This is a genomic window from Sulfuritalea sp., from assembly GCF_017302275.1.
Taxonomy (GTDB): Bacteria; Pseudomonadota; Gammaproteobacteria; order Burkholderiales; family Rhodocyclaceae; genus Sulfuritalea.
The window spans coordinates 108991-166661 of record NZ_JAFLDR010000003.1; the positions used below are offsets into that span (position 1 = coordinate 108991).

At 64.5% G+C, this 57671-nt stretch carries 45 protein-coding genes, 1 tRNA gene and 1 pseudogene (2 of these 47 only partly in view); 27 read left to right on the forward strand and 20 right to left on the reverse strand.

The features are described from left to right. The 3 genes from fdnG to J0M27_RS02750 form a co-directional block, all read right to left on the reverse strand. Window positions 1-2308, reverse strand: partial view of a formate dehydrogenase-N subunit alpha gene (fdnG, locus tag J0M27_RS02740; protein ID WP_294987210.1) — the 5' portion only. 755 nt of this gene lie to the left of the window's left edge; only the first 2308 of its 3063 coding nucleotides appear in the window; the start codon lies at window positions 2306-2308; its stop codon lies off the left edge, out of view. A gap of 182 nt (window positions 2309-2490) precedes the next feature. Then, window positions 2491-3168, reverse strand: coding sequence for a DsbC family protein (locus tag J0M27_RS02745; protein ID WP_294987212.1), 678 nt, complete (start codon window positions 3166-3168; stop codon window positions 2491-2493). 19 nt (window positions 3169-3187) lie between these two features. Continuing rightward, entirely contained in the window at window positions 3188-4348 is a 1161-nt protein-coding gene (locus J0M27_RS02750; RefSeq protein ID WP_294987214.1) for a UbiH/UbiF family hydroxylase, read from the reverse strand. A gap of 74 nt (window positions 4349-4422) precedes the next feature. Here J0M27_RS02750 and J0M27_RS02755 point away from each other — a divergent pair. After that, window positions 4423-4499, forward strand: a tRNA-Met gene (locus J0M27_RS02755). 336 nt (window positions 4500-4835) lie between these two features. Continuing rightward, window positions 4836-5165, forward strand: a complete 330-nt coding sequence (locus J0M27_RS02760; protein WP_294987216.1) for a hypothetical protein — start codon at window positions 4836-4838, stop codon at window positions 5163-5165. A gap of 81 nt (window positions 5166-5246) precedes the next feature. Here the strand turns inward: J0M27_RS02760 and J0M27_RS02765 are convergent, their stop codons facing one another. Then, window positions 5247-5495 carry a DUF1289 domain-containing protein gene (locus J0M27_RS02765; RefSeq protein ID WP_294987218.1) on the reverse strand — a complete coding sequence of 83 codons (249 nt, stop codon included), beginning with the start codon at window positions 5493-5495 and terminating at the stop codon, window positions 5247-5249. A 58-nt stretch (window positions 5496-5553) separates the two neighbouring features. After that, window positions 5554-6132 (reverse strand): hypothetical protein, encoded by a 579-nt coding sequence (locus tag J0M27_RS02770; protein WP_294987219.1) that lies wholly within the window; start codon window positions 6130-6132, stop codon window positions 5554-5556. 65 nt (window positions 6133-6197) lie between these two features. On the opposite strand from J0M27_RS02770, the gene J0M27_RS02775 reads away from it, so the two are divergent. The 6 genes from J0M27_RS02775 (at window position 6198) to J0M27_RS02800 (ending at window position 12385) form a co-directional block, all read left to right on the forward strand. Continuing rightward, window positions 6198-8237 carry an AsmA family protein gene (locus J0M27_RS02775; protein ID WP_294987221.1) on the forward strand — a complete coding sequence of 680 codons (2040 nt, stop codon included), beginning with the start codon at window positions 6198-6200 and terminating at the stop codon, window positions 8235-8237. A gap of 165 nt (window positions 8238-8402) precedes the next feature. Then, window positions 8403-9293, forward strand: coding sequence for an ROK family protein (locus J0M27_RS02780; protein ID WP_294987223.1), 891 nt, complete (start codon window positions 8403-8405; stop codon window positions 9291-9293). Then, entirely contained in the window at window positions 9284-9961 is a 678-nt protein-coding gene (locus tag J0M27_RS02785) for an MOSC domain-containing protein (RefSeq protein WP_294987225.1), read from the forward strand. Before J0M27_RS02780 ends, J0M27_RS02785 begins: the two co-directional genes overlap by 10 nt. Then, a complete protein-coding gene (locus J0M27_RS02790) occupies window positions 9958-11157 on the forward strand; it encodes an MFS transporter (protein ID WP_294987227.1) in 1200 nt (399 codons plus the stop codon). The genes J0M27_RS02785 and J0M27_RS02790 overlap by 4 nt, the downstream gene beginning before the upstream one ends. A gap of 156 nt (window positions 11158-11313) precedes the next feature. Beyond that, window positions 11314-11997 (forward strand): DUF433 domain-containing protein, encoded by a 684-nt coding sequence (locus J0M27_RS02795; RefSeq protein ID WP_294987229.1) that lies wholly within the window; start codon window positions 11314-11316, stop codon window positions 11995-11997. Beyond that, window positions 11987-12385, forward strand: coding sequence for a hypothetical protein (locus J0M27_RS02800; RefSeq protein WP_294987231.1), 399 nt, complete (start codon window positions 11987-11989; stop codon window positions 12383-12385). The genes J0M27_RS02795 and J0M27_RS02800 overlap by 11 nt, the downstream gene beginning before the upstream one ends. A gap of 76 nt (window positions 12386-12461) precedes the next feature. Here the strand turns inward: J0M27_RS02800 and J0M27_RS02805 are convergent, their stop codons facing one another. From J0M27_RS02805 to def, 14 genes are all read right to left on the reverse strand, one after another. Beyond that, the gene (locus tag J0M27_RS02805; protein WP_294987233.1) at window positions 12462-12584 is read right to left on the reverse strand and encodes a hypothetical protein; all 123 of its coding nucleotides are present in this window, start codon (window positions 12582-12584) and stop codon (window positions 12462-12464) included. A 189-nt stretch (window positions 12585-12773) separates the two neighbouring features. Beyond that, window positions 12774-15683 (reverse strand): DNA methyltransferase, encoded by a 2910-nt coding sequence (locus J0M27_RS02810; protein WP_294987235.1) that lies wholly within the window; start codon window positions 15681-15683, stop codon window positions 12774-12776. Window positions 15684-15726: 43 nt separating this feature from the next. Beyond that, window positions 15727-17751, reverse strand: a complete 2025-nt coding sequence (locus J0M27_RS02815; RefSeq protein ID WP_294987237.1) for a primosomal protein N' — start codon at window positions 17749-17751, stop codon at window positions 15727-15729. A 384-nt stretch (window positions 17752-18135) separates the two neighbouring features. Further along, window positions 18136-19242, reverse strand: a complete 1107-nt coding sequence (gene hemE, locus J0M27_RS02820; RefSeq protein ID WP_294987239.1) for a uroporphyrinogen decarboxylase — start codon at window positions 19240-19242, stop codon at window positions 18136-18138. A 37-nt stretch (window positions 19243-19279) separates the two neighbouring features. Then, window positions 19280-20734 (reverse strand): potassium transporter TrkG, encoded by a 1455-nt coding sequence (locus J0M27_RS02825; RefSeq protein WP_294987241.1) that lies wholly within the window; start codon window positions 20732-20734, stop codon window positions 19280-19282. 4 nt (window positions 20735-20738) lie between these two features. Further along, window positions 20739-22193 (reverse strand): potassium transporter TrkG, encoded by a 1455-nt coding sequence (locus J0M27_RS02830; protein ID WP_294987243.1) that lies wholly within the window; start codon window positions 22191-22193, stop codon window positions 20739-20741. Between the two features lie 17 nt (window positions 22194-22210). After that, window positions 22211-23641, reverse strand: coding sequence for a Trk system potassium transporter TrkA (gene trkA, locus J0M27_RS02835; RefSeq protein WP_294987245.1), 1431 nt, complete (start codon window positions 23639-23641; stop codon window positions 22211-22213). Window positions 23642-23880: 239 nt separating this feature from the next. Next, window positions 23881-25116 carry a response regulator gene (locus tag J0M27_RS02840; RefSeq protein ID WP_294987246.1) on the reverse strand — a complete coding sequence of 412 codons (1236 nt, stop codon included), beginning with the start codon at window positions 25114-25116 and terminating at the stop codon, window positions 23881-23883. Window positions 25117-25211: 95 nt separating this feature from the next. Next, window positions 25212-27323, reverse strand: coding sequence for an ATP-binding protein (locus J0M27_RS02845; protein ID WP_294987248.1), 2112 nt, complete (start codon window positions 27321-27323; stop codon window positions 25212-25214). Continuing rightward, window positions 27320-27859: a DUF4390 domain-containing protein gene (locus tag J0M27_RS02850; protein ID WP_294987250.1), complete on the reverse strand. Its 540-nt coding sequence runs from the start codon at window positions 27857-27859 to the stop codon at window positions 27320-27322. The genes J0M27_RS02845 and J0M27_RS02850 overlap by 4 nt, the downstream gene beginning before the upstream one ends. A 7-nt stretch (window positions 27860-27866) precedes the next feature. After that, window positions 27867-29135 (reverse strand): 16S rRNA (cytosine(967)-C(5))-methyltransferase RsmB, encoded by a 1269-nt coding sequence (gene rsmB, locus J0M27_RS02855; RefSeq protein WP_294987252.1) that lies wholly within the window; start codon window positions 29133-29135, stop codon window positions 27867-27869. Window positions 29136-29256: 121 nt separating this feature from the next. Next, window positions 29257-29928, reverse strand: a complete 672-nt coding sequence (locus J0M27_RS02860; RefSeq protein WP_294987254.1) for an FxDxF family PEP-CTERM protein — start codon at window positions 29926-29928, stop codon at window positions 29257-29259. 214 nt (window positions 29929-30142) lie between these two features. Further along, window positions 30143-31060, reverse strand: a complete 918-nt coding sequence (gene fmt, locus J0M27_RS02865; RefSeq protein ID WP_294987256.1) for a methionyl-tRNA formyltransferase — start codon at window positions 31058-31060, stop codon at window positions 30143-30145. 150 nt (window positions 31061-31210) lie between these two features. Beyond that, a complete protein-coding gene (def, locus tag J0M27_RS02870; RefSeq protein WP_294987258.1) occupies window positions 31211-31714 on the reverse strand; it encodes a peptide deformylase in 504 nt (167 codons plus the stop codon). 107 nt (window positions 31715-31821) lie between these two features. Between def and J0M27_RS02875 the strand changes: the two genes are divergently transcribed. The 10 genes from J0M27_RS02875 (at window position 31822) to J0M27_RS02920 (ending at window position 48278) form a co-directional block, all read left to right on the forward strand. After that, on the forward strand, window positions 31822-32838 hold the full coding sequence (locus J0M27_RS02875; RefSeq protein WP_294987259.1) for a LysM domain-containing protein: 1017 nt from the start codon (window positions 31822-31824) through the stop codon (window positions 32836-32838). A gap of 51 nt (window positions 32839-32889) precedes the next feature. After that, the gene (dprA, locus tag J0M27_RS02880) at window positions 32890-33987 is read left to right on the forward strand and encodes a DNA-processing protein DprA (protein WP_294987261.1); all 1098 of its coding nucleotides are present in this window, start codon (window positions 32890-32892) and stop codon (window positions 33985-33987) included. A 73-nt stretch (window positions 33988-34060) separates the two neighbouring features. Further along, complete coding sequence (locus J0M27_RS02885; protein ID WP_294987263.1) at window positions 34061-34549, forward strand: DUF494 domain-containing protein; 489 nt, start codon at window positions 34061-34063, stop codon at window positions 34547-34549. Window positions 34550-34692: 143 nt separating this feature from the next. Beyond that, window positions 34693-37350: a DNA topoisomerase III gene (locus J0M27_RS02890; protein WP_294987265.1), complete on the forward strand. Its 2658-nt coding sequence runs from the start codon at window positions 34693-34695 to the stop codon at window positions 37348-37350. Beyond that, window positions 37350-37928, forward strand: coding sequence for a DUF924 family protein (locus J0M27_RS02895; RefSeq protein ID WP_294987267.1), 579 nt, complete (start codon window positions 37350-37352; stop codon window positions 37926-37928). Before J0M27_RS02890 ends, J0M27_RS02895 begins: the two co-directional genes overlap by 1 nt. A 272-nt stretch (window positions 37929-38200) precedes the next feature. Further along, window positions 38201-39850, forward strand: coding sequence for a methyl-accepting chemotaxis protein (locus J0M27_RS02900; protein ID WP_294987269.1), 1650 nt, complete (start codon window positions 38201-38203; stop codon window positions 39848-39850). A gap of 29 nt (window positions 39851-39879) precedes the next feature. Further along, window positions 39880-40446 (forward strand): chemotaxis protein CheW, encoded by a 567-nt coding sequence (locus J0M27_RS02905; protein WP_294987271.1) that lies wholly within the window; start codon window positions 39880-39882, stop codon window positions 40444-40446. Window positions 40447-40474: 28 nt separating this feature from the next. Next, window positions 40475-42421, forward strand: a complete 1947-nt coding sequence (locus J0M27_RS02910) for a methyl-accepting chemotaxis protein (protein ID WP_294987273.1) — start codon at window positions 40475-40477, stop codon at window positions 42419-42421. Between the two features lie 20 nt (window positions 42422-42441). Next, the gene (locus J0M27_RS02915; RefSeq protein WP_294987275.1) at window positions 42442-43587 is read left to right on the forward strand and encodes a two-component system response regulator; all 1146 of its coding nucleotides are present in this window, start codon (window positions 42442-42444) and stop codon (window positions 43585-43587) included. Continuing rightward, the gene (locus tag J0M27_RS02920) at window positions 43584-48278 is read left to right on the forward strand and encodes a PAS domain S-box protein (RefSeq protein WP_294987277.1); all 4695 of its coding nucleotides are present in this window, start codon (window positions 43584-43586) and stop codon (window positions 48276-48278) included. The genes J0M27_RS02915 and J0M27_RS02920 overlap by 4 nt, the downstream gene beginning before the upstream one ends. 27 nt (window positions 48279-48305) lie before the next feature. Here J0M27_RS02920 and J0M27_RS02925 read toward each other — a convergent pair whose 3' ends face one another. Next, window positions 48306-48941 carry a response regulator gene (locus tag J0M27_RS02925; RefSeq protein ID WP_294987279.1) on the reverse strand — a complete coding sequence of 212 codons (636 nt, stop codon included), beginning with the start codon at window positions 48939-48941 and terminating at the stop codon, window positions 48306-48308. Between the two features lie 262 nt (window positions 48942-49203). On the opposite strand from J0M27_RS02925, the gene J0M27_RS02930 reads away from it, so the two are divergent. The 9 genes and pseudogenes from J0M27_RS02930 to J0M27_RS02970 all read left to right on the forward strand — a co-directional run. Beyond that, entirely contained in the window at window positions 49204-50025 is an 822-nt protein-coding gene (locus J0M27_RS02930) for a protein-glutamate O-methyltransferase CheR (RefSeq protein ID WP_294987281.1), read from the forward strand. 3 nt (window positions 50026-50028) lie between these two features. Then, complete coding sequence (locus J0M27_RS02935; RefSeq protein ID WP_294987283.1) at window positions 50029-51108, forward strand: chemotaxis response regulator protein-glutamate methylesterase; 1080 nt, start codon at window positions 50029-50031, stop codon at window positions 51106-51108. Window positions 51109-51130: 22 nt separating this feature from the next. Continuing rightward, window positions 51131-51721 carry a chemotaxis protein CheD gene (locus J0M27_RS02940; protein ID WP_294987285.1) on the forward strand — a complete coding sequence of 197 codons (591 nt, stop codon included), beginning with the start codon at window positions 51131-51133 and terminating at the stop codon, window positions 51719-51721. A gap of 68 nt (window positions 51722-51789) precedes the next feature. Beyond that, window positions 51790-52635: an HDOD domain-containing protein gene (locus tag J0M27_RS02945; protein WP_294987287.1), complete on the forward strand. Its 846-nt coding sequence runs from the start codon at window positions 51790-51792 to the stop codon at window positions 52633-52635. 35 nt (window positions 52636-52670) lie between these two features. Then, window positions 52671-53603, forward strand: a pseudogene (locus J0M27_RS02950) (chemotaxis protein); the annotation flags it as partial. Window positions 53604-53687: 84 nt separating this feature from the next. Next, a complete protein-coding gene (locus J0M27_RS02955) occupies window positions 53688-54614 on the forward strand; it encodes a chemotaxis protein (protein WP_294987304.1) in 927 nt (308 codons plus the stop codon). Between the two features lie 15 nt (window positions 54615-54629). After that, window positions 54630-55031, forward strand: coding sequence for a chemotaxis response regulator CheY (cheY, locus tag J0M27_RS02960; protein ID WP_294987289.1), 402 nt, complete (start codon window positions 54630-54632; stop codon window positions 55029-55031). 32 nt (window positions 55032-55063) lie between these two features. Then, complete coding sequence (gene cheZ, locus J0M27_RS02965; RefSeq protein ID WP_294987291.1) at window positions 55064-55933, forward strand: protein phosphatase CheZ; 870 nt, start codon at window positions 55064-55066, stop codon at window positions 55931-55933. Window positions 55934-55959: 26 nt separating this feature from the next. Then, a protein-coding gene (locus tag J0M27_RS02970) for a chemotaxis protein CheA (protein WP_294987293.1) crosses the window boundary here: on the forward strand, window positions 55960-57671 show its 5' portion. Its footprint extends 208 nt past the window's final position; 1712 of the gene's 1920 nt are visible here — the first part of the coding sequence; the start codon lies at window positions 55960-55962; its stop codon lies off the right edge, out of view.

Below are 57671 nucleotides of genomic sequence, written 5' to 3' on the forward strand. Positions count from 1 at the left end.
CCCAGTTCAGCGATTGGCCCAGCCCGGTGGGGTCGGAGTTGTCGCGCCGCGCCGTGAGGTTGCCCGCCTGCGACCAGCAGCCGCCGTAGATCCAGTTGCCGCAGGACGTGCTGCCATCGTCCCGCAGTTGCGCGAAGCCGGCCACCTGCTCGCCGGCCTTGACGATGACCTTGGTCTTGTCCTTGGGATCGAAGACGTCGCCCAGCGCCTTGCCGGAAATCTCCATGAGGAGTTCCGCCGGCGACGGCTTGGCCGGGATGCGGTAGGGCCAGGTCAGGTTCATGATCGGCTCGGGCAGCTTGCCGCCGTCCTTGGCATACATCGCCCTGAGCTTGAGGAACAGCGCCGCCAGGATCTCGATGTCGCCCTTCGACTCACCGGGACCGTCGGCCGCCTTCCAGTGCCACTGGATGACGCGACCGGAGCTGGTGAAGCTGGCCGTCTCTTCGGCGAAGAGGTTGGCCGGCAGGCGGAATACCTCGGTCGCGACCTTGGTCGGGTCGACCTCGTTGAACTCGCCGTGCGGCTTCCAGAACTCCGAGGTATCGGTGGCCAGCGGATCGATGACGACCAGGAACTTGAGCTTGGCCAGCGCATCGGCCACCTTCTTCTTGTTCGCCACCGAGGCCAGCGGGTTGAAGCCCTGGCAGAAGAAGCCGTTCATCTTGCCCTGGTGCATGCGCTCGAACATCGCCAGCACGTCGTAGGCACCATCCTTCTTCGGCAGCCAGTCGTAGCCGTAGTCGTTCTTGTCGGTCGCCGCCGCCCCGTACCAGGCCTTCTGCAGGCTGGTGAACCACTTCGGGAAGTTCTGCGGGAAGTTCATCTGGTTCGGCCGCAGCGGTTTCGGCGTACGCTTTTCCAGATAGGTCTTGCGATCGACGTCGGCATCGGTCGGCGCCGACAGGTAGCCGGGCAGTACTTCCGAATACAGGCACATGTCGGTGATGCCCTGCACGTTGGCGTGGCCGCGCAGCGCGTTGATGCCGCCGCCCGCCATGCCCATGTTGCCGAGCAGGAGCTGGATCAGGGCCATGGTGCGAATGTTCTGCGAGCCGACCGAATGCTCGGTCCAGCCCAGCGCATAACAGATCGTCATGGTCTTGTCGGGTGCCGCCGTCTCCGCGATCATTTCGCAGATCTTGAGGAAGGCGTCCTGCGGCGTGCCGGTGGTCTTGCTCACCAACTCGGGCGTGTAGCGGCTGTAGTGCTTCTTCAGCAACTGGAAGACGCAGTTCGGGCTTTCCAGGGTCGGATCGACCATGGCGAAGCCGTCCTTGCCGATCTGGTACTTCCAGGTGTCCTTGCCATAGCTGCGCTTCTCGGCGTTGTAGCCGGAGAACAGGCCGTCCTCGAACTTGAAGCCCTCGTCGATCAGGAAGGCGGCGTTGGTGTAGTTCTTGACGTACTCGTGATGGATCTTGTCCTTCGACAGCAGGTAGTTGATGACGCCGCCGAGGAAGGCGATGTCGGAACCGGCGCGAATCGGCGCGTAGAAGTCGGAAACGGCGGCCGAGCGCGTGAAGCGCGGGTCGACCACGATCAGCCGGGCCTTGCGGTCCTTCTTCGCTTCGATGACCCACTTGAAACCGCAGGGATGCGCTTCGGCGGCATTGCCGCCCATGACGATCACCAGGTCCGAATTCTTCAGATCGACCCAGTGATTGGTCATTGCACCACGCCCAAATGTCGGACCCAGACTGGATACCGTGGGGGCGTGTCAAATACGTGCTTGCGTGTCGAGTGCGACGACTCCGAGGTTGCGCAGGATCTTGCTGGTGAGGTAGCCGGCTTCATTGCCGGCGGCCGACGAGGCGAGGAAACCGGTGGTGTTCCAGCGGTTGACGGTCACGCCGTCGGCATTCTTCTCGATCAGGTTGGCGTCGCGGTCCTTCTTGACGTGGGCCGCGATGCGGTTGATCGCGTCATCCCAGGAGATGCGCTTCCACTCGTTGCTGCCGGCTTCGCGCACTTCGGGAAACTTGAGCCGGTTCGGGCTCTTGACCATGTCCATCAGGCCGGCACCCTTGGGGCACAGCGTACCGCGATTCACGGGATTGTCCGGATCGCCCTCGATGTGGATGATGTCCGCTTTCGCGTTCTTGGACTTGTCGCCCGTGGTGTAGATCAGGACCCCGCAACTGACCGAGCAGTAGGGGCACATGTTGCGGGTTTCCGTGGCGTGGGCCAGCTTGTAGCTGCGCACCTCCGCCAGGGCCGATGTGGGCGAGAATCCCATCAAAGCAATGGATGACCCGCTCATGCCGGCGCCGCAGATCTTGAAGAACTGCCGCCGTGAGACTTGCATCTGACTCCTCCTTTTTTGTTTGATTTCCAGCATTGACAGCCGGACAAGTATCTGCTTCCGTACGAGCGAAAGCAATGCTTCAAACAGGATTTCTTATGCCGCATAGCAGCATCTACGGACGCGCGGAACGGTCTGCGGCGGCTGGCCGCCGCAGACTATGAAGGCAGGGAGTTCGCGGCCGCTCAGCCGCCGGCGGCGAAGCGCTTTTCGATCTCGGCCGCCGGTATGTAGCCACCGACACGCTCGCCGCCGGCAAAGAAGATAGCCGGCGTACCGTTGATGCGCAGCTTGCCGCCCAGTTGCGCGGACTTGTTCAGACCGGAGGTGTCGCACTTGCCCGACGCCGCGGGCGGCGCCTTGTTGGCAGTCATCCAGTCGACCCAGGCCTTGGCCTTGTCCGGCGCACACCAAATGGCCTTCGATTTTTCGTAGGAATCGTCGCCCAGCACCGGCAGCAGGAAGGTGTACACGGTCACGTCCTTCAGCGTCAGCACGTCCTTCGCCAGCTTCTTGCAATAACCGCAGTTGGGATCCTCGAAAGTGACCATTACGTTCTTGCCGTTGCCGCGAACCTGCTTGAGCGCCAGATCCAGCGGCAGCGCGTTGAACTGCCGCTCGGCAGTGATGTTCCGGCCGGTCTTCATGTCGAGCAGGTTGCCGAAGATCAGGTATGACGCCTTGTCGTCTACATAAAAGATCTGGCTATCCACGGTTACCTCCCACAATCCCGGCATGGGGGCCTTGACCAACTTTTCGACCTTGCCCAGCTTGGCTTCGGCGGCCTTTCTCACATCGGACTCGTCGGCGATGGCGGCGAGGGACACGCAGGCCAGGGCGGCTGCAAGCAGGGACGGTTTCATGAGTTCTCCAGGGAAATTATCAGGATGCCAGCGCGTAGCGGACCAGCAGGTCCTTTACGACCGGCAAGCCGTTGGTGAGGTTCAATCCAAAATTGCGCAGGCGGGCCAACGGTCCGGCGGCCGGGCCGAAAAGGTCGTGCAGCGTGTCCGTCACCGTTTGCAGGGTCACCACGTCAGACTTGCGTGCCCGCTCGTAAGCGCGCAGCAGGGACAGGTCGCCGCAATCAATGTGGGCCGGCTTTTCGCAGAGGAGAGACGACAGCGCCTGAGCATCCTGAAATCCGAGGTTGATGCCGTGCCCGGACAGCGGGTGAATGGTATGCGCGGCATCGCCGATCAGCGCCAGGCGCGAGGCCACGGCCCGTGGCGCACGCATCAGGCGTAGCGGGAAGCCCGCCTGCGCGGTGATCAGTTCCAGTGCGCCCAGTCGCCCGCCGCCGGCCCCGGCGACACGCCGGGACAACGCCTCTGGTTCCATTTCGAGCAACTCGCGGCCGAGGTATTCCGGTGCCGACCAGACCATGGAAATGCGATTGCCGGGCAGCGGCAACCACGCCAGCACACCCTCGCTGCAGCGAAACCACTGAAACGCCGCATCGCGATGCGGCAATTCCGTGGCGAAATTGGCCACCACGCCGAGTTGATCGTACGGATCGAAACGCGCTTCCAGGCCTGCCGCGGCACGGGTCCAGGAATCGGCGCCATCGGCAGCAACGACCAGCCGAGCGGCGATTTTTCGTCCGTCGTCGAACGTCAGATGCGCCGCGTCCGGAGTAATTGCCAGCGCCGTCGGACGCGCCGGGCAAAACAGGCTCAGGTTACCCTGGCGCTTGGCGGTTTCCCAGAGCTCGCGCAGCATCAGGGAGGATTCAATGATCCAGGCCAGTTCCGGAACGCCGCTGCCATAGGCACTGAAATCCAGCCGGCCGCCGGCATCGCCGTGTATCTCCATTGCCCGTACTGCCTCCATGCGCGCCGGGTCGAGATGGCGCCAGGCGCCTACCTCGTCGAGAAAGCGGGCATTGGCCGGACTGATGGCATAGATCCGCGAATCCCACCCGTCCGCGAAGACCGGCGCCCGACCTTCGACCAAGGCAACCGAAAGTGCCGCCCGACGCAGGGCCGCAGCAAGCGAGAGGCCGGCGAGGCCACCCCCCACGATCACAATATCGAAATCCATTGCGCAATTGTCGCCTAGCGGGCCTCGCCTTGACAAGGCAAGCGTGCGGCGAGGATAATTCCGCCCCTTTGCACGGTGATGTAGCTCAGCTGGTTAGAGCGACGGATTCATAATCCGTAGGTCGAGGGTTCAAGTCCCCCCATCACCACCAGTCATACCAAGCCCCCGCAGGTTTTCATGCCTCCGGGGGCGTTTCATTTGGTACGCCGGCCGCATCATGCTGTCGATGGTGGGCCTGTCCGACCGCCATCGCGTCATGGCCAACACGAGCCCAACCGTTTGCGGTACGCCAGTATTTGAAAGGTATTACTTTGGTAATATTTAACATATAAAACAATGAATTAGATGCTTGACACGAGCGCGACCGAGGCGAAGAATAGGCCTTTGTCAGGAAGATCGCCGCTTGCGGCGGGCTATTCAGGAACGAACCGGCCTGCCCGCATAATCGACAAACAGCTGCACCGTCCACGGGTATCGCACCATCACCATGACAGCACTCACCTCAGTCAAAGCTCCGGAAGACATCGCCTACTTCGCGGCCGACTCAGCGGAACTCGACACGGTGAACGTGAAGTGCTTTTGCAGCCGGGATTACGGGAAATACATCAGTTGCTTCATCGAAACCGGGCAGCCGGCCGCGTCGAAACTCGCCAAGGCAATGGGCGGCGACGTGATTGGTGACAAGCTGGTAAATTTCATCGTCGCGATTCCACCCGACTTCGCCTGCAAGGGACGCGACGAGAGGCAGATGGTAACCAGCGGTCGCTGCCTTTGCCGGCGCTGCTTCAGCAAGCAGGAAACCAGTTTGGCGGCGTAACGCCCGCCGAGCAGGCATTCGACAACGGACGCCCCGGCTGCCCAGCGTCAAGCCGCCGGACAGCATTCGCCGAGCATCCACTTATTTTCGGCGGCGCGACTCGACGATACCCATGCTGGGCGCCAACACCCCGGTTCCGGAAGCCAGCACCCCGCGGCGCTGTTCGCAGCGCCGCAACACGTCCCGCTGTTGTTGGTCGCTATAGGCAATCCACCAGTCGCGCTCATCCTGCGTGCGCTGACAGCCCCGACACAGTCCGCTGACCGGATCCATTTCGCAAACCTTGACGCAGGGCGAACGCACCGGCGTGGGCGTACGACTGTCGATCATCGGAATCTGTCGCGGGGCATCGCGCCAGTTCGCAAATCGCCGTGCCTCATTCCGTGCCTCATTTCTTCTGCGCTTTCGCCTTGCGACAACCGACCTGCCTGGCCTTGTCGTTAGCGAAGTATTCGAGTCCGGCGGCGCATGCCATCGGTTTGGCCGGGGCTGCGGCGCCCTTGCCGCCCTTGCAGGCGAAGTCCCCTGCCTTGCCGGCCTTGCCCTGCATCTTGTAGCCGTCGGGGCAGACAGCCGCCGCTGGTTTGGCATCGGTTTTTGCCGCGGCCGGATCGGCTTCGACGACGAGCTTTGCCGTTGCGGCGCCGACACAGGGGAAGTGGGTCGTGACCTTCCTGCCCTCGGCCTTGATGCTGTAACTGCCGGCCTTGGCATAGGTCTTGGCAATGGTCACGGGGAACTTGCCTTCCTTGCCGTCGATCTTTACCTGGCGCGATTCGCTACCATCGTCGAAATGCACCACCATGCCGCAGAAGGCCGGCGCCTCGCCTTCGGCCGAGATCGTGATCTTCACTTCCTGGCCCGCGCGCACCGGGTTCGGATCGACCTTGACGGCGCCGATGCCGCTTTGCTGGGCGAAGGCGAAGGTCGAGGCCATGGCCAGGACGAGACTCAACGGGGTTTTCATGGGGTGGCTCCTTGGTCTGATAATCTGCGTAATCTAACTCCTTTTTTTCAGAACAGGAAATCGGCATGAAGGTACTGCGCATCCTTGGCATCGGCGTCGGCATCCTCGTGGCGCTGCTCGCGGCGGGTGTCGGACTGCTCCATGCATTGTTCGACGGCGAGAAGGTCAAGGCCGAACTGTCGCGGGTGGTAATGGAACAGAAGCAACGCAAGCTCGACATCGCCGGGCCGGTAGTGCTCGCGGTCTGGCCCGAAGTGAGCCTCCGTCTTGGCCGCGTCAGCCTGACTGAACCAGGCGGCAAGGAGGAGTTCGCCGCGCTGGATTCGGCGCGCGTGGCCGTGGCGGTAATGCCGCTTCTGTCGAAACAGGTTCAGGTGCGGCGCATCGAGATCACCGGCCTCAAGGCGACGTTGGTGAAAAAGAAGGACGGTACGCTCAACATCGCCGATCTGGTCAGCGGCGACAAACCCGCTCAGAAAGTCGGCGCTGGTGCCACGGCGAGCTCACCGATGCAACTCGACATCGCGGGCATCAAGGTCGCCAATGCGCAACTGACCTGGCGCGATGAAAAGGCGGGCAGCACGACCTCATTGTCCAACCTCGACATCGGCAGCGGCCGCATCCTGGCAGACGGCGCGAAGCAGACGCTGGCGATCGATACCCTGTCGATCGCGGCGAAAGGCAAGACCGGCGCCGATGCCTTCGAACTGAAACTGGAGGCGCCGAAACTACAGGTCGCGCCGGACAAGTCCGGCGGCGAAACACTGAGCCTTTCCGCCACGCTGGCCGGCAGTGGCCGCAACGTCGCCGCGAAGCTGCAGCTTTCGGGCGTCGAAGGCAATGCCAAGGCACTGAAGATCGGCAAGCTGGCGCTCGACCTGGACGCCAAGGCGGGCGAAACGACGGCCAGGGGCCGCCTCGAATCGCCGGTTGCAGCCGATCTCGCGGCGCAAACGCTGGCGCTGGAGAACCTCGCCGGCAAGATCGAAATCGCCAACCCGCAGATGCCGATGAAGCAGCTTTCACTGCCCATCGCCGGCAAGTTGCGCGCCGACCTGGCAAAGCAGAACGCCCTGCTGGAACTGGGTACGAAGTTCGACGAATCGAAGATCGCGCTGAAGCTGGACGTGGCGAAGTTCGCACCGCTGGCGCTCGGATTCGACATCGACATCGATCAGCTCAACCTCGACAAGTACCTGCCGCCTTCCAGCGCCAAACCCGAGAAGGCGCCCAAGGAGGACAAGCTGGATTTCTCCGCGCTCAAGGGGCACGAGGTGCATGGCAGGCTCCGCATCGGCACGTTGCAGGCCTCGAAACTCAAGCTTGCAAAACTCAATGCGACGATCCGGCTCACCGGCGGCAGGCTCGACATAGCGCCGATCAGCATGAACCTTTACGAAGGCGCGGCGAGCGGCAGCCTTTCGCTCAACGCCAACGGCAACCAGCTCGCGCTCAAGCAGAACCTCGCCGGCATCAGCATCAATCCGCTGATGAAGGACCTCGCCGACAAGGACCTGGTCGAAGGCCGCGGCAATGTCGCGCTCGACGTCAGCAGCCGCGGCGAAAACATCGCGGCAATGAAGAAGGCGCTGGGCGGCAGCGCCTCGCTGAACCTGAAGGATGGCGCGATAAAGGGCATCAACCTGGCCCAAAGCCTGCGCGACATCAAGGGCAAACTCGGTGCAAAGCAGGATGCGACGCAACAGGCCAGGGCAGACGACAAGACGGACTTCTCCGAACTAACGGCCTCGCTCAGGATCGCCAGCGGCGTCGCGCGCAATGACGATCTTTCGATGAAGTCGCCTTTCCTGCGACTGGCGGGTGCCGGCGACATCGACATCGGCGCCGGGCAGATGAACTATGTGGCAAAGGCCAGCGTCGTCGCCAACAGTGCCGGCCAGGGCGGCAAGGACCTGGAACACCTCAAGGGAATTACCGTGCCGGTGCGCGTCAGCGGCCCCTTCGAAAGCCTGTCGTACAAGCTTGAGCTGGGAAACCTGGTCGCGGATGCGGCAAAAGCCAAGGTCGAAGAGAAGAAAGAGGAAGTCAAGGCCAAGGTGGAAGAAAAGGCCAAGGACAAACTCAAGGGCCTGTTCGGCAGGTAGCCCCGGACTCACAGCCAGCATAGTCCGGCATCCGCCAATTGAACGAATCCACGCTCTGCCGGCCAGGTATGTGCAGCCAGTTGTGTAGCTATCGAAATCGACTGCAAACACTGGTACTCAAGGATCTTGATGTTAAGAATAGGTATTGACCTCGGCGGCACCAAAATGGAAGTAATCGCCCTCGGCAGCGGTGGCGACGCCTTGCTGCGCGAGCGCACGGCGACGCCGCAGGGAAATTACCCTGCGACGATCGCCGCCGTCGCTGGACTCGTCGCGATGGCGGAAAGGAAAGTCATGTTCCTGCGCGGCTGCGCCAAGGACGGTACTCAAGCGGACGCCACCGGCGCCACGGTAGGCATCGGCATCCCGGGCGCCGAATCGCGCGCCAGCGGCCTGGTCAAGAACGCCAACTCCACCTGCCTGATCGGCAAGCCCCTCAAGCGCGACCTGGAGCTGGCGCTCGGACGCGAAGTGCGCATCGCCAACGACGCCAACTGCTTCGCCCTCTCCGAGGCGGTCGACGGCGCCGGCGCCGGCGCGTCCGTGGTATTCGGTGTCATCCTCGGCACGGGCGTCGGCGGCGGCATCGTCATCGACGGCAAGGTGCTGAGCGGCGCCAACGCCATCGCCGGCGAATGGGGCCACAACCCGATGCCGGGCGAGCACCACAAGGATGTCTGCTATTGCGGACGCAAGGGCTGCATCGAGCTCTACCTTTCAGGTCCAGGCCTCGCGGCCGACCATCGCCGTGTCACCGGAGTCGACGCATCCGCAATCCGGATTGTGGAGTGCGCCGCAACCGGCGACGCGCAATGCGAAGCCACCCTGCAGCGCTATGAAGCCCGCCTCGCGCGTGCGCTGGCGCAGGTCATCAACATCCTCGACCCGGACGTGATCGTGCTCGGCGGCGGTCTCTCCAACATTGACAGGCTCTACGAAAACGTGCCGCGACTGTTGGGCGAGCACGTCTTTTCCGACCGGGTGGCAACCCGTTTGCTCAAACATCGGCACGGCGATTCCTCCGGCGTGCGCGGCGCGGCGTGGCTATGGAACTGATCGCGCCCGTCATCGTCAGCGGCGTTTTTACCGGCAAGGTCGGCTTCCTGCCGGGTGAGAGCCGTGGCAGCGCGATCACCAAGGAAACGCGGCGCGGCCCCTGCCGGATCGGGCCTGAGGGCTTGGCCGGCGACGAGCACGCCGACCCGCGCGCCCACGGTGGCGCCGAAAAGGCGGTGCATCTGTTCCCGGCCGAACACCACGAGGCCCTGGCGCGCGCCTTTCCCGAGGCGCGCCACCTGGAGCCCGGCGGGCTCGGCGAGAACCTGTCGACACGGGGCATCACCGAAGACATCACCTGCATCGGCGACATCTTCGCCCTGGGCACGGCGCGGCTGCAGATCGCGCAGCCGCGCACGCCCTGCTGGAAGATCGACGCCCGCTGCGGCGTCGAGGGTGTTGCCGCGCATGTCGCGCAACATGGCATCGCCGGCTGGTACTTTCGCGTACTGACGGCCGGCGAATGCGTTGCCGGCGACACGCTGATCCACCTTGCCAGGCCGCCGGGCGCGGTCAGCCTGGCGCGCTTCAATCGCGGCCTGCGGGCGCAGCGTCCCGCGTTGCAGGCGCTCGACCTGCTGGCGAGCGCACCGGGGCTGGCACCGGAGTGGGTGCGCAAGATCCGCGATCGCATGGCATGGCTGCAAAACCACGGAGATGCCCCTTGAACCTCTGGCTGCGCGTTTTCCTGCCCTTCGCCACCGGCTATTACTTTTCCTATTTCCTGCGCAACGTCAATGCCGTGATCGCGCCGGAACTGACGCGCGAACTCGGCGTCTCCGCCGCCGACCTGGGCCTGCTCACCAGCGCCTACCTGCTGGCCTTCGGCGCCGTGCAACTGCCACTGGGCCTGGCGCTGGACCGCTACGGCGCGCGGCGCGTCGAAGCCGCGCTGCTGCTGGTCGCCGCGGCAGGCTGCGGCCTGTTCGCGGTCGGTGCCTCGCTGACGCAGCTGGCCGTGGCGCGGGCGCTGATCGGGCTGGGCGTTTCGGCCTGCCTGATGGCCTCGTTCAAGGCCTTCGGCCAGTGGTTCGGCACCGAGCGCCAGGCCTCGCTCAATGCTGCGATCATGGCCGCCGGCGGCCTCGGCGCACTGACCGCCTCGACGCCACTGGCCTGGGCAATTCCACAATATGGCTGGCGCGCCGTGTTCGCCGCGCTGGCGGTGGCCGGCCTGCTGGTGGCCGTCGCGATCTTCAGCACACCGGAGAAGCCGGCTGGCGCCAAACCGGAACCATTGCGCAGCCAGGTCGCCGGCCTGGTCCAGGTACTTACCAGTCGCGCCTTCTGGCGCTACGCGCCGCAATCGACCCTGATCATTGGCGGCTTCCTCGCCCTGCAGGGACTCTGGGCGGTGCCCTGGCTGATGAACTTCTCCGGCTTGCCGCGCGACGCCGCCGCCCACCACCTGCTGCTGATGGGCGGCGGCATGCTGGCCGGCTTTCTCTGCATCGCCTTCGGCGTCGCGCCGCTGACGAAGCGCGGCATCGGGCCGGGCCGGCTGCTGACGGTGGGCATGGGACTGGGCCTGTTCGCCACGCTGCTGATCGTGCTCGGCATCGGCCCGAGCGAACCTGCCTGGCTGATCCTCGGCCTGGTCTTCTCCGTCGGCAACCTGGCCTATGCGCTGCTCCAGGCCGGCTTCAGTCCTGGCCTCGCCGGCCGCGTTAACACCGCGCTGAACCTGATGGTCTTCGTCGGCGCCTTCGGCATCCAATGGGGCTTCGGCGCCATGGTCGACGCCCTGCAGGCCGCCGGCCACGCGCCGCAAGCCGCCTACCAGTTCACCTTCGGCGGACTGCTCGCGCTGCAGTTCGCAAGCTGGCTCTGGTTTCTCGCTGGAAGTCGAGGGCAATTGAAATAGAGAAGGCCGATTTTCATTCAAGTCACGGCACTGCGTCTAAGCCAGACATAGCCAAACTTAAGCGAGTCTGAACTTCCGTTTGGTTGCATCCCCACCTGCTTATGATCCACAATTCGCATTGCTCCTGTCGCCTTTTCAGAAGGAATCCCGATCTTCATGCATGACAATCCCGCCTACACGGCAAGCGAAGCAGCTCGAATTCTTGGGCTGCCAGTAGCAACGCTCAAGGCTTGGAGCTTTGGGCAGGTAAATCGCACACCCGCTGGCGAGCTTCGTAAATTTCACGCGGTCATTCGTCCGGCCGATGCCAAGCGCCGTCTGCTTTCGTTCGCGAACCTGTGTGAATTGCACGTCCTGTCGGCAATTCGGCGCCAGCACAAGGTGTCCCTGCCCAAGGTCCGCGCCAGCGTAGAGTACGTGCGGGAGAAACTTGGTTCCGACCGCCCTCTGCTTGACCGCGATTTCAAGACGAACGGTGTCGACTTGTTTGTTCGGCACGCATCGAAATTGTTGAACGTGACGAAGCAGGGCCAGGAGGCACTGCGAGGTGATTTTGAACTAGCCTTGGCGCGTATCGAACGCGACGGTCGGGGCGCCCCCATTCGCTTGTTCCCATTCAGCCGCAGTTCCCAGACCGAAAGGAACCAGCCAAGAACGGTGGTGATTGATCCGCACCTTGCATTTGGTCGTCCCGTGATTTCCCAGATAGCGGTTCCTACCGCGATCATCATCGACAGATTCCGTGCCGGCGACTCCATGGCCGAGATGGCTGGCGACTATGGCGTCCGCGAAGAGGATATCGAAGAAGCGCTCCGCTTCGAGCAACGGCTTGCAGCCTAATCCGGCTACGCCGAGGCTTTTTATCGACCGCTGTGCCTGGAGCCGTCGACTTGGCGATGCACTGAAGCAGGCAAATATTCCATTTGTAGCCCACCACGACAAATTTGCGCCCGCCTGCCCCGATACGGAATGGCTGGCGGTCGCCGGCCGCGAGGGCTGGATAGTACTGACCAGAGATCAAGCCATACGGCGCAAGGCGAATGAATTGCAGGCGTTTCGCGATGCCAAGCTGATCGTATTTGCACTCGCTTCCGGCAACGCCACCGCCGAAGATACGGCCAAGCTGGTGATCCAACTCTACCCCAGGATTCTGAGCAAGGCGGCAGCGACGACACCGCCCGCAATGTTCTCGGTCACTCTTGCGGGCGGCATCAACCCGGTACGGTAGAACCTTTTCGCCGTATCGCCAGCGCCGACTTTTCGTTGCGGCGCGCAGCGGCAAGATCGGTTGGCCCGAAAGTCATTCAGGCACGGCGAAGACCGAGCACTTCAGGGCTATGGTCGAGGATTCGATCATCGCCGATGGTATAGAAGGATGCGAGGGCTTGCGGTGAAATCGTCACTTCGAGGTCGTCGTGGCGCAGCACGAAGTCCGTGAATTCCCCCCCCCGTCGCGACAGATGCGAAAGAAGGTGTTGCCATCAATATCCCTGTGCAGGCAGCCAGCCACGCCAGCGGCAGACTCTTCCTCGGCGACGGAGTTGCCGTACCGATAACGCGACTGAACGGTCTTGGAATTCAAATCGCTCTCCCTGGGTGCTGCGGTAATCCTGCGGTTATTGAGTGTCGGCATCCCCGAGGCTGGTGAGTCGCTGATACAGCGCGAACAGGAACGCAACGCGCTCGCGGTCACCGCCCCACTTTCCCTTGAAACCCAGTCCCTTTGCATCGGCGGAGTAGGCAGCATCGACGGCACGGTCGAGAGCCTGATGGGCCTTCACCAGCGCCGGGGGCATCAGGTCGGGATCGTAGAGCGTTGCCAGCGTCGTCGCTGCATCACGCTTGAATTCGGCCGCGCGGGCATCGAGCACGGCTTGCGCGGCGGCTTCGAGATCGGTGGATTGTTTTTCCGTTGCCGCGGTGGGCCAAGAGAAGTTGTTATAGACGATCTGGGCGGAGTACTGGTAGTCGCTCTTCATCCGACCACAAACCGCTCGCATCCACGCCATGTGCATTGTCGAAGACAAAACACCGAAATGCCAAAGCGTGGCATCAGGCATGACGAGAGCACTGCCGCTGGCAACCACACCCGGCGACAGAATGCCGAGCGGCATGTACGTGCGGCGTTCCGACGACACCTTGGGGATCAGCAGGTATGACCGGGTGGGTTGTCGAATTTCGCCAAAGAGTGAGGGTGTCGCCGCCAGATTGCGTGTCGCCGGACGTCCGCTACCCAAGCGGAATTCGCGCACCCGCTTCACTCGCTCGGCGATGAAACGAATCGCGCCAATATCCGTGGCCGGTGCATCCGCAAGCCAAAGGCAATACCGGCGCATGTCGTTAAGGAACTCATCCCCGCCCATCAGCGGACGAACGTAGCGTTCTGCCTGAGGTGCCTCCGCAAGCAGTTCGTTCCGTTCGTCGGGCGACAGAATCAAATGGCCGTCGTCAATGGCCATGCTGCCGTAGTTGATGCCTCGAACGGCCGAAACCGGCGAAGTGCGCTTGCTGATGACGATTTCCGTCGCGTCCACGAGATAGGGGTTAATGCACGTCACTTTGACTTCGTGCGGCGGGCCGTCCACGGTGTCGTATTCGAAAAGTCGGCGCTGGCGGGACGGCGAAGTACCGAAGCCGACAATCACGCAATGCACCGCGGCCTTGCCCGGCGCCTCGTTCATCCACTGGAATGTGCGATGCGCGAACTGAATGTGCAGCCCCTGATTCAGCAGCCAGCCCCAGAGCACGCCGACCTGTTCGCCCTGGGTGATGCTGTTGGTCGAGACGAAGGCGCAGCGCACTGCCCGGCGCGACTTGACCTCGACCTCGGCGGCATCGAGAAACATGTCGTGCATGACCTTTTCGCCTTTGCCGAAACGCACGTCCTTGAACTTCTTCTTTCCCGGAGCGGCGCGTTCGATGATCTGGCTAAACGGGTTGATGTCGGCCGTGAGATAGCGCGCTGCCTTGACATACCAGCCGGCGACGAAGTCCAGCACGCCTGCGCCGTGAATACCTGTCGTAACCCCTTCCAAGTCAGCCTTCTGTTCCAGCGTTCGCTCTTTCTTTCCCACGAAGGGCGGATTGCCGAGGATGTAATTGAGCCGCGTCGGCGGCACGAAGCTGGCCCAATCGAGTTGCAAGGCATTGCCGTGGCGGATGTGCGCGCTCTTCACCAGCGGAATGCGCAGAATGGGTTCGCCGAAGACTTCGCTGGCCTCGATGTTCATCTGGTGGTCGGTGAGCCACATGGCGACCTGGGCGACCTGCGCCGGAAATTCCTCGATTTCGATGCCGTAGAACTGGTCGACGTCGACCGTGATGGCCTGGAAGACGTTGCCCCAGCGCTGGCCCAGCTTTTCGGCGGCGCGCAGCACTTCGATTTCGAGGCGGCGCAGTTCGCGGTAGCTGATGACGAGAAAATTGCCGCAGCCGCAGGCGGGGTCAAGAAACGCGAGTCGCGAAAGCTTTTTTTGGAATTCGAACAACTGATTCTTGTTGGTCTTGACCCGTTCAAACTCGATCCACAGTTCATCGAGAAACAGCGGACCGATCAATTTGAGGATGTTGGCTTCGGAGGTGTAGTGCGCGCCGAGCTGGCGGCGGCGATCGCGCGCGTCGAGTTCGATCACGGCCTGGAACATGGCGCCGAAAATGGCCGGCGAGATCGCGCCCCAGTTCATTGAGCAGAGATCGGTGAGCAGGCCACGCATTTCCCGATTGAAGACGGGCGGATCGAGGCGCTCTTCGAACAGGCGACCGTTCACATAGGGGAATGCGGTGAAGATATCGGGCAGGGATTTCTGGCGCTTCTCGTATGGCGTGTTGAGCACGACGAACAGGCGGTGCAGTTCGTCGCCGAGGTCGGAACCATCCTCGGCAGTGTGGTTTTCGATCAGATCCTGCAGCGCGTCCTTGGGCTGGAAGATGCCCGTGTCGTCAGCGAACAGGCAAAACAGCAGGCGCACCAGAAAGACTTCGAGTACGTGCCCCTCGTAACCGTCGCGCTTGAGCAGGTCGTGCAGATCGCCCATCTTCTGCACCGCTTCGACGTTGATCGGGTCCTGCTCGCGAACCTTTTGGCGGCGATAGCCGGCGATGAAACCGAAGAGGTGGATCTTGCGCGGGAATTCCTTGAGCGTCAGTTCATGGCGGGTGTGGTCTTCCAAGTCGTAAAGCACGAAGCGCGCAAAATCGGACACCACGACATAGCGCGGCAATTCCTTGTCGTTCAGTCCTTCAAAGTAGTCCGCCGCCTGCTGAAAGGCGGCATCGAGGTCGGCGCCCGCGCTCTTGTGTTCGGCCAGAAGCAAGCCCGGCCAGAATACGTCGATGCGCCCCAAGCCGGCATGCTTAAGGCGCGAAACCGTTTTTTCATAGACGGCCACGCGGCGACGCTGCACTCCAAACACGGCGAAGAACTCGTTCCAAAAGGTTTGCGCCTCGGCCCGTTCGGAGGTGGCGTCCGCCCAATCCTTGGCGAAACGTTGTGCGTTGGCGCGTATGTCGGACCAGAGCAGCGGCATGATGGGGCGGCGTGGCTATGAAGGTCGCATCATAGCCGAGAGTTCAGAACTCCAGCGGGTCGACATCCAGGTGCCAGCGCAGGCCGGCAGGCATCTTCAGGGCGTAGAGCTTTTCCATCCAGGCGGCGAGGAAGGCCTGCAGCGCCGGGCGGCTCGTCGATTCGACCAGCAGTTGCCCGCGTTCCAGCGTCATCAGGCGCTGCATGCGCATCGGTACCGGATCGTAGAGCGTGATTCCGTTGGCGAACCCGGCGGCAGCGTCGCGCGCGGCGGCAAGAAAGGCCAGCGCCTGTTCCATGGCACGCGCCTCTGCGCGCAGCATGGCCTGGAAGCTGAAGGGCGGAAAGCCGGCGATGCGGCGCTCCTCGAGCTGGTTGCGGGCGAAACGGTCGTAGTCGTGGTCGATCAGTGCCTGGTACAGCGGATGATCGGGATACTCGGTCTGGATCAGCACTTCGCCGGGCAACGCGGCGCGCCCGCTGCGGCCGCCGACCTGCATCATCTGCGCAAACAGCCGTTCCGGCGCGCGGAAGTCGGCAGCAAACAGGGCGGCATCGGCGCCGACTGCGCCGACCAGGGTGAGCATCGGGAAATCATGGCCCTTGGCCAGCATCTGGGTGCCGACCAGGATGTCGGCGCCACCGGCATGTATGGTCGCCAGCAGCGCCTGCCATTTCTTCGGCGTGCTCGCCGAGTCGCGGTCGATGCGCAGCACGCGGGCCTCCGGAAAGCGCTCGGCGAGCATGGCTTCGAGGCGCTGCGTGCCGCGCCCGAAGGCCATCAGGTCGACGTTGCCGCAATCGGGGCAGGCGCGCGGCACGCGCGCCTCGAAGCCGCAGTGGTGGCAGCGCAGCCGCTGGTCGGCCAGATGCAGCACGAGGTTTGCCGCGCAGCGCTGGCAGCGCGAGACCCAGCCGCAGGGCGGGCAGGCCATCACCGGCGCATAGCCGCGCCGGTTGAGGAAGACCAGGCTTTGCTCGCCGCGCTCAAGACGCTTTTGCAGGCCGCCGAGCAGCGCGGCGGAAAGACCTTCCTGCAACTTCTCGCGCCGGGTATCGACGATGCGCACCAGCGGCATCGATTCGGCCACGGCGCGCTCGGGCAATTCCAGCATGACATAGCGCCCCGTGCCGGCATGATGGAAGGTTTCCAGCGACGGGGTCGCCGAACCGAGGACCATGGGGATGTCCAGTTGGTGGGCGCGCCAGATCGCGACATCGCGCGCCGAATAGCGCAGGCCTTCCTGCTGCTTGAACGAGGCATCGTGTTCCTCGTCGACCACGATCAGGCGCAGGCGTGGCATCGGCATGAAAATCGAAAGCCGGGTACCGAGCACGATGTCGGCCCGCCCGCCGAGCGCATCGAGAAAGCCGCGCGCGCGCGCCGCATCGGCCATGCCGCTGTTGGCGCAGACTACGTGCGCGGTCGGAAAACGCGCGGCGACGCGGCCTTCGAGTTGCGGCGTCAGCGCGATCTCGGGCACCAGCATCAGGGCCTGGCCACCACGCCGCAGTACCGCGTCGATGGCGCGCAGGTACACCTCTGTCTTGCCGCTGCCGGTGACGCCGTGGAGCAGGAAGCAGGTGAACCCGCGGGCTCCGACAATCGCCTCGACGGCCGCCGCCTGCGCGGCCAGCAGTGGCGGAAGCGCAACTGCGGAAGTTATGTCCCTGGCGCCTGCGCCTGGGACGGTATCCCTTGAGGGCGGCGCCGGCGCCACGGCAGCGACCTTTGGCATGCGCGGCAGTTTGCCGCGTCGCAACATGGGAGGCAGCGCAAATGAGGTGACTTCACCGAGCGGCGTCTGGTAGTAGCGCGCGCAGAATTCGCAAAGTTCTCGCCAGTCAGCCGGCAGCGCAGGCATGTCGCGCAGGATGGCGATCACCGTCTTCAGTTTTGCATCGGGCTGTTCGCTCGCCTGCGTCAGCGAAATGATGACCCCGATACGCGAAGCCGTGCCGAATGGGACCGTGACCCGCCGCCCGATATCACTTTCGTCAGAGTCCGGCGCAAGGTAGTCGAACAGCTTTGGCAGGGGCAGATCGAGGGCGACTCGAACGATGTTCATGCCGGTTCAGTTGCTTGCCCGTCAATGCTCGACAAAGCATCGAAACTCGCCTTCAACACCTTGCTGCAAAAGGCAAAAGTCCTTACCCACAAAATCTGTGGATAACTTTGTGAATAAGGGTCGCACGGAAGCCCTAAGTAGCCGTGCGGCAAGGCGATTGTCACCTCTGTGCAATATTTGAACAATTTTATATCGTTCAAAAACAACAGGTTGAACATAAGCACTGGAATGTCCCCGGAATTCTGCGGCAACTACGGGGCATTGCGGATTTCTGTGAATAAGTCAATGCCTGAAGCACTTTTGTACCCACTTCGGCAAGCCTTGTCCGGTGGCCCTTTTCGCGGGGTCAGGCGGCCAAAACCGCGCCGCCCTTGGCTTCCCAAATCAGCCCCGCGCGGAACCGCGCCGGCTGTGACTGTGCACGGTGTCAACCAGAATCTTCACGCTGTCGGGCGGCGTGAATTGTGAAATTCCGTGGCCGAGGTTGAAGACATGCCCACCCGCTTTTCGGGCATCGGCCGGGTCCGCGGCATAGCTGTCGAGAACGCGCCTAGCCTCGGCGGCCACCTTGTCCGGCGCGGCGAACAATGCCATGGGATCGAGGTTGCCTTGCAGCGCAACACGGTTGCCGACCCGGCGCCGCGCTTCGCCCAGGTCGCTGGTCCAGTCGAGGCCGACGGCATCGCAGCCGATGTCGGCGATGGCCTCGATCCACTGCCCGCCGCCCTTGGTAAACACGATGCAGGGCACGCGCTCGCCGTCATGGCTGCGCTTGAGGCCGGCGACGATGCGCCGCATGTAGTCGAGGGAAAACACCCTGTAGGCCGCGTGCGAAAGTGCCCCGCCCCAGGAATCGAAAATCATCACGGCCTGCGCGCCCGATTCGATCTGGGCATTGAGGTAGTCCGTCACCGCCCGTGCAGTCACTGCCAGGATGTGGTGCATCAGGTCCGGCCGATCATAGAGCATGCTCTTCACCGCACGGTAATCGGTGGCCGCGCCGGAGCCGCCCTCGACCATGTAGCAGGCCAGGGTCCAGGGGCTGCCGGAGAATCCGATCAGGGGCACGGAACCGTGCAAGGCGCGGCGGATCTCCGCCACGGCGTCCATCACGTAGCGCAAATGTACGTTGGGATCGGGCGCGGTCAGGTCGCGGATCGCCCATTCCTCGCGCAGCGGCCTCTCGAACTTCGGCCCTTCGCCCTCGGCGAAGTAGAGGCCGAGGCCCATCGCATCGGGCACGGTGAGGATGTCGGAAAACAGGATCGCCGCGTCAAGCTCGAAACGCGCCAGCGGCTGCAAGGTGACTTCGCAGGCCAGTTGCGGGTTCTTGCACAATTGCAGGAAGCTGCCGGCACGACGCCGCGTTTCGTTATATTCGGGTAGGTAGCGCCCGGCCTGGCGCATCAGCCAGACCGGCGTGTATTCGACGGGCTCGCGCAGCAACGCACGCAGAAAAGTGTCGTTCTTGGGGCGGGCGTTGGGCGACATGGCGACTATCCGGCAGGGCGAAAGCCGAATTATCGCACTAGCGACGCCAGAAGGCCGGCGCCAGCACCACCAGCAGGGTGAAGATCTCCAGCCGGCCGAGCAGCATGGCAAAGCTGCAGACCCAGGTCTGGAAGTCGGTCAGTACCTCGAAGGTCGTCGTGGGCCCGACCTGGTTCAGGCCCGGGCCGGTGTTGTTCACCGTGGCCACCACGGCGGTGAACGCGGTCAGGATGTCGAGCCCCGACAAGGTCATCAGCAGGGTCAGCGAAACGAGGATGCACATGTAGGCGAAGCCGAAGGCCAGCACTGCGGTGAGGATGTCCTGCGGCACCGCTCCGCCACCGACGCGCACCGGCCACACGGCTCTTGGATGCATCGCGCGTAGCAGTTCGCGATACACCTGCTTGTAAAGGATGATGGCGCGCATCATCTTGATGCCGCCGCCGGTGGAACCGGCGCTGGTGGCAAAGCTGCACAGGAACAGCATCCACAGCGGGGCAAAAATCGGCCAGGTGTTGTAGTCGACACTGGCGAAACCCGTGGTAGTGGCGATCGACACCACGTTGAACAACGCATGGCGCAGCGCCGTGGAAAATTCGGGGTAGACACCCTGCCAGTGCAGATAGACGGCGATCCCCAGCACGCTGGCCAGCGTCACGCCGAGAAAGTAGCGCGCCTCCGGATCGTTGGCATAGGGCAGCAGGCTGCGGCCGCGCGCGGCAAGGAATAGTGTCGCGAAATTCATGCCGGCGATCAGCATGAAGACCACCGTGATGCCCTCGATCAGCGGCGAATTCCAGTGGCCGAAGCTGGCGTCATGACTGGAAAAGCCACCGAGGCCCATGGTGGTGAAGGAGTGCATCACGGCGTCGAACCAGCTCATGCCGGCCCAGCGGAAGGCCAGGATGCAAAGCAGGGTCACGACGCCATACACCACCCACAGGCCCTTGGCAGTCTCCGCCATGCGCGGCGTCAGGTTGGAGTCCTTCATCGGCCCCGGCGTCTCTGCCTTGAACATCTGCCGGCCGCCGATGCCGAGCAGCGGCAGTACCGCCACGGCGAGCACGATCAGGCCCATGCCGCCCAGCCAGACCAGCATGCCGCGCCAGAGGTTGATCGAGGGCGGCAGCGTGTCCAGCCCAGAGATCACCGTCGCCCCGGTGGTGGTCAGTCCGGACATGGCCTCGAAGTAGGCGTCGGTGAAGGTCAAGTGCAGTTGCAGGATCAAGGGCAGGCAGGCGAACACCGGCAGCAGGGTCCAGATCACCACCACCAGCAGGAAGCCGTCGCGCACCTTGAGGTCTTCCTTGTGCCGGCGCGCCGACCACCACAGTCCGATGCCGACGGCGAAGCTCAGCAGCGCCGCCTCGTCGTAGGCAGTCTCGGCGCCGTCTTGCACGAAATGCGAGAACAGCAGGGGAACCAGCATGGTCAGCGAGAAGCAGGCCAGCAGCACGCCGAAGACGCGGATTACCGGGTAGTACGGAGACATCGCCTCAGCGCCGCCAGAAGGCCGGCGTCAGCACCACCAGCAGGGTGAATATCTCCAGCCGGCCTAACAGCATGGCGAAGCTGCAGACCCAGGTCTGGAAATCGCTCAGCACGCCGAAGTTGGATGTCGGACCGACCAGGTTAAGCCCCGGACCGGTGTTGTTGATGGTCGCCACCACGGCCGAGAATCCGGTCAGGATGTCCAGCCCGCTGGCGGACATCAGCAGCGTCAGGCTGACGATGCTGACCATGTAGATGAAGCCGAAGGCCATCACCGCGGCGATGATCTGCGGCGTCACCGGTGCGCCGGCGATGCGCGCCGGATAAACCGCGCGCGGGTGCATGGCCAGCACCAGCTCGCGGTAGACCTGCTTGTAGAGGATCATCGCGCGGATCATCTTGATGCCGCCGCCGGTGGAGCCGGAACAGGCCGCGAAACTGCCGAGGAACAGCATCCAGAGCTGGGCGAACATCGGCCACTGGCCGTAGTCCGTGGTCGCCAGGCCGAGCGAGGTGGACAGCGAGACGACGTGGAAGGCCACGTAGCGCAGCGCCGTCATGAGGTCGGCAAAGACGTCGAGGTAGATCAGATAGGCGCTCAGCGCCAGGGTACTGAGCGCCAGCACGCCGAGGAAATAGGGGAGCTCGGGGTCGCGCCGGTAGGGCGCGAAGCTGTGGCCGGCGAAGGCCATGTAGTGGGTGGCGTAGTTGATGCCGGAGATCAGCGCGAAGCTGATCGCCACCATCTCGATCTCCAGGCTCTCGTAGTGGGCAAGGCTGGCGTCGCGGGTCGAGAAGCCGCCCAGGCCCATGGTGCTGAAGGCGTGCATCAGCGCATCCCAGCCCCCCATGCCGGCATGCCAATAGGCCAGAGTACAGAGCACGGTGAACAGGAAATACACCTTCCACAGACCCTTGGCGGTTTCGGCGATGCGCGGCGTCAGGCCGGATTCCTTCATCGGCCCCGGCGTCTCCGCCTTGAACATCTGCCGGCCGCCGATGCCCAGCAGAGGCAGGATGGCGACCGCCAGCACCACCACGCCCATGCCGCCGATCCAATGCATGAAGGTGCGCCAGAAATTGATCGACAGCGGCATATGATCGAGCCCGGTGAGCACCGTCGCCCCGGTGGCGGTGAGCCCCGACATGGCCTCGAAGTAGGCATCGGTGAAAGAGATGTTCAGTTGCAGTATCAGCGGCAGCGCCGCGAACACCGGCAGCAGGGTCCAGATCACCACCACCAGCAGGAAGCCGTCGCGCACCTTGAGTTCGCGCTTCTCGCGGCGCGCGGTGAAATACAGCCCCGCACCCGTCGCCAGCGTCAGCAGGAAGGCCTCGTCGAAGGCGGAATGCGCGCCGTCGCCGAGGTACCACGACAAGCCCATGGGCACCGCCAGGCACAGCGCGAAACCCATCAGCAGGGCGCCGAAGACGCGAACCAGGGGATAGAAGCGGTTCATCTCCGGTCAGGCGCGACTCAGAGGAACTGGAAGCCAACCTGGAACAGCTTTTCGACCTGCGGCACTTCCCGCTTGCGCACGCAGAAGACGACGACGTGGTCGTTCTCCTCGATCACCGTGTCGTGGTGGGGAATGATCACCCTGGCGCGCTTCTCGTCGATCAGGAATCCCTCCTTCTGCACCACGGCGAGTTCGCCGGTATCGCGCACGATGGCGGCGATGTGCGCGCCCTTGATCACCGGCAGCTCATCGATGCGGCGTCCGACCACCTTGCTGCTGTGGCGATCCCCGTGCACCACCAGCTCCAGGGCTTCGGCGGCGCCGCGGCGCAGGCTGTGCACCCGCGCCACGTCACCGCGCCGGCAGTAGGTCAGTAGCGAACCGATCGAGATCTGGGCCGGCGACAGGCCGATGTCGATCGGGCCGCCCTGCACCATGTCGGCGTAGGCGCGGCGATTGATCAGCGCCAGAACCCGCTTGCAGCCCAGCCGCTTGGCCAGCGAGGCGGCCATGATGTTGTCTTCGTCGTCGTTGGTCAGGGCGAGGAACATGTCCATCTCGTCGATGTTCTCCTGCGCCAGGACGTTCTCGTCGGTGGCCTCGCCCTGCAGCACGAGGCTGCGTTGCAGCTTCGTCGCCACGTGCTCGGCACGGCCCGGATTGCGCTCGATCACCTTGACTTCGTGTGCGCCTTCCAGCGCCAATGCGACGCGGGCGCCGATGTTGCCGCCGCCGGCGATCATGACGCGGCGGACCGGTTTCAGCATGCGCCGCAGCTCGCCCATGACGGCGCGGATGTGCTCCCTCGCCGCCAGGACGAAAACCTCGTCACCGGCCTCGATGGTGGTGTTGCCCTCGGGATCCACCGACTGGTGCTCGCGGAAGATCGCGGCGATGCGGGCATCGATCGCGGATGGCAGATGCTCGCGCATGGCCTTGATCGGCTTGCCGACCAGCAGGCCACCTTCGTAGGCGCGCACACAGACCAGGGTCACGCGGCCGTCGGCGAACTCCAGCACCTGCAGCGCCTCGGGGAAATCGATCAGGCGCGCGATGTAGTCGGTGATCTCCTGTTCCGGACAGATCGCGTGGGTGACGCCGAAATGCTCGTCGTCGAGCAGGCTCTTGTCATCCAGGTAGTCGGCCGAGCGCAGCCGCGCGATGCGGGTGGTGACGTTGAACACGCTGCGCGCGATCTTGCAGGCCACCAGGTTGGTGGCATCCGACTGGGTCACCGCCACCAGCATGTCGGCATCATCGATGCCGGCGCTCTTCAGCACCGAGGGCAGCGCGCCGTTGCCGACCAGGGTACGCACGTCGAGGCGGTCGGCCAAGTCTCCCAGCGCCTCGCGGCTCTGGTCCACGATGGTGATGTCGTTGGCTTCCGAGGAGAGCGCCTCGGCCACCGATGCGCCGACCTGGCCGGCGCCGAGGATGATGATTCTCATGGCTAAGTCGTAATCCTGGGCAACGATGCTGCACTGCTGATGATGAAACGAAGTAAAGGCGAATTGAACGCCCGCCCCTCCCATTCGCTACACGATCCACGGCGGGCTTTGCACAGCCCGCCGGCTGCGGCGGCGCAGCGCATGCGCTGCGCAACCCCGCCTCGCCCCCTCGCGGGGAGGCTACTAATGTGCTCGCTGCGCTCGAACGTCACCGGTGCCTCCGATCAGGTATTTTCAAGTTATCTGAGCCCCAGGTCTTTCAGCTTGCGATACAGGTGCGTACGCTCCAGGCCGGTCTTTTCCGCCAGACGCGTCATGTTGCCGCCATCCTTGGCGAGGTGGTGCTCGAAGTACATGCGTTCGAAGGCTTCGCGCGCCTCGCGCAAGGGCAGGTCGATGACTTCCGGCGCAAGCCCGACAGGGCCCACGTCGGGCTCGCCGGCGGGCGCCAACAACTGCAGCGTTTCCTCTTCGCCGATTTCCTCGCCCAGGCTGGCCAGCGCCAGCGACTTGACCGCCGCCTTGAGCTCGCCGTAACCGCCGTCCCAGGCGTGCTGCCGCAGCGCGTTGAGCGCCGCGCTTGAAAACCGCCGCAGCGGAATCTCGTCGCTCTCCATCAACTGTGTCAGCAGATGGGCGGCGATATCGGGTACTTCATCCTTCAGTTCGCCCAGGCTGGGCACACCCAGCCCGGTCTCGAACAGCCGCTGCAAACCACCTTCGTCCCAGCCCAGTGCCAGCAGTTCGGAGCTGCTATGGGTAGTGGCGGCGACCAGTCGCAAGCTGTAGCGGTCCAGGCGCTCGGCGGCAAACAGGAGGTTCTTTTGCTGCAGGCGCGTCAGGCGCGCCAGTTCCTCGCACCACAGCACGCCGCCGCTGGCACGCTGCAGCATTTCGACGCTGAGTGGATTGGAGTCGTGCGCCAGGTCGATCCAGGGCTTGCCGGCAACCTGCGCGGTGCGCGCCACCAGTTCGACGATACTGCCCGGCGCCGCGCGCAGCATCAGCAGCGGGCTGCGTGCGAGCACTTGATCCAGCCGGCGTTTGAGGTCGCGCAGCGGGCCGGGACGGGCGAAGGCGCCCAGCGAGAGGCCGCCGCCACCGTGCCGGGCGCCGCGCTCGAGCGCCTTCTTCACGGCGGCCAGCAGCTTCTGCATGCCGATAGGCTTTTCCAGGAAATCCAGCGCCCCGATCCGCGTCGCTTCCACCGCGGTTTCGATGGTGGCGTGGCCGGACATCATCACCACCGGCATGTTGAGCTGTCCGTTGCCGCCCCACTCCTTCAGCAGCGTGATGCCATCGGTATCCGGCATCCAGATGTCGAGCAGGACCATGTCGGGGCGCCCGGCTTCGCGCGCGGTGCGGGCTTCGGCCGCATTCTCCGCGAGCTGGACATCGTGGCCCTCGTCGCTCAGGATCTCCGACAGCAGCTCGCGGATCCCGACTTCATCATCTACCACCAGAATTTTCGACATCTTTCCCGACTCCCCTGCCCCCTCAAAGGACATCAACCAGTGCGGCGTGATTCGCCGCCGTGCCGTCCTGCATCTGCCTTGCGAACCAGGATTCCCTATCCCTGGTTCGCCAGCGGCAACCATATGCTTACTTCTCCGCCCTGCTCGTTGGCCAGGCGTATCTCGCCACCATGGTCGTCCACGATCTTCTTGACGATCGCCAGACCCAGCCCGGTCCCCTTCGACTTGGTCGTGACATAGGGCTCGAAGGCGCGCGACAGGATCTGCGGCGGAAACCCGGGCCCGTTGTCCCTGACGGTGAGCCGGATTCGTCCGGCATCCCGCGCCGTCGCGATGGTGATCCGCCCCGCGTCCACATCGACCAGCGCATCCTGCGCGTTGGTCAGCACATTATGCAGTACCTGTCGCAACTGGTTGGCATCGGCCATGACGGGCGGCAACGGCCCGGGAGTCGGCGCCGGCTCCACGGCGATCGAAGCGCGCGAGTTCTCATAGAGGCCCAGCACCTCGTTCAGCAAGGCCCGCAGCTCGACCGGGGCGAGCTGCGGCAGCGGTGTCCGCGCATAGTCGCGGAAGTCATTGACCATGTTCTTCATCGCCTCGACCTGGCTGACGATGGTCTGCGTGGCACGATCGAGCAGTTCCCGCGAGGCGCCCGTGAGCTGATCGGCCAGCTTGATCTGCAGGCGTTCCGCGGACAGCTGTATCGGCGTCAGCGGGTTCTTGATCTCGTGGGCCAGGCGCTGCGCGACCTCGCCCCAGGCGGCCGAACGCTGCGCCGCAATCAGCCTGGTGATGTCGTCGAAAACCACCACGTAACCGCCTCCGCCGGTCGCCGGCAAGGCCGTGCCACGCACCAGCAGCGCCTGCGGCATGCTGTCCGGGCGCGCCAGTTCGAGCTGCTCCTGCCACTCGTCGCCACGGCGCGCGAAGCCTTCCAGGATCGCACCGGCCAGCGTTTCGTGGCGCGGCCAGTCCTGCAAGCGAATCTGCTCGAAGCCCGCCAGGTCGTGGCCGAGGATGGCCTGCGCGCCGCGGTTGGCCGCGCGCAGGCGAAAGCGCAGGTCGAAGGCCAGCACGCCCGCCGACAGGTTGGCCAGCACCGATTCCAGATAGGCTTGCGCCGCCTCGGTTTCGGCGCGATGGTGGTCAGCCTGGGCGCGCGCCTCGCTCAACTGGTGGGTCATGCTGTTGAAGGAATGGGTCAGCACGCCGAGTTCGTCGGATGCCTCCACCGTGGCACGCGGCGCAAAGTCGCCGGCTGCTACCGCCTGGGTGCCTTCGGCGAGAATCAGCAGCGGCCGTGCCAGTCGTTCGGCGAGGAAAAAAGCCAGCGCGATCGCGGCAAACAGCGCGAGCAGCAAGGACAGGGTCAGGGTCAGGGTGTAAATGCGCTTGAGGCCGGCGCGGCCCAACTGCAGTTCCTGGTAATCGCGATGGGCCGCTTCGACGCTCTCCGCGCTCTTGATGATCGAGGACGGCACCATCAGCGTCAATTGCAGGATCCTCGGATCGGCGGTGAAGCCGCTTTCGGCAACCGGGACCAGTGCCCGCACCAGCAGGCCGCCGCCGTCGGCGTCACCGGTCAGCGCCATGCCGCGCCCGCTGCGCGCCTGGCGCAACTGGCCTGGCGCCGGTAGCGATGGCAACAGGCTGCCCATGTCGGCCGAACTGCTGGCCAGCACTTGGCCGGATAGCGTGAGCAGGGTCGCGCTCTGCGCCCCCGCCTGTTCGCGCAAGCGATTCAGCCGGCTCGGGCTGACCAGCACCGCTTCGCCGAGTTCGAGGGCCACGTCGCGCGCCTTTGCCAGCAGGTCGGCCTGCAGCGTATCGAGTACGCTGCGGCCTAGGTTGAGGCCGCCTTCGAGCGCGGCGTCGACCCGCACGTCGAACCAGGAATCGATGCTTTTCACGGCGAACTGCATCGAGACGCCGTACACCAGCGCGCCCGGCAGCACCGCCATCAGCGAGAGCATCAGCAGCAGGCGCGACTTGAGGCGCGAGCCGAACACGCCGGCGCGAAAATCGCGCCGCAGCCGCCGCAACTGGAGCCCGACCAGGACCACCAGGGCCACGGCGGCAACGCCGTTGATCGCCAACAGCCATGGGTAGTGCTCGGCGAACAGTGCGGTATTGGCCGACGCCGACGCCAGCAGGAACAGCAGGATCGCGCCCAGCGCGGCGATGACCGCCAGGGCGACCTTCACTGCACCGCCGCCGGAACGACGAACTGCCAGCGCAGCACTTTGGCTTCCACCTGCAGTTCGCGGTCGGTAATGGCATCGACCTGGAAGGGCTTGGGCAACTGGCTGCGGTCAAGCGCCAGGCGCACCGCCGCCTCGTACGATTCGCCGGCCTTGATCTGGTCCCGGTCGACCACCGGCAGCGCGGCAATTCGGCCGACCACGCGCATCGCCTCGGCCAGGCTGCCGAAATTCTGATGCAGGTTGCCGGTGGTCAGGCGGTACTGGCGCGTCAGGCCGCTGTAGGCCAGGCGATAGGTCAGGCTGCGCGTCGCGATGTGCTCATTGACCCAATACTTGCGGCTGCGCTCGAGCACGAATTCGAGGTTGAAATACAGCGGCACGCCGCGCGCCACGGCATCCTCCAGGCGGTTGCCAAGCTCGATCGCGAACTCGGCGGACAGCGTGTAGGCGTCATCGCCGGGGGTCAGCGCCGCGCGTTTCGGCTCAATGCTGCCGGCATGGACGGCAAAGGCCGCCAGCAGCAGCAGTGCAAGCAAACCGGCTTCAAGCCTTTTGCAGCAGCGCGTAATAAAAGCCGTCATGTTCGGCGTCGGGCAGTAGTTGCAGTTGTGCGTCGCGGGTTGCCGGCGGCTGCCGGGCATCGGCGTGGCGGGCGAGGAAGGATTCGACTTGCCGGGCATTCTCCTCGTGGAACACGGAGCAGGTTGCATAGACCATTTTGCCACCAGGGGCGAGAGTTCGCCACAGGGCATCGATGATCTCGCGTTGCGTCGCGGCGAAAGAAGCAATGTCGGCTTCGCGCCGCAGCCATTTTGCATCAGGATGGCGACGCACCACGCCGGAGGCGGAGCACGGCACGTCGGCAAGGATGCGGTCGAAGGCGCGGCCGTCCCACCAGGTGTCGGGGGAGCGGGCATCGGCCACCCTGACTTCCGCCGTCAGGCCGAGCCGCGCCAGGTTTTCTGCAATGCGCGCCACGCGCGCGGTATCCGCGTCGAGCGCGGTCAGCCGGACGTCCTCGATCTCCAGCAGATGAGCCGCCTTGCCCCCGGGTGCGGCGCAGGCGTCGAGCACGCGCATCCCGTCGCGCGCGTCGAGCAGGGCCGCGGCGGCCTGCGCGCCGTGGTCCTGCACCGAACACAATCCCGCGGCAAAGCCCGGGATGCGCTCCACCGGGACCGGTTTCTCGACCAGGATCGCGCAGTCGTCCAGCACGCGCGCCGCGATGCCGGCGACGGCGAGTTGATTGGAAAAGTCGGCGCTGGTGGCACGGCGCCGATTGACGCGCAGGCACAGCGGCGGATGGCTGTTGCCGGCGGCGAGGATGCTTTCCCAGCGCGCCGGATGGTCTTGTTGCAGGCGCGCGATCCACCATGCCGGATGTCGCCAGCGCGCCACCGGATCGGCCTCCGCCTGCGCCAGCAGGTCGGCGCGCCGGCGCAGGAAATTGCGCAGCACGCCATTGACCAGGCCCTTGTACCGGCCCCGCGCAATGCGCGTCGCAGCCGTCACGGCCTGGTCCACCGTGGTGTGGCCGTCATCCGGCCGCGCTTCTAGGCGCGCCAGAGCCACCAGCAGCAGGCCGCGCGCCGACGCGTCCTTGAGCGGGCGCTGGAGCAGTCGGCCGAGCAGGTAGTCGCCACGCCCGAAGGCACGCAGGGTCGTATAGGCCAGGTCCATGGTGGCGGCGCGAACCGGCCCCACAAGGCCGGCGCGCGCCAGCCCGGTATCGAAGTTGCGTCCGGCAATCACCGCGGCGACCAGGCCGGCGGCAGCGTGCAGGGTCTCGGCGAGCGGGGGCAGAAGTTGCATCGGCGGAGTGTATCCCAGCGCAATTCATGCCCCGCGCTGGATTGCGGCGAGGCCGCAGATCGGCTCGCGCAAAACACGACAGGGGCCGCAGCCCCTGTCGTGGTAGTGCCTTGGTGCGGGATCAGGCCGCGGCGTGCTGCTGCCTCCGGCGCCTTGCGGCAAAACCCAGCAGGCCCAGCCCGGCGAGCATCATGGCGTAGGTTTCGGGTTCGGGGACCGGCGCGATGTTCCCGCCGATGGAGAAGTTCACGTTATCGATGCCGACGTTGTAGGCCGTGCTGTACCAGTCGATCCAGACACCGTTGGCCGAGGAGACCGAAGGTGCAAAGGAATTGTGGGTCGTCGCGCCGATGCCGATCGCGCCATCGTAGCTGAACAGGTTCGGACCGCCACCCATGGCGGTGACGCGGATGTGGGTGTTGCGCGTCGCGTCGGGCCACGCACCGAAATCCATGCTGTTGAGCGTCACCGCCTGCCCGTTGAGCGACTTGATTTCGATGCGGCCGTGCGACTGCCCGTCGCCGTCGCCGCCATTAGCAAAGGCCACGTCGACCAGGTCGTTGTAGTCGGTACTCCACCAAAGCAGGGAATTGCCGGGATGCAGTACGTCGATGTAGCTGACGTCGACGATGCCGGCGACGTCGCCATAGGACTGCTGTATCTGCTGCCAGTCGACGCAACTGTTTGCCGCGCAGGTCGCCGCGCCGGCGAAGGTCAGGGTGTAGTCGGCCGCTTGAGCGGTACCGGCCAGCGCCAGGCAGAGCGCCACGGCCATCGATGTCTTCTTCATCATGATTGATCTCCCGCAATGCTCGCTGCGACGGGCCGGATCGCAACGCGCGACCTGCCAGACCCGGCGCTGCCGACTCTAGGAAAATGCAGCGCGCTTCGCAATAGTCCGAACGGATCAATCGCCGTTGCGCGCCGATTGCGGCAAGGATGTCCTGGCAAGTCGGCGCCGGCGACACGGCGGCAGGACGGAACTCGTGGCCGGGCGTCGAAGCCGCTCAGTCGGGTCGCAGTCGGCTGCCGCTAAGAAAGTCGGCGCTGGCGACACGGCGGCCGCCAGGTTTTTGCAGCTCGGTGAGGCGCAAGGCACCCTCGCCGCAGGCCACTACAATGCCTTCGGCATCGGCGGCGAGCACCTGCCCGGGGCGCCCGCCACCGGCGACGGCGTCGGCGCGCCAGGCCTTGACCGGTTCGCCGGCCAGGCTCACCACCGCCCCCGGAAAGGGATTGAAGGCGCGTACCTTGCGCGCCAGGACCGCTGCCGGCTGGCTCCAGTCGAGCTGCGCCTCGGCCTTGGCTATCTTTGCCGCATAGGTGACGCCATCCGCCGGTTGCACCACGGGGGCGAGTTGGTCGAAGCGCGCCAATGCCTCGACCACGAGTTCGCCTCCCAGTGCGGCGAGGCGATCGTGCAGGCTGCCGGTGGTGTCTTGCGGCTCGATGTCGAGGGCGCGCGCCAGCAGCATCGGCCCGGTGTCGAGTCCGGCTTCCATGCGCATGATGGTGATGCCGGTATGGGCATCGCCTGCCTCGATGGCGCGATGGATGGGCGCGGCGCCACGCCAGCGCGGCAGCAGCGACGCATGGATGTTGATGCAGCCGCGGCGCGGCAAGCCGAGCACGGCCTGCGGCAGGATCAGCCCATAGGCGGCGACCACCATCAGTTCGGCGCTGCGTTCGACGCAGGCGGCGCGTATCGGTTCGTGTGCCGCCGGATCCTTCAGGCGCTCGGGCTGGAACACGGGAATGCCGTGCGCCAGCGCCACCTTCTTGACCGCCGAGGCCTGCAGCACCATGCCGCGCCCGGCGGGGCGATCAGGCTGGGTCAGCACCAGCGCCACCTCGTGCCCGGCGGCCAGCAGCGCTTGCAGTGCCGTCGCGGCAAACTCTGGCGTGCCGGCGAAGATGATTTTCATTTACCGTGAAACTCCTTGTACGGAGCTCCTTGTGATGAACGCGCGCAGCGCGCCGATTGATAACCCCCCGCGAGGGGGGAAGGGGGGCGGGAGACCAATTCGCCTTTCGCGTGTTTCAATTTCTGCAGGTGGCGCTCGGTGCCGTAAGCGTCAAAATGTCTCGCGCGCCTGCTTTACCAGCTTGCTCTTGATGCGCTCGCGTTTGAGGCGGGAGAGGTATTCGACGAAGACCTTGCCTTCCAGGTGGTCCATTTCGTGCTGGATGCAGACGGCGAGCAGGTCGTTCGCGTCGAGTTCGAAGGGCTGGCCGTCCAGTCCGAGCGCGCGCACGCGGACTTGGCTCGCACGTTTCACGGTTTCGTAGATGCCGGGCACGGAGAGGCAGCCTTCCTCGCCTTCGCATTCGCCGGATTTTTCCAGCAGCGAGGGATTGATCAGGGTCAGCAGCTGCGACTTGTCTTCCGACACGTCGATCACGATCAGGCGCAGGTGCCGATCCACCTGCGTCGCGGCCAGGCCGATGCCCGGCGCGGCGTACATGGTCTCGGCCATGTCGGCGGCCAGTTGGCGGACGGAGTCATCGACTTGCGCAACCGGGGCGGCTTTCGTGTGCAGGCGGGGATCCGGGTAACGCAAAATCGGCAATAGGGCCATGAAACCGCTCTTGAAAGAATTGATGCAGGGGTAATTGTCGGGCAGAATCGGGTCGATACTCGGGTGGGTCGCCCATCCGCACAGACACTCGGCCAGGAGACCAAGCCATGCGTCGCATTATATCTGCGCTGCTCATCAGCATTTCAAGCACCCTGGCCCTCGCCCAGGGTGCCCAGCCCCTGCAACTGGCCGATGGCGCGCCCGACCGGCACGTGGTGGTCGCCGGCGACACGCTGTGGAGCATCGCCGCCAAATTTCTCAAGGATCCCTATCGCTGGGGGGAACTGTGGAAGCTCAACGCCACGGAAATCAAGAACCCGCAACGCATCTTTCCGGGCCAGGTCCTGGCGCTCGACCGCAGCGGCACCCAACCCCGGCTCAAGCTGGTGACGGTGAAGGAGCCGCGGCGCGAGTATGTCGAGCCGCTCAGGAAGGGCATTCCGTCGATTCCGCCGCAGGACATCGAACCCTTCCTCAGCGAACCGCGCGTGCTCGAACCCGGCGGACTCGCCAGCGCCCCGCGCGTCGTCGCGTTGCAGGGCGACCGAGTCATCGCCGGCTCCGGCGACACCATCTACACCACCGAAGTCACTGCCCAGCACAAGACCTGGCAACTGTTCCGCCAGGGCAAGCCGCTGCTCGACCCCGAAAGCGGGGAAACGCTGGGCCACGAAGCCGTCTATCTGGGCACCGCGCGCATGATCAAGGGCGGCGTGCCATCGAGCTTCCTGGTGACCTCCTCGGTCCAGGAAATCGTCCGGGACGACCGCCTGCTGGCCGCGCCGCGCCAGGACGTGGTCGACTACGTGCCGCGCGCACCGACCAAGCTGATCCGGGCCAAGATCCTCGGCATGTATTCCGGCGTCAGCTTCGGTGGGCCGCAATCGGTGGTGACGCTGAATCGCGGCAGGGCCGACGGCCTCGAACCTGGCCATGTGCTCGCCGCCGACGTCGCCGGCAAGGCGGTGGTGAACCGCTATCAGGGCGACCGCAGCGATTACCAGTTGCCCGATGCGCGCAACGGCCTGCTGTTCGTGTTCCGCGTGTTCGACCGTGTGTCCTACGCGCTGATCATGCATGCGACGCAGCCCATGTCGGTCGGCGATACCGTGCGCACGCCCTGACAAACAGCGTGGGCGCGCCCGCCGCGCCCACTTCTTGCCCCTGAGAGCCGCATGGCGGAAGATCGCCGAGAACTCGCCGCCTGGCTGCGCCTGACACTGACGCCGGGCATCGGCGGCGAAGCCAGGCGCAACCTGCTGAAATCCTTCGGCCTGCCATCGGCCATTTACGATGCCGGTCCGCGCCCGCTGGCGGCAGTGATCGATCCGGGCCTCGTCGAACACCTGCTGGCCCATGACTGCGGCGCCGCCATCGAGGCGGCACTGGCCTGGGCGGAACAAGCCGGCAACCGCCTGCTGACGCTGGCCGACGCGGACTATCCACAAAGCCTGCTGAGCGCGGACGACCCGCCGCTGCTGCTCTACGTCAAGGGGGACCCGGCAAGGCTGCGCCAGCCGATGCTGGCCATGGTCGGCAGCCGCAATGCGACGGCCCAGGGCCTGCGCGACGCGGAAGCTTTCGCCCGGACGCTGGGCGAAGCCGGGCTGACCATCGTCAGCGGCTTGGCGTTGGGCATCGATGCCGCCGCCCATCGCGGCGCGCTGGAATCCCCGGCGGGCACGGTGGCGGTGATCGGCACCGGAGCCGACCGGCTTTACCCGGCAAGCAACGAAGCGCTGGCGCGGCGTATCGCCGAGCAGGGAGTGGTGCTTGGCGAGTTCCCGCTGGGCACCCCGGCGCTGGCCACCAACTTTCCGCGCCGCAACCGGATCATCGCCGGCCTCAGCCTGGGCTGCCTGGTGGTCGAGGCAGCGCCGAGGAGCGGCTCGCTGATCACGGCCCGGCTGGCTGCGGATAGCGGGCGCGAGGTTTTCGCGATTCCCGGCTCGATCCACTCACCGCTGTCGCGCGGCTGCCACCAGTTGATCCGCCAGGGGGCCAAGCTGGTCGAATCGGCACAGGACGTACTCGAGGAATTGCGTTGGCAGCCGGCCCCCGGCACGACGGCCCGCGGCAAGCCGAAAACAAGGACGGGGGACGTCGTGGAGGAGCAAGTACTCGCTGCGATGGGCGACGCACCCTGTGCGCTGGATGCCCTGGCGACCCGCTGCGGCTTGACGCCTGCCGCCCTTCTTGCCATGCTGCTGCCCATGGAACTTGAAGGGCGCATCGCGCAGCTGCCCGGCGGCCTCTACCAGAAACTCCACTAGAATCGTGACAGCTACCCTCCTCCGCAACGCGCCTCCAGCCTGACGTTTTACGTTCCACTCACCAACTCGACCAATGATCGACATCCTGGTTTACCTGTTCGAGAACTACCTGCCCGACGCCTGCCCGGAACCTGAGGTACTGGCCAGGAAACTGTCGGCGGCCGGTTTCGGTTCCGACGATATCTCTGCCGCCCTGGCCTGGCTGGATGGCCTTGCCGGTCCGGAGGGGGGACGTTGCAGCCCGCCCGCGCTGGCCGGATCGATCAGGATCTACGGCGAGGAAGAACTGGATCGGCTGTCGACCGCCTGTCGCGGATTCATCTCCTTCCTGGAACAGAACGGTGCAATCGACGCCTCCCTGCGCGAAGCCATCATCGAGCGTGCACTGGCCCTGCCTGATGACGAGATTACCCTGGACCGGCTCAAGGTCATCGTACTCGCCGTGGTCTGGCGCTATCGCCACGAAGTCGATGCATTGATCCTCGAGGAACTGCTGGCCGAGGACGACGACGATGCCGATCAAGGGGCGGACGAGGACGTCACCCGCATTCTGCTCAACTGATTCCCGGCTTGCTTAATTGGGCGGGGCGCGCTTATGATGCGCCGCTCCCGAACGCCCACTTTGGCCCAATTGTTCCATTTCGAGCACCGCGAGCCCCCGTCACCCCCTTTCCCGGAAAGGGGGCCGGGGGGAAAGCCAACACTATGAAACAGCTCATCATTGCCGAGAAACCTTCTGTCGCCCAGGACATCGCCAAGGCACTGGGGGGCTTCGCCAAGACCGGCGACTACTTCGAAAGTGACGATTACGTCCTGTCCTCCGCCATCGGCCACCTTCTGGAATTGGCGGTACCCGAGGAATACGACGTCAAGCGCGGCAAGTGGAGCTTTGCCCATCTACCGGTGATTCCACCGCGTTTCGCGCTGAATCCGATTGAAAAAACGCAGGAAAGACTGCGTTTGCTGACGCGCCTGGCCAAGCGCAAGGATGTCACCGGCCTGGTCAATGCCTGCGACGCCGGACGCGAGGGCGAGCTGATTTTCCGCTATGTCGCGCAACACGCGCTCGGCGCCAAGCAGAAACCCGTGCGCCGCCTCTGGCTCCAGTCGATGACCAGCACCGCGATCCGCGACGGCTTCGCGCATTTGCGCACCGACCAGGAAATGCTGCCGCTGGCCGATGCCGCGCGCTGCCGCTCGGAGGCCGACTGGCTGATCGGGATCAACGGCACGCGTGCCATGACCGCCTTCAACTCGAAGGAAGGCGGCTTCTACAAGACGCCGGTGGGCCGCGTGCAGACGCCGACCCTGGCCATCATGGTCGAACGCGAAAGCCGTATCCGGGCCTTTGTGTCACGCGATTACTGGGAAGTCGAAGGCGAATTCCAGTGCCTCGCCGGCACCTACCGCGGTCGCTGGTTCGACGAGAAATTCAAGAAGGCCGACGATGAACACGCCCGCGCCGAGCGCATCTGGGACAAGGCCCGGGCCGACGCCCTGCGCAAGAAATGCCTGGGCCAGCACGGTACGGTCGAAGAGGAAAGCAAACCCAAGACCGAAGCCTGCCCGATGCTCTACGACCTCACCTCGCTGCAGCGCGAGGCCAACGGCCGCTTTGGCTTTTCGGCAAAAAACACGCTGGGCATCGCCCAGGCACTGTACGAACGGCACAAGGTCCTGACCTACCCGCGGACCGACAGCCGCCACCTGCCCGAGGATTACATCGGCACTGTCAAGGAAACCCTGGCGGCGATGGCCGGAACGCCCTACGCGACCTTCGCCGGCGCCGTCCTCAAGAACGGCTGGGTGCATCCCAACAAGCGCATTTTCAACAATGCCAAAGTGAGCGACCACTTCGCCATCATCCCCACCGGTGCGGCGCCCAAGAGCCTCTCCGAGCCGGAACAGAAGATCTACGACCTGGTCACCAAACGCTTTCTCGCCATCTTCTATCCGTCCGCCGAATACAACATCACCACCCGCATCACGCGCGTCGAAAAGGAAGCCTTCAAGACCGAGGGCAAGGTTCTCGTCACGCCGGGTTGGCTGGCCGTATATGGCAAGGAGTCGCAGGAAACCCGTGAGGACGCCGGCGAGAACCCGACCCTGCCGCCACTGGAAAAGAACGAGCGCATCTGGGCCAAGGATGTCGAAGTCAAGGCCAAGGCCACCCAGCCGCCGCCGCGCTTCACGGAAGCCACGCTGCTCACCGCCATGGAAGGCGCCGGCAAGCTGATCGAGGACGAGGAACTGCGCGAAGCCATGTCCGAGCGCGGCCTTGGCACCCCCGCCACGCGTGCGGCGACGATCGAAGGCCTGCTGGCCGAGGAATACCTGCATCGCAACGGCCGCGAATTGCAGCCGACGGCCAAGGCGTTCTCGCTGCTGTTCGCGCTGGAGCAACTCAAGGTTGACGAAATCCGCTCGCCGGAACTGACCGGCGAATGGGAATTCAAGCTCAAGGAAATGGAACAGGGCCGCCTTGGCCGCGACGAGTTCATGAACCATATCGTGGACAAGACACGCGAGATGGTCGAGCGCATCAAGACCGGCGAATTCGCCGACCCCGACTTCGGCACCCTGAAGACACCCTGCCCACGCTGCGGCGCCAAGATCCACGAAGGCTACAAGCACTTCACCTGTGAACAGTGCGACTACAAATTGTGGAAGGTGGTTGCCAGTCGCCAATGGGAGTCCGCGGAAATCGACGAACTCCTGAAGAACCGCCAGGTCGGGCCCTTGCAGGGCTTCCGCAGCAAAATGGGGCGCCCGTTCGCCGCCATGATCCGGCTAAAGGACGACCACATGCCGGAATTCGACTTCGGCCAGTCGGATGCCGACGCCGACGGCGAGGAAGTGGATTTCTCGACCCAGGAAAGCTTGGGCGCCTGCCCGAAATGCGGCGCCCGCGTCTTCGAACACGGCATGGCCTATGTCTGCGAAAAGGCCGTGGGTGTCGCCAAGGCCTGCGATTTCCGCTCCGGCAAGATCATCCTGCAGCAGGAAGTGGCGCGCAGCGACATGCAGAAGCTGCTGGCCACCGGACGCACCGACCTGCTCAAGGGTTTCATCTCGAACAAGACACGGCGCAAGTTCTCCGCCTTCCTGGTACGTGATCCGAAGACCGGCAAGGTCGGCTTCGAATTCGAACCGCGGGCGCCGAAGGCTGCGGCCAAGGTCGCCACCAAGACCGAGCCGGCGGCGAACGAACCCGTGCTGAAAAAGGCCGCCGCGAAGAAGCCGGTGGCCAAGAAGACCGCAAGCAAGACAGTCGGCGCTGGAGACACGGCGAAAAAAGCGGCGCCGAAGAAAACGGCGGCGAAAAAACCGGCAGCTAAGAATCCCGTCGCCAGGAAAACCTGATGCAGGAGCCGGCGACGCTCACCCGCGCCGTCCTCGACTTCTGGTTCCAGCCAGCCGGGGGCTATCGGCCGGAATGGTTCCGCAAGGATGAAGCCTTCGACGCGGCGATCCGCGAAGGCTTCGCCGCCGACGTCGAAGCGGCCCTGACCGGCACCTTGCCCGCCGCGGCATCCATTGAAGATCAACTGGCGCGCATCATCCTGCTCGACCAATTCACGCGCAACATGTTTCGCGGCACGGCACGCGCCTTTGCCGGCGACGCGCAGGCCCTGAAGCTGGCGACGGAACTGGTGGCCAGCGGCCGCGACAAGAACCTCGATCCCTGGCATCGCTGGTTCGTCTACCTGCCCTTCGAGCACAGCGAATCGCTCATCGAGCAGGAACGCTCGGTGGCGCTGTACACGGCGCTGGCGCGGGAAACGCAGGCGCCGGCTTTCGATTCCGCGCTGGACTACGCCGGGAAGCATCGCGTCATCATCGCCCGCTTCGGCCGCTTCCCCCATCGCAACGCCATTCTTGGCCGCGAATCCTCGGCCGAGGAAATCGAATTCCTGAAACAGCCCGGCTCCGCTTTCTGATTCGGGTGCCAGACGCAGCCCGGCTGCGACAACGGATTCCCCCTGCTGGCAGCTCTACGTAGTTTCCGCGGATTTCTGCGCGATCCACGGATCGATTTTCAGGCGCTATATCTTTTAGCATAGTTACGACCGCCTGGGAATTGCGCGCGGATCGCCGGGATATTCGATACCGGCCCGGTCACCCCTCCGTTTCCCCGTGCAAGACCCCCGGTTACGCGGCGCAACCGCGCTGTTCTGCGCCGCGTTCATAAACTCAAACAAGAAGGCACATCATGTTCAACAATCTGAAACTCGGCACCAAGCTTGTCCTGGCATTTGGTCTCGTACTGATCCTGCTGATCGTGACGTCGGCGACGGGTTCGTTGCGGTTGATGGATTTGAGCAACAACACCGAGAACATAGCGAAGAACCTCTGGCCCAAAGTCGTGCTGCTGCAAGACGGGCTGGCCGGCGTCAATGAGATCGGCATCGCCGCGCGGGATGTTGCCCTGGCCACCAGCCCGGATGCGCAGAACACGGCCAAGGCGCGAATTTTCGAAGGGCGCGCCGCCATCGCCAAAGCCTGGGACGCCCTCGGGCCGAAATTGGTTCAGCCCAGGGGCAAGGAAATGATGCAGGCGATTCTTCAGGTGCGGGAACGCTACGTCGCCGCCCAGAACCAGCTGATCAAGCTGGCCGAGGAAGGCAAAAAAGCCGAGGCCGTGGCCTTTCTGGACAACGAATTTCGCCCCGCCGCGACCGAGTATCGCAAACGCGTCAATGCCCTGATCAAGTACCAGGGTGATCAGCTCGACGGTCTCGGCGCGGAGTCCGCAAAAACCGCGGAGAACGGCCTGGCAACGAACATTGCCCTTGGGATCATCGCCGCTCTGTTGGCGGTGGCCGCAGGCTGGCTCATTACCCACAGTGTCCTGCGGCAACTTGGCGGTGAGCCCGGTTACGTGAATGACGTTGTCCGGGCGGTAGCGGAGGGATATCTCACGGTCCCGGTGAATCTCAGGTCCGGCGACGCAACGAGCCTGCTCGCCGGGATTCACAAGATGATCGGCACGCTTTCACATATCGTCGGCGAGGTCAAAGGCGCGTCCGACAGCCTGAACAATGCCGCCGGTCAAGTTTCCGCCACCGCGCAATCCCTCTCGCAGTCGAGTTCCGAGCAAGCCGCCAGCGTCGAAGAGACCACCGCCAGCATCGAGCAAATGACCGCCAGCATCACCCAGAACACCGAGAACGCCAAGGTCACCGACAACATGGCCACCAAGAGCTCGTCCGAGGCCGAACAGGGCGGCACGGCGGTCAAGGACACGGTCGAAGCCATGAAGTCCATCGCCGGCAAGATCGGCATCATCGACGACATCGCCTACCAGACCAACCTGCTGGCGCTCAATGCCGCCATCGAAGCCGCCCGCGCGGGCGAGCACGGCAAGGGCTTTGCCGTGGTCGCCGCCGAAGTCAGGAAGCTGGCGGAGCGCAGCCAGGTCGCCGCCCAGGAGATCGGGCAACTGGCCGGCTCCAGCGTCAAGCTGGCCGAGCAGGCCGGGAAACTCCTCGACGAAATGGTGCCCAGCATCCGCAAGACCTCCGACCTCGTCCAGGAGATTGCCGCCGCGAGCCAGGAGCAAAGCCAGGGCGTGGGCCAGATCAACGGCGCCATGGGGCAACTGAACAAGGCCACGCAGCAGAACGCCTCCTCCTCCGAGGAGCTCGCCGCCACGGCCGAGGAGATGGGCGGCCAGGCCGCGCAACTCCAGGAGCTGATGGAGTTCTTCAAGATCGAGCAGGGCAGCTCAAGAGTCGGCGCTGGCGGCACGGCGACCAGGCGCGCTCGCGGCCAGGCGCCGGCCGCTTCCGCGCGCGCGGTGAAGGCGAAGGCCGCGGCGATGGCCGAACCCGTCGCCAGTGGTGATTTCGAGCGCTTCTGAGGCCAAGCCCCGACCAAGGAGATCGACACATGGGACAACTCGCACAACAATCGCCCGCCACGCGCGGCAAGCCGCCTCTGGTGGCGGCCGCGCTCGGCGGCGTCGACATCCGGCAGTACCTGACCTTCCAGCTCTCCGGCGAGATGTACGCCGTGGGCATCCTCAACGTCAAGGAGATCATCGAGTACGGCAGCCTCACCGAGATTCCGATGATGCCGGCCTTCATCCGCGGCGTGATCAACCTGCGCGGCGCGGTGGTGCCGGTGATCGACCTCGCGGCGCGCTTCGGCGGCAGCCAGAGCGAGCAGTCGCGCCGCACCTGCATCGTCATCATCGAGCTGGTGACCGATGACGAACGCCACGACATCGGCATCGTGGTCGATGCCGTGTCCGAAGTCCTCGAAGTGTCCGACGTCGACATCGAGCCGCCACCGGCCTTCGGCGCCAAGATCCGCGCCGACTTCATCGCCGGCATGGGCAAGATCGGCGGCAAGTTCGTGATCATCCTCGATATACGGAAGGTGCTCTCGGTCGATGAGATCGCGACCCTGGCCACGGTTTCCGACCACACCGCGAAAGTCGGCGCGGACGTTTGACACGTCAGAAGAATTGAGGGAGAAGACCATGAAGCTCACATCGATACGCGTCCGCCTGCTGTTGCTGTTCGCCACCCTGGCGCTGGGTCTGGTCTGGTATCTGTTCGCCAACGTTCGCGGCGAACTGCTGAAGATCGGCGAAGGCAATCGCATCGCGGCAGTGGGCGACGTGGCCGTGGCCGCCAGCGCCCTGGTGCATGAACTGCAAAAGGAACGCGGCCTGTCGGCCGGCTTCATCGGTTCCAAGGGCGAGAAATTCAAGGAGGCGTTGCTCAAGCAGCGCGCGGATTCGGACGCGCGACGGAAAGTCATGCTGGACAACTTTGCCGCCCGCGCCGATGACTTGCCGCCTGTCTTTGTCGAGAGCATGCGCAAGGCCAACGATGCGATCGCCGCCCTCGAAGGCAAGCGCGGCGAGATCAGTGCCTTGAAACTGGCCGGCCCCGACTCGTTTGGCTTCTATTCCGCGTCCATCGAGAACTACCTGGTGGCCGTCGGCTCGATCGCACCCAGCCTGGGCGAGGCCGGGATGATGCGCAAGTTCTCGGCGTATGTGATGTTCCTTGGCGCCAAGGAACAGGCGGGACGGGAACGCGCCACGGTAAATGGAATATTCGCCGCCAAGGAGGCGATCAAGGTTCCGGTATTCCAGCGCCTGCAGGGCCTGATCACGGCACAGGATTTGTATCTGGCGCAGTTTCGCGGCCTCGCCGATCCGGCGTCGACCAAGGCGCTGGCCGATCTGCTGGCCGCCAAGCCGGCGCAGGAGACCTTGCGCATGCGCGGCATCGCCATCGAGCAGGCTTTCCTGGGCAATTTCGAGGTGGAACCGGCGACCTGGTTTGCCGCCATCACCGCCAAGATCGATGCCATGAAGCTCATCGAAGATCAGTTGGCCGCCGACATTGCCGGCAACGCCACGCAACTGATAGGCAATGCGCGTCGCGGACTGGGAATCGCCGTGGCCACGACGCTGATCCTGATCGCGCTCTGCGCCGGCTTCGTCCTGCTGCTGACCCGCATGCTGCGCGACGTGCATGAGCTTTCGGAAGCAGTTCGCCACCTCGCCGAAGGCGATCTGCGCGTGAAGGTACGGGTCGACCGCAAGGACGAAATCGGCGAGCTCCAGGATTCGATCGCCCGCACGGTCGAAAGGCTGGACGGGACGATCGACGAGGTCCGGCTTGCCGCGGACTCGCTGAACAGCGCTGCGGATCAGGTTTCCGCGACCGCCCAGGCGCTCTCACAATCGTCCTCCGAGGAGGCCGCCTCGGTCGAAGAGACCACCGCCAGTATCGAACAGATGACGGCCAGCATCACCCAGAACACCGAGAACGCCAAGGTCACCGACAACATGGCCACCAAGTGCTCGTCGGTAGCCGAACAGGGCGGCAAGGCGGTCAAGGACACGGTCGAAGCCATGAAGTCCATCGCCGGCAAGATCGGCATCATCGACGACATCGCCTACCAGACCAACCTGCTGGCGCTCAACGCCGCGATCGAAGCCGCCCGCGCGGGCGAGCACGGCAAGGGCTTTGCCGTGGTCGCCGCGGAAGTCAGGAAGCTGGCGGAGCGCAGCCAGGTCGCCGCCCAGGAGATCGGGCAACTGGCCGGCTCCAGCGTCAAGCTGGCCGAACAGGCCGGGAAACTCCTCGACGAAATGGTGCCCAGCATCCGCAAGACCTCCGACCTCGTCCAGGAGATTGCCGCCGCGAGCCAGGAGCAGAGTGCCGGCGTGGGCCAGATCAACGGCGCCATGGGCCAGTTGAACAAGGCCACGCAGCAGAACGCCAGTGCCTCTGAAGAGCTGGCCGCCACCGCCGAGGAAATGGGCGGTCAGGCCGCGCAACTGCAGGAGCTGATGGAGTTTTTCAAGACCGAACACGGCAACGCCTCCGACCACGAACCGAATGCAGCCCGGAGCAGGCTCGGCGCAGGTGCTGGCGGACCGTACAACCCGTCCGGTCGCGCATAGTCGGGAAGGTATTGGCAGCCATGAACACACCCGGTGAGATTCTTTTCAGCGAACCCTCGCTTTCCGCCGATGCGGTGAAGGGTTCGCTGGTGCTGATCGTCGACGACGTGCCGGCCAACCTGAGCGTGCTCGGCGACCTGCTGCACGATGCGGGCTACCAGGTCAAGGCCGCCACCTCGGGCCGTGCCGCGCTGCGCTACGCGGCACAGGAGCCGCGCCCGGCGCTGATCGTGCTCGACGTGATGATGCCGGAGATGGATGGCTACCAGGTCCTCGCCGCGCTGCGGCAGGATCCGCGGACGCGCGACATCCCGGTGATGTTCCTCACCGCCCTGGACAACGCGCGCGACGAGGAACGCGGCTTCCAGCACGGTGCCGCCGACTACATCACCAAGCCGATCAAGCCGGACGTGGTGCTCGCCAGGGTGCGCAGCCAGTTGCTGGCGCGCCTGGCCGGCAACTGGCTGCGCGACCAGAACGCGGCGCTGGAAGCCGAGGTCGCGCGACGCATGGAAGAAAACGAGTTGATCCAGGCCGTCAGCATCCGCGCCCTCGCCCACCTCGCGGAGACCCGCGACCCGGAGACCGGGAACCACATCCTGCGCACCCAGGGCTACGTGCGTCTGCTGGCGACCCGCCTGCAGACGCATCCCCGCTTCCGCGCCACGCTCGATGACGACTACATCAAGATGCTCGCGGCCTCGGCGCCGCTGCACGACATCGGCAAGGTCGGCATTCCCGATTCCATCCTGCAAAAACCGGGCAAGCTGACGGCCGAGGAATGGGAGATCATGAAGACCCATTCCAAACTCGGCAGCGACGCCATCGAACAGGCCGAGCGCGACATGGACAGGCCGGTGGAGTTCCTTGGGCTGGCCAAGGAAGTCGCGCACTGGCACCACGAACGCTGGGACGGCCGCGGCTATCCCGACGGACTGCAGGAAGATGCGATTCCGCTTTCGGCGCGGCTGATGACCATGGCCGACGTGTTCGATGCACTGATTTCCCGGCGCTGCTACAAGGACGCGATGCCGCTCACGCAGGTGGTCGAGATCATCAGCTCGGAACGCGGGCGCCAGTTCGATCCGGACATCGCCGACGTGTTCCTTGCCGGTTTCGACGAATTCGCGGCAATCGCGGCACAGCACAGCGACGCGGCGACATGAACGCAAAAGCGCACCGGACCGGTCGCAGCCGTGCCGCCATCATGACGGTGGTGCTCGGCTACGCCGCATTCGGCACGCTCTGGATGCTGCTTTCCGAGGCGGCGATGAACCGCCTGCTGGATGACCCGGGACTGATCGCGGTGGCCGGCGTGCTCAAGGGCCTGGCCTTCGTCGCCATGACAACCCTGCTGCTCTACGTGCTGCTGGGCAATTCCGGTTTTTCAGGGGACCCGTTCGTGGCGCATCCACGCCGCTCGTTGCGGTTGCCGCTGGCCGTGATTGGAGTGGCTATCCTTTCCGCGACGTTCACCGCCATCGAGGTCCGCCTGGCCGAACACCGGCGAATCGAGGCCAGCCGCATCCAGACAATCGCCGATACCAAGACGCGACAGATCGTCGACTGGCTGCGAGAGCGGCGCGGTGACGCCCAGCACCTGGCCACCGACCCGAGCCACGCGGAGGACTATGCGAGCTGGATGATGCACAGGAATCAGGTCGCGCTTGGCAAGCTGGTGGCCCACCTCGACAACTACCGCGTCAGCAAACCTTATGCCACCGTGAGCTTGCGCGACCACGCCGGGCGGAACATCTGGAGCTCTTCCGGCGAAGCGCCGCCGCGCGATCCGCGCCTGCTGGCGGCGGCGGATGGCGCCATCGAGCGGCGGGCGGTCGGACAGCCCCAACCCTATCGCGACGAATCCGGACACCTCAATCTGGGTTTCATGGCCCCGCTGGCGACAAAACCCGGCCAGCCTGCCGGCATTGTCATCCTTGGCGTCGACTCGGACCGCGAACTCTTCCCCCTGCTGCAATCTTGGCCGGTGCCGAGCGCCAGTGCGGAAGTCCTTTTGTTCCGCCGCGACGGCGAACAGGTGCTCTACCTCAACGACTTGCGCCACACCAGCGACGCCGCCTACAGCTTGCGCTTGCCGGTCGCCACGCCGGCGCTGCTTGCCGCCCAGACCCTGCGCGGCGAAATCGAGCCAGGCCGCCTGTTCGAGGGCGAAGACTACCGAGGCATGCCGGTGCTGGGTGTGGCGCGTCCGGTGCCCGGTACCGATTGGCACTTGATCGCCAAGGTCGATCGCGCTGAACTGTTCGAAGCCGCCTGGCTGGAAAGTCTGTGGATCGGCCTGGCTGGCCTGCTGGCCCTTTTCCTGGCGGCGATCGGGGCCATCTTCTGGCGCCAGCACCAGTGCCTGGCGGATGCCAGGCAGGACAGCGCCGATCGGGCTGAAAAGCTGCGCTCGCTGGAACTGCTCGATGCCCTGGCGCGCGGGTCCGACGACGCCATTTTCGCCAAGGACGAGGGCGGCCGCTACCTGTTGTTCAATCCGGCGGCCGCGCGTTTCGTCGGCAGGGATGCCGCCGAAGTGCTGGGCAGGACCGACGGCGAACTGTTCCCGCCGGAGGAAGCGCAGCGGCTCATGGAACTCGACCGGGAACTTCGCGAAGCCAATTCCATTCGCACCCGCGAGGAGTCCCTCAGCGGCAGCGAGGGCCACCGTACCCTGCTCGCAACCAAAGGTCCGCTGCACGACGCCGCGGGCAAGGTCATCGGCACCTTCGGCATCGCCCGCGACATCACCGAGCGCAAGCGGATGGAAAGCGATCTCGCCGCCACCGCCGCGTCGCTCAAGGATTCCCTGGCACGGGCGCAGTTGCTGCTCGATTCGGCGATGGACGCGGTGATCTGCATCGACCAGGACGGCATCGTGCAGGCCTGGAATGCCAGCGCCGAAAGCATTTTCCACTATCCGGCGGAAGAGGCCCTGGGCCAAACGCTGGGTGACCTGATCGTGCCGCCCACCTATCGCGAGCGCCATCGCCAGGGCCTCGAACGCTTCGTCCAAACCGGACAGCGCAACGTAGTGGGCAAGCGCGTGGAACTGACCGGGATGCGCGCCGACGGCTCCGAGTTCCCCATCGAACTGACCATCGGCGCCATGCGTCACGGCGAGAACTACCTGTTCACTGCCTACATACGGGACATCAGCGAACGCCTGGCCGCGGAGAACATCCTGCGCGCCTCGGAACAACGCTTCCGCGACCTGGTCAACACCACCGACGGCATTGTCTGGGAAGCCGATGCGACCACCTTCGAATTCACCTTCGTGAATCCCCAGGCCGAGCGCCTGTTGGGCTACACCGTACAGGAATGGACACAACCCGAATTCTGGGCAAGGCACCTGCATCCCCAGGACAAGGAGTGGGCGCCGGCGCACCGGATCGCTTGCACGGCACGCGGCGAACCCTACAACCTCGAATATCGCCTGATCGCCCGCGACGGCCGCACGGTCTGGGTCCATGACAAGGTGACCGTGGTTGCCAAGGACGGCACGCCACGCTGGCTGCGCGGCATCATGATGGACGTCAGCGAACGCCGCAAATCCGACGAAATGGTGAGAAAGCTTTCACTGGCGGTGGAACAAAGCTCCGAAAGCATCGTCATCACCAACACCAAGGCGGAGATCGAGTACGTCAACGAAGCCTTCTGCCAAACCACGGGCTTCCGCCGCGACGAAGTCCTCGGCAAGAAGCCGAACATCCTGCATTCGGGCCAGACACCGCCAGAAACCTATGAAGCGATGTGGAAACAACTGGTTCAGGGCATCCCCTGGAAGGGGGAATTCATCAACCGACGGAAGGATGGCAGCGAGTACGTGGAATTCGCGATCGTCACGCCCATCCACCAGCCCGACGGTTCCATCAGCCACTACGTCGCGGTGCAGGAAGACATCACCGAAAAGCGGCGCGTCAGCCGGGAACTGGACCAGCACCGTCATCACCTGGAGCAACTGGTGGCCAACAGAACCGCACAACTCGATGAAGCACGGCGCCAGGCCGAAGCCGCCAATGTGGCCAAGAGCAGCTTCCTGGCCAACATGAGCCACGAGATCCGCACGCCCATGAATGCCATCGTCGGCCTAACCTACATCCTGCGCCGCACCCGGCCGACCCCGGAGCAGGCCGAGAAACTGACCAAGATCGACGAGGCTGCGGAGCATCTGCTGGCAATCATCAACGACGTACTCGACCTGTCCAAGATCGAGGCAGGCCGGCTGACGCTGGAACAAACCGATTTCTCCCTCTCTGCGATCCTGGACCACACCCAGTCGCTGATCGCCGAGCAGGCACGCTCGAAGGGAATCGACGTCCGCCTCGAATGCGAAGGTGTTCCCCACTGGCTGCGCGGCGATCCGACGCGCCTGCGCCAGGCACTGCTCAATTACGCCGGCAATGCCGTCAAGTTCACCAAGCACGGATCGATCACGCTGCGGGCGTTGCTGGAGGAGGAAACCGACGATGACGTGAAGATCCGCTTCGAGGTCGAAGATACCGGCATCGGCATCCCCGCTGACCAGTTGCCCGGCCTGTTCCAGGCCTTCGTCCAGGCCGACGCGTCCACTACCCGCAACTACGGGGGCACCGGCCTCGGGCTGGCGATCAGCCGTCGCCTGGCGGCCATGATGGATGGCGAATCCGGTGTCGAAAGCCAGGTCGGACGTGGCAGCAACTTCTGGTTCACCGTGCGCCTGCAACGCGGCCACGGCATCGTGCCCAACGCAAAGCGGCTGCCCGACGCCACGCACGACGACGTCGAAGCCGAATTGCGGCACCGCCATGCCGATGCGCGGATACTGCTCACCGAGGACAACGCGATCAATCGCGAGGTCGCCCTGGAGCTGATTCACGCCGCCGGACTGACCGCCGACATCGCGAAGAACGGCAGCGAAGCCGTCGCCAAGGCCACCAACATCGCCTACGACCTTGTCCTGATGGACATCCAGATGCCGGTGCTGAACGGCCTGGATGCGACGCGCGCGATCCGGCTCCTGCCCGGTGGCGCCAAAATCCCGATTCTGGCCATGACGGCCAATGCCTTCGACGAGGACCGTGCCGCCTGCAACGCTGCAGGAATGAGCGACTTTGTCACCAAGCCTGTCGAACCGCAGCAGTTCTACGCCAAGTTGCTGCAGTGGCTGCCACGCAATGGCCCGGCCGCGCGCGATGGCGAAGCGGCGACATCCGTCGCCCCGGCAGGCACGCCGGTCGCGCCGCGCCTGGGGCAACCCGACGAACTGCTGCGACGCCGGCTGGCCGGGATTCCCGGCCTGGACCTGGGGCTGGGCCTGGCGATGATGCGCGGCAACGTCGGCAAGTTCGCCCGCCTGCTGGTTCTGTTTGCCGACGGCTACCACCAGCATGCCGACCAGATATTGTCGAAGCTCGCTTCCGGCGACCTGGCCGCGATCGAACCGCTCGCCCATTCGCTGCGCGGGTCCGCCGGCATGCTGGGCGCCGTCGGCGTATCCGAAGCGGCCAGCACGGTGCTGTCCGCCATGGACAACAGCCATGGTGTCGAGGAAATCCGTCGCCTGAGCATGGGCCTCGCCGAGAGCCTGTCGCGACTGGTGGCCAGCATCCGCGAAGAGTCGGCCGAGCCGGCCGAACCCGGGGTGGTCACGCAAAGGCCCACGCGCCTTTCCGAAGTCCTCAGCCAACTGGAGAACTTCCTCGAACAGGGTGACATGGCGGCCAGCTATCTGGCCAAGGAAGAAGCGGATCTGCTAACCAGCGCCATGGGCCCGGTGGCCGCCACGATGCAGGACCGGATCGACGCCTTCGACTATGAAGCCGCCGCGGCCACCTTGCGCGAGTTCCGCGACAGTACGGGCGTCGCCGCATGAGGCGCGACGTCCACCCGGCCAGGCATGCTAGCTTTTGCCGGGCATGAATTCCATGGTCAGGCGCACCAGTTCGGCGATCGATCCGGCCTGAAGTTTCTGCATGATCAAATGCCGGTAGGTTTCGGCGGTGCGCTGGCTGATGCCCAGTTCGTGGGCGATGGTCTTGGTCAATTTGCCCTCGAATACGCCCTCGAGGACTTCCCTTTCGCGCGGTGTCAAGAGCGCCATACGTTCGCCGATTTCGCGGCTGCGCGCCTGGATCTCGGCACGCGCGCGATCGATGCGCAAGCCGTCCTGGATGCGATCGAGCAGGCGTTGCGTGGAAAACGGCTTCTGGAAGAAGTCCAGCGCACCGCCGCGCATCGCACGCACCACCGAAGCCACCTCGGCATAACTCGATATGAATATGATCGGCAGATCGATGCCCTGGTGCCGCAGTTCGTCCTGCAGTTCCAACCCGCTCATGCCGGGCATGCGTACGTCGGTAACGATGCAACCGGCAAGCGAGGACAGATCCTGCTTGAGGAAACTCGGCGCGTCGTTGAAGACCGCATAGGGCAAGCCCACCGATTCGACGAGGTCCACCAGGAGAAAGGTGATTACCTGGTCGTCGTCGATCAGATAGACATTCGGCTGGGGGCGGTCGGGTTTCTTGGTTGACATCGAGAAGCAGAACCTCTATCGCATTTCGGCGGGCCGGAATCCTCGTACATCGCGCGATGGTTCGCGCCTACGTAGATACCGCAGTTTGCAGCGTAATTTCCGGATGCACAAGAAGCGGCCTCTTTGAGAACATAGGCAAAAGGAATCGGGCTCGAAAAACTATTTAAGCGCTTGTTGACGCCGCATTTTAGCTGCGTTTCGGGCAATCGTGGGTAGCCAAACCGCCAATAAATCAGTCATCTCTTGCTTGCGTAAACATTTTATGGCTGCATTCGACAATCCGGAAATCAGTACCGCCGAGTTCGCCCAGTTCCAGAAGCTGATCTACCGCATCGCGGGCATCAGCCTGGCCGACTCGAAAAAGGTGTTGCTGGCCGGGCGCCTCGGACGGCGCTTGCGACACCTTAACCTGCCGAGCTTCGGTGACTATTTCCACCTCGTTTCCAGCGGCAACGAAGCGGACGAGTTGCAGACCATGGTCGACCTGCTGACCACCAACGAGACCTATTTCTTCCGCGAAGAGGCGCATTTCGACTTTCTCACCAAGACGATCGTGGCCAACCATCCTTCTGGCAGCCCTTTCAACGTCTGGAGCGCCGCTTCGTCCACCGGCGAGGAGATCTACACCATTTCCTTCGTGCTGGCCGATACGCTGGGCATCGACGCCCAATGGAGCGTTACCGGTTCCGACATCTCGACCGCCGTCCTGAGCACCGCGGAGCGCGGCCTGTACTGGCTCGACCGAACCCGCGGCCTGCCCCAGAACTACCTGCGCAAGTACTGCCTGAAGGGCGTGCGCAGCCAGGAGGGAGGCTTCATGATCGCCCCCGAAATCAAGCGCCATACGCGATTCATGCAGGTCAACCTGAACCGCACGCTGCCCGCGCTGGGCAAGTTCCACGTCATCTTCCTGCGCAACGTGATGATCTATTTCGATGCCGAGACCAAGCGCCAGGTGGTTGCACGACTGGTCGAGCAGTTGCATCCCGGCGGCTATTTCATCGTCGGCCATTCGGAAAGCCTCAACGGACTGACCGACACGCTACGCTCGGTCAAACCCACCATTTACCAGTTGCCGACCTGAGCCATGGCAAACAGGATCAAGGTAATGATCGTCGATGACTCGGCCGTGGTGCGCCAGGTGAACCGCGAGACGCTGGAGCGCGAAGCGGATATAGAGGTCATAGGTGCCGCCTCCGACCCGCTCTATGCGCTGGACAAGATGAAGGCGCAATGGCCCGATGTGCTCGTGATCGACATCGAGATGCCGCGCATGGACGGCCTGACCTTCCTCAAGAAGATCATGAGCGAGCATCCGACGCCGACCATCGTCTGTTCGTCGCTGGCGGAAAAGGGCGCCAGCGCGACCATGGACGCACTGGCCGCAGGTGCGCTGGCGATCATCACCAAGCCCAAGCTGGGGGTCAAGCAGTTCCTCCAGGACGCCGGCAACGACCTGGTCTCGGCCGTGCGCGCCGCGGCACGAGCCAACATGGGCCATCTCACGCGCGGCGCCGGGCGCGCGCTGGCGCCACCACCCAAGCTGACCGCCGACGCCGTACTCGCCGCCCAGGCCGCCAGCACGCGCGCCATGGCGGAAACCACGGACCGCGTCGTCGCCATCGGCACCTCGACCGGCGGCACCCAGGCCCTGGAGGCGGTGCTGACGAAACTGCCCAACGTGGGCAGCGGCATCGTCATCGTCCAGCACATGCCGGAAAAATTCACCGCCATGTTTGCCGACCGCCTCAACAACCTGTGCAAGCTGGAAGTGCGCGAAGCACAAAACGGCGACCGCATCATGCCCGGCCGTGCCCTGATCGCGCCCGGCGGCCGCCACATGATGCTGAGGCGCAGCGGCGCCCAGTACTATGTCGAAGTCGCCGACGGCCCCCTGGTGAATCGGCACAAGCCATCGGTCGATGTCCTGTTCCGCTCCGTGGCGCAAATCGCCGGACGCAATGCACTGGGGGTAATCATGACCGGCATGGGCGACGATGGCGCGCGTGGCATGAAGGAAATGCACGACGCCGGGGCGCTCACGATAGCCGAGGACGAATCGACCTGCATCGTGTTCGGCATGCCGAAAGAAGCCATCCGCATGGGCGGCGTGGATCGCGTCGTGCCGCTCGATGCCATCCCGGCCGAGATCATCTCCTACGGCTGAACCATTCCAGGAATCCCGCGCCATGCCACCCGTCGAACACGACCCGAAAGACCTCGAGCGCCGCGCCCGCAACATCAACCCGGGCGGTTGGGCGGTCGAAACGGAACGCCCGATCACGACCCTGCTCGGCTCCTGCGTCGCGGTCTGCCTCTACGACCCCAAGCTGCGCCTCGCCGGCATGAACCATTTCCTGCTGCCCAGCCGCACCAAGTCCGCCGGCGACGACACCGACGTGATCCTGGCAGGCGACTATTCGATGGAAGTGCTGCTCAACACGATGCTGAGCAAGGGTGCCGCCAAGCAGCGCATCATCGCCAAGGCCTTCGGCGGCGGCACCATCGTGACGTCGATCCTCATGGCGATCGGACAGCGCAATGCCGAGTTTGCCCAGGAGTGGCTGGAACGCGAGGGCATCCCCTTGGCAGCAAAGGATTTCGGCGGCGCCTGGTCGCGCAAGGTCCTGTTCACGCCGGACGGCGGCGACGCCTTCTGTCGCAGGCTGCCTATCAGCCAGCCCGGCCTGCAGGACGTGGTCAAGGCCGAGCGTGACTACGAGCAATCGCTGGCCCGCCCGGCGCGGCCGACGGCCGAAAAGAAGATCGAACTGTTCTGACGGCGGCCATGACCCTACCTACGCAACCACCAACATCCGGCGCTGCCGGCTCCGGGGAAGGAACTCCGATGGACGTGCAAGCGATCCTGGAAAGCGTCGCCGCGAGCGCTGGCAGCGACGAACTGGTATTTCCGACCACCACGGATATGGCGCTGAAGGTGCAGCGGGTGCTCGACGATCCGGACTGCTCCATCGACCAGCTGGCAAAACTGGTGCAGGCCGACCCCCTGCTGGCGGCACGCGTCGTCGCGGTCGCCAATTCGGCGACCTACAACCGTTCGGGACGCGCGATCGCCGACGTGCGCAACGCCGTTTCCCGGCTCGGCTTCAACACGCTGCGGGTACTTGCGGCAGCAGTGGTCGTGCGACAGATGGAAGGCATGGCTCGCACGCCGGGCCACCGCGAACTGGCGGTGCACCTGTGGCATCACACGGCGCACGTCGCCGCCCTGGCCCAGGTGATCGCGCGTCGCTTCACCCATGTCGACCCGGACACCACCTTCTTTGCCGGGATCATCCACGAGGTCGGCGCCTTCTACCTGATCTCGCGTGCCGTGAAGTATCCGGGTCTGCTCGAAGCGGAGCACGGCGCCCTGCTGGCCTGGGAGGAAGGTGGCGCGGCGCTGGTCGGACGCGCGGTGCTCAAGCGCCTGGGCGCGCCGGCACCGGTAATGGAAGCGATCGAAGGCATGTGGCAGGGCTACCTCGCCATGCCGCCACAATCACTGGCTGACACCCTGCTGCTGGCGGACTGCCTGGCACCGCTGGAGTCGCCCCTGTCCCAACTCGCCGGCAAGGGCCGCGAAGGCACCGAGGCGCGAATCGACATTGCACTGGACGACAAGACCCTGAGCAGCATGCTCGAAGAATCGGCAGCCGAGGTTGATTCGCTGATTGGCGCGCTGCAAAGCTGAGCCATGGCGCAACAGGGAATAGCGAAAGGCAAGACATGTCCGAACTGCTGAAAGATATTGATGCCCGCACCCGTCTGGCGGGTACCAACAAGCTCGAGATCCTTCTGTTCTCGCTCGGCGAGGATCCGCGCAACGGGCGTCGCGAGACCTTCGGTATCAATGTCTTCAAGGTGCGTGAAGTGATGGGCACGCCACCCATCACGGTGGTGCCGGAAATGGCCACCGCCGTGAAAGGCATGGTCAGCCTGCGTGGCGCCCTGGTGCCGGTGATCGATCTCTCCGACTATGTCGGCATCGCGACCGAGGCACCGCGCCAGATCATGATCGTCACCGAATACAACCACCACACCCAGGGCTTCCTGGTCGACTCGGTGGATACCATCCTGCGCCTGGACTGGTCGCAGATGCGCGTGCCGCCGGACATGCTCACCGGCCAGATGGGCGGCCTGGTGACGGCGGTCACCGAACTGGCCGACGGTCGCCTGGTGATGCTGCTCGACGTCGAGCGGATACTGGCGGAAACGGTCAAGCCCGACGAAACGCAGTTCGCCAATATCTCCGCGCTGGACCGCACGGATCTCACGGTGCTTTTCGCCGACGATTCCTCGGTGGCGCGCGGACAGATACAGCGCACCCTGGAGACGATGGGCGTAAACGCCATCAGTGCGGTAAACGGACGTGCGGCGTGGGACGAGCTGCGTCGCATCGCCGACCAGGCGGAGCGCGCGCGCCGGCCGGTGAAGGACTACCTCCAGTTGATCCTGACCGACGTCGAGATGCCGGAGATGGACGGCTACCTGCTGACACGCAATATCAAGGCCGATCCGCGCTTCATCGGCATCCCGGTGCTGATGCATTCGTCGCTGTCATCCGCGTCCAACCAGCAGCTTGGCCACTCCGTAGGCGTCGACGAGTACATTCCGAAATTCGAACCGCATCGCCTGTCCGAAACCCTGACGCGCCTGCTGGTGGGCACGCATCAGGAATCCGCCGACGCGGAATCGGCCGACACACCGACGCGATCCCTGCAGGCCTTGCGTGGAGCAGGCGGGATGCTCGACAGCGTCGATGCGCGAACCCGCCTGGCAGGCTCCAATCGAATGGAGATCCTGCTGTTTTCCCTCGGCACCAATGAACTGTTCGGCATCAACGTGTTCAAGGTGCGCGAGGTCAGCGACACGCCGGACATCACTCGCACGCCGAACATGCCCTTCGGCGTCGAAGGACTTATCAGCCTGCGCGGCAGCGTGATCCCGGTGTTGTCCCTGGCCGGCGCCATGAAGCTGGAGGATGCGCCACCCGGTCGCGGCGGATCGATGCTGGTCACCGAGTACAACAAGCGCAACCTGGGCTTCCTGGTCCATGACGTGGACCGCATCATCCGCGTGGACTGGGAAAGGGTGCGAGCCTCGGAGGCCAGCGGCGCCGGCGCCGGGGGCTACATCCTCGCCATCACGGAACTGGACGACGGACGCCTGGTCTCGATTCTCGACGTCGAACAGATCATGGCCGACACGTTCGGCGAAGCCCTGGTCGGCCAGATCGACCCGATGGTCGACGGCCACGAGATCAACGTCTTCTTCGTGGACGATTCACTGGTGGCACGCAAGAAGATCGCGGAGGTCCTCGACAAGCTCGCGGTGCATCACAAGTACGCGCAGAACGGAATGGAAGCCTGGACCCGGCTTTCCGGCATGGCATCGCATGCTCAACAGGTGGGATGCAGCGTACGCGAAGAACTGGACCTGATCCTGGTCGACGCCGAAATGCCCGAAATGGACGGCTATGTTCTGACCCGCAACATCAAGTCCGACAAACGCTTTGACGGGATTCCCGTGGTGATGCACTCTTCGCTTTCGTCCCAGGCCAACCACGCCATGGGCAGGAGCGTGGGCGTGGATGCCTACGTGGCGAAATTCGATGGCGAAGCGCTGGCGCAGACGCTGCGTTCGCAATTGCTCAGGCATGCAACGAACTGAAATAGAGGCAAAAAAATGGCAATTGACCCAAGCAAGCTCAAATTCCTGGTCGTCGACGACTTCTCGACCATGCGCCGCATCGTGCGCAACCTGCTCAAGGAACTCGGCTACGCCAACACAGACGAGGCGGAGGACGGCGCAGTTGCCTTGCAGCGGCTCAAGGCCGGCGGCATCGACTTCATCGTCACCGACTGGAACATGCCGAACATGGACGGGCTGGCCCTGCTCCAGGCCGTGCGCGCCGATCCGACCCTGAAGCACCTGCCGGTGCTGATGATCACTGCCGAAGCCAAGCGCGAAAACATCATTCAGGCGGCGCAGGCCGGGGCCTCCGGTTACATCGTCAAGCCTTTCACGGCGGCGACCCTGAGTGAGAAGCTCACCAAGATATTCGAGAAGCTGGGATGGAATGCCTGACGGCATTCGCAACGCAACCGGGAAACCGTACCATGGCAAATCCACTCGCACACGACGACAGCAGCGATTCCGCCGACCTGCAGGCACTGTTCGACAGCATCGCGGCCGATGCCGCACCGGTGCCGGAACCGGTGCCGCCGCGACCGCCGGCGCCGACGGCAATACAATCCGATGGCGGCGACTCGGACGATCTTCAGGCGCTGTTCGATAGCGTGAGCCAGGCTCAGGCGCCCGCTGCCGCCGTGCCGCCAGCGACCGAGGGCAGTCCCTGTGGGGCGCCGGCTTTTGAGGGCGCTGCGCCGGATGTCGTGTTCAATGGCATAGGCCAGCTCGCGCGCCAGTTGCATGACAGCCTGCGTGGCCTGGGCATGGACCAGTTGCTGGAAGATTCAGCCCGCCAGATTCCCGATGCGCGCGAGCGCCTTTCCTACATCGCGCAGATGACCGAACAGGCCGCCTCGCGCGTGCTCAACGCCACCGACATCGCGCGGCCGCTACAGGACGAATTGCTGGCGCGCTCGCAGGCGCTGGGCGAGCGTTGGGAGCGAATGTTCGCCAACCAGCTGTCGGTCGATGAATTCAAGGCACTGGCTGCAGACAGCCGCGGCTACTTTGCGCTGGCGCCGGAGAAACTCAGGCTGACCAACGAGCAACTGATGGAAATCATGATGGCGCAGGACTTTCAGGATCTGACCGGCCAGGTGATCAAGAAGGTCGTCGAAATGGTGCAGGGACTGGAGAATCAGTTGCTCGGCCTCCTGCTCCAGGCAATACCGCCAGAACGCAAGGCCGAAGCGCCGGAAGGCCTGCTCAACGGTCCGGTGATACGTGCCGAGGGACGCATCGACGTCGTCAGCAACCAGGCGCAGGTTGACGACCTGCTGGAAAGCCTGGGATTCTGAACCTGCGCTTTCACTAGGAGCCCGTCATGAGCAATTTCGAAGGAATGGAAGACCTGCTGCAGGATTTCCTGGTCGAGGCGGGCGAACTGCTGGCTGGCGTGGACAACAAGCTGATCGACCTCGAGCAGAACCCGTGCGACCATGCCCTGCTCAATGAAATATTTCGCGGCTTCCACACCATCAAGGGCGGCGCTGGCTTTCTCAACGCGACGGAACTGGTGACGCTGTGCCACCTGACCGAAAACCTCTTCGATCGCCTGCGCAAGAACGAACTGCAGGTGACCGGCGAAACCATGGACGTGATCCTTGCCGCGACAGCCTCGGTGCGCGGCATGTTCGACATGCTCGAACGCGGGCTGCAACCTAGTCCGGCCGACCCGGCGCTGCTGGACGACCTGAAGGCGGCTCTGGCCGGCCAGGCACCGGCGGCCTCGGGCACACCGGGGCAAGCCGCACCGCCTGAAATTGCAAGCGCCGTCGCATCGCCGATCATCGCCGGCGATGGCGGACCGGACTGGAACACCCTCTTCGCCGCCATCGCGACGCCACAGGCGGCGGCACCGGCAGCGGCCGCCGCCCCCGCTGCAAGGCCTGAATCCACTGGCGTTGCGGAAAAGACCCCGGACGCCATCGTCAATGCCGCCATCGGCCGCCGGGCCGGCGACAAGCCGGGTGCTATCGCGCCGGCAGGCCGGCGCGATAGCGAAAAAGCCCGGGACACGTCGATCCGGGTGGATACGGTCCGGCTCGACCAGGTGCTGAACCTCTCCGGCGAGATCGGCCTCACCAAGAATCGCCTCAACGCGCTGCGCACCGACATCATCAGCGGCCGCACGGATACCGAAACCCTGCATGCCCTGGATCAGGCGATCAGCCAGCTCGACCTGCTGGTCTCGGACATGCAGAACGCGGTGATGAAAACCCGCATGCAACCGGTCGGCCGCCTGTTCCAGAAGTATCCGCGCATCGCCCGCGACCTGGCCCGCAGCCTTGGCAAGGACGTGGAACTGCTGCTGATCGGAGAAGAAACCGAGATCGACAAGACGATGATCGACGACCTCGGCGATCCGATCATCCACCTGATCCGCAATGCGGTCGATCACGGCATCGAATCGCCCGAGGAACGTCGTGCCGGCGGCAAGCCGGCAAAGTCCCATGTGCGCCTGGAAGCCCGACAGGAAGGCGACCACATCGTGATCCTGATCGCCGATGACGGGCGCGGCATGAACCCCGAGCGCCTGCGGGCCAAGGCGGTCGAAAAGGGTCTGATCACCATCGACGAAGCCAATGCGATGGACGAGCGGCAGAGCTTCGAACTTATCCTGCTCCCTGGATTCTCGACCAAGGACGTCGCCTCCGACGTATCCGGCCGCGGCGTCGGCATGGACGTGGTCAAGACCAACATCCAGCGCATGAAGGGCAGCATCGCCATCAAATCCAGCGCCGGGCGGGGCTCGACCTTCGTCATTTCGTTGCCGCTGACGCTGGCGATCCTGCCCGTTCTGCTGGTGCAACTCGGCGACCAGCCCTTCGCGGTGCCGCTGTCGCTGGTGCGCGAGATCATGCCCATCCAGCCCGCCGCCATCCAGGAAGTCGGTGGTCGGGCAACCATGGTGGTGCGCGGCGAAGTACTGCCGATGTATCCGCTGGCTCACCTGCTGGGGTGGCCGGCCGAGCGTCCGCCGGGCTTCGGGGTGCTGATGCAGACTTCGGAGCATTCCTCCTTCATCGTCGCCAT

Excerpts from the sequence above, each read along its gene's own strand:
- J0M27_RS02745 (WP_294987212.1), bottom strand. The coding sequence starts at position 3,168 with ATGAAACCGTCCCTGCTTGCAGCCGCCCTGGCCTGCGTGTCCCTCGCC.
- J0M27_RS02750 (WP_294987214.1), bottom strand. The coding sequence starts at position 4,348 with ATGGATTTCGATATTGTGATCGTGGGGGGTGGCCTCGCCGGCCTCTCG.
- J0M27_RS02760 (WP_294987216.1), top strand. The coding sequence starts at position 4,836 with ATGACAGCACTCACCTCAGTCAAAGCTCCGGAAGACATCGCCTACTTC.
- J0M27_RS02765 (WP_294987218.1), bottom strand. The coding sequence starts at position 5,495 with ATGATCGACAGTCGTACGCCCACGCCGGTGCGTTCGCCCTGCGTCAAG.
- J0M27_RS02770 (WP_294987219.1), bottom strand. The coding sequence starts at position 6,132 with ATGAAAACCCCGTTGAGTCTCGTCCTGGCCATGGCCTCGACCTTCGCC.
- J0M27_RS02775 (WP_294987221.1), top strand. The coding sequence starts at position 6,198 with ATGAAGGTACTGCGCATCCTTGGCATCGGCGTCGGCATCCTCGTGGCG.
- J0M27_RS02780 (WP_294987223.1), top strand. The coding sequence starts at position 8,403 with ATGGAAGTAATCGCCCTCGGCAGCGGTGGCGACGCCTTGCTGCGCGAG.
- J0M27_RS02785 (WP_294987225.1), top strand. The coding sequence starts at position 9,284 with ATGGAACTGATCGCGCCCGTCATCGTCAGCGGCGTTTTTACCGGCAAG.
- J0M27_RS02795 (WP_294987229.1), top strand. The coding sequence starts at position 11,314 with ATGCATGACAATCCCGCCTACACGGCAAGCGAAGCAGCTCGAATTCTT.
- J0M27_RS02810 (WP_294987235.1), bottom strand. The coding sequence starts at position 15,683 with ATGCCGCTGCTCTGGTCCGACATACGCGCCAACGCACAACGTTTCGCC.
- J0M27_RS02815 (WP_294987237.1), bottom strand. The coding sequence starts at position 17,751 with ATGAACATCGTTCGAGTCGCCCTCGATCTGCCCCTGCCAAAGCTGTTC.
- hemE (WP_294987239.1), bottom strand. The coding sequence starts at position 19,242 with ATGTCGCCCAACGCCCGCCCCAAGAACGACACTTTTCTGCGTGCGTTG.
- J0M27_RS02825 (WP_294987241.1), bottom strand. The coding sequence starts at position 20,734 with ATGTCTCCGTACTACCCGGTAATCCGCGTCTTCGGCGTGCTGCTGGCC.
- J0M27_RS02830 (WP_294987243.1), bottom strand. The coding sequence starts at position 22,193 with ATGAACCGCTTCTATCCCCTGGTTCGCGTCTTCGGCGCCCTGCTGATG.
- trkA (WP_294987245.1), bottom strand. The coding sequence starts at position 23,641 with ATGAGAATCATCATCCTCGGCGCCGGCCAGGTCGGCGCATCGGTGGCC.
- J0M27_RS02840 (WP_294987246.1), bottom strand. The coding sequence starts at position 25,116 with ATGTCGAAAATTCTGGTGGTAGATGATGAAGTCGGGATCCGCGAGCTG.
- rsmB (WP_294987252.1), bottom strand. The coding sequence starts at position 29,135 with ATGCAACTTCTGCCCCCGCTCGCCGAGACCCTGCACGCTGCCGCCGGC.
- J0M27_RS02860 (WP_294987254.1), bottom strand. The coding sequence starts at position 29,928 with ATGATGAAGAAGACATCGATGGCCGTGGCGCTCTGCCTGGCGCTGGCC.
- fmt (WP_294987256.1), bottom strand. The coding sequence starts at position 31,060 with ATGAAAATCATCTTCGCCGGCACGCCAGAGTTTGCCGCGACGGCACTG.
- def (WP_294987258.1), bottom strand. The coding sequence starts at position 31,714 with ATGGCCCTATTGCCGATTTTGCGTTACCCGGATCCCCGCCTGCACACG.
- J0M27_RS02875 (WP_294987259.1), top strand. The coding sequence starts at position 31,822 with ATGCGTCGCATTATATCTGCGCTGCTCATCAGCATTTCAAGCACCCTG.
- dprA (WP_294987261.1), top strand. The coding sequence starts at position 32,890 with ATGGCGGAAGATCGCCGAGAACTCGCCGCCTGGCTGCGCCTGACACTG.
- J0M27_RS02885 (WP_294987263.1), top strand. The coding sequence starts at position 34,061 with ATGATCGACATCCTGGTTTACCTGTTCGAGAACTACCTGCCCGACGCC.
- J0M27_RS02890 (WP_294987265.1), top strand. The coding sequence starts at position 34,693 with ATGAAACAGCTCATCATTGCCGAGAAACCTTCTGTCGCCCAGGACATC.
- J0M27_RS02895 (WP_294987267.1), top strand. The coding sequence starts at position 37,350 with ATGCAGGAGCCGGCGACGCTCACCCGCGCCGTCCTCGACTTCTGGTTC.
- J0M27_RS02900 (WP_294987269.1), top strand. The coding sequence starts at position 38,201 with ATGTTCAACAATCTGAAACTCGGCACCAAGCTTGTCCTGGCATTTGGT.
- J0M27_RS02905 (WP_294987271.1), top strand. The coding sequence starts at position 39,880 with ATGGGACAACTCGCACAACAATCGCCCGCCACGCGCGGCAAGCCGCCT.
- J0M27_RS02910 (WP_294987273.1), top strand. The coding sequence starts at position 40,475 with ATGAAGCTCACATCGATACGCGTCCGCCTGCTGTTGCTGTTCGCCACC.
- J0M27_RS02915 (WP_294987275.1), top strand. The coding sequence starts at position 42,442 with ATGAACACACCCGGTGAGATTCTTTTCAGCGAACCCTCGCTTTCCGCC.
- J0M27_RS02920 (WP_294987277.1), top strand. The coding sequence starts at position 43,584 with ATGAACGCAAAAGCGCACCGGACCGGTCGCAGCCGTGCCGCCATCATG.
- J0M27_RS02925 (WP_294987279.1), bottom strand. The coding sequence starts at position 48,941 with ATGTCAACCAAGAAACCCGACCGCCCCCAGCCGAATGTCTATCTGATC.
- J0M27_RS02930 (WP_294987281.1), top strand. The coding sequence starts at position 49,204 with ATGGCTGCATTCGACAATCCGGAAATCAGTACCGCCGAGTTCGCCCAG.
- J0M27_RS02935 (WP_294987283.1), top strand. The coding sequence starts at position 50,029 with ATGGCAAACAGGATCAAGGTAATGATCGTCGATGACTCGGCCGTGGTG.
- J0M27_RS02940 (WP_294987285.1), top strand. The coding sequence starts at position 51,131 with ATGCCACCCGTCGAACACGACCCGAAAGACCTCGAGCGCCGCGCCCGC.
- J0M27_RS02945 (WP_294987287.1), top strand. The coding sequence starts at position 51,790 with ATGGACGTGCAAGCGATCCTGGAAAGCGTCGCCGCGAGCGCTGGCAGC.
- J0M27_RS02955 (WP_294987304.1), top strand. The coding sequence starts at position 53,688 with ATGCTCGACAGCGTCGATGCGCGAACCCGCCTGGCAGGCTCCAATCGA.
- cheY (WP_294987289.1), top strand. The coding sequence starts at position 54,630 with ATGGCAATTGACCCAAGCAAGCTCAAATTCCTGGTCGTCGACGACTTC.
- cheZ (WP_294987291.1), top strand. The coding sequence starts at position 55,064 with ATGGCAAATCCACTCGCACACGACGACAGCAGCGATTCCGCCGACCTG.